The following is a 56,129-nucleotide window of genomic DNA, read 5'->3' as shown; positions in this document are numbered from 1 at the left end:
GCCAATCATGGCAAGGGCACAGAAAGCAGAAATTGGCAGAAAGCGACGCATAGGATGTGCTCTGTTCCCTGAAGGTAACGGTTTAGAATGCGCCGGGCGGAACCACGACGCATGGTGAACCGTGCGGCAGACGGTGGCAGGCCGCAAGAGCATTTTCATGTGTCAGGCCGGTCAGGCGGGCACGATAGAGGTGTCCTTTGCCTGTTTTGACGCTGGCAACCTGTGTTCTCGCAGACGCGACAACTGCTCCGCCCCGACTGTGAGCCTGAGACGCGGCTGAAGTGGCCTGTCCGGAATTGGCAAATGCGCCAACCTGAATGGCCCATGTTTTGGGGCCACTCGTTTCCTGTGGTGCGGCGATGGTGGCGTGATGCATTGTCGGTGCAGGGGAAGACAATCGGTACTGCTGTCGTGAAGCAGGCATGACGGCCATGATCGGCTGGGGCTGCAAATGGTGCCCCATCGGAATTTCCTGCGCTGTGACCTGACTGTCGGCCAGTTCGGTATCCATGCTGTTTGCGACTGGTGGGTGATAGGCCACTTTCTGCACAGTGGGAGCTGGTGATGTGATACCCCGCGCTGCCCACGCCGCGCTGACACTGTTTGGTTCTACCGGTGCGGCAGAGGCTACAACCACAGGCGCTGCGGGAGCGGCGGGTGTTTCGGCCACGGTCTCATCCGAAGACGAGCTATCGTCAGATGAGCTGTCTGCTGATGAATCCTTGTGAGACCAGGCGGCCCGGATCGACTGACTGGCAGGCGTGGTGGGGGCAGTATTTTCTGCAACCTGGATCTGGGCGTTTGGATCATGCTGGGAGACCAGAAGGTCTGCGGCCGACCGGTTATGAGGCGTTACGCCTGCGATGCGTGGACCGATTGCTGCCACATAGCGGCGTGTCTCACGCGGCAGCGGACGTCCGCGGCGCAGGTAGCTGTCGAGGCTTCCAGGGCCATCGTTGTAGGCAGCGAGAAATCCTGGCGAACCATAGATTTCGTACATCTGCCGAAGATATGCCGTGCCTGCGAGAATATTATCGTGCGGATCAAACGGGTCGTCGCCGAGGCCGTATTGTTGGCGCATGTCATCATAAGTTGGCGGCATAAGCTGTAACAGGCCCATGGCACCCGGCGTCGAAGTGATGAAATTGCCATTATGGTCGTAAAGGTGGCCGCCGGACTCCTGCTGCATGACCGCCCGGATCCACGCTTCTGGAATATCAAACCGAGCAGAGGCTTCCTGAATGTATGGCCCCCACGGATCGCTGGGTGGGCCCGGCGGAGCGTAATAGGATTTTGCGTGAGCGCGATATTTCGCGGCTTCCTGAGAGACGGGAACCTGAGATGTCGAACTCATGTCGGGTGTACCTGCGCAGGCCGCGAGAAGGCCGATCAGACCAAGTGCCAGACCTGAACGGAGAGCGGTCAACGGGCGAAGAGTGGTCTGGAACGGCACGGCGGGTCTGGGCATCGGGGCAGGGTACCTGACAAGGGAAGAACTGTCGCAACCCCCGGACAATACACAGGGATTACGGCAAAACTAGGAAAAATGACGAAAGGTTTACGTTTGTCGCCTACTTTTTCGCTTCGAAGCTGTTCGACGAGAGATGGTGAAAGGGTGCTTCTTCATCAAGGGGAAGACTGCTTGCGGGAACAGAGTCTATCGGCTAGGCGAACCAGATGAACTCATCTGCCCCGGCCCCCAAAGAGCCAGAGATGCAACGGCTACCGAAGCATGATCTGAGCCCGCTGAAGTTCGACCAGCGTCGCGGGAGCCCCGCTGCCCGGGCCTGGGATGATTTTCGCGGAGCCTGCAAGCTCTGGCGTCTGGGCGTTATGCTGGGGTGGTTGGACATCAAGCTTCGCTATCGCGGATCAGCGTTGGGCCCATTCTGGCTGACTATCACATCCGCTATCATGGTTGCATCCATGGGCGTTCTGTACAGTCGCCTTTTTCATCAGGATATGAAGGTTTACCTGCCGTTTCTGGCGCTCTCCCTGACGCTTTGGCAAACGGGGTTATCGAGCCTTCTTCAGGAATCCTGCACCAGTTTTCTGGATGCAGAAAGCATCATACGCTCCAGTCGTCTTCCTTTGCTGCTTCAGGCCATTCGGGTTGTGGTCCGTAATGCGATCGTCTTTGCTCACAACATCATAGTACCTGTGGGTGTTTTCGCGATCTATCATGTCTGGCCGGGGTCTACGGCGTTGTTGGCGCTTCCTTCACTCCTGCTATGGGGACTGGACGGATTTGCGGCCTGTATGCTGCTGGGCTCGCTCTGTGCGAGGTTTCGGGATGTGCCGCCGATTATCGGGGCGCTCCTTCAGATCGTGTTCTACGTGACGCCTGTCATCTGGCAGCCGCAGCAGCTGGCGGGAAAAGCACGGTATCTTCTGTACAATCCGTTTTATGCCCTGCTGGAAGTCGTTCGTGCTCCGCTGTTAGGGCACATTCCTTCGATTGGCGTCTGGCTTGTGGCTCTGCTGACGAGTGCGGTCTTCTGGGTTGTCGCGATATGGGCTTTCGTCCGTGTGCGCTCGCGGCTGGTATTCTGGATCTGACATGACGCATATCCGCCTTGAGAATCTCTCCCTGTCGTTCCCGGTTCTGCACGGGGCTTCTCGCTCTCTGAAAAAAACCCTACTGGCGCGTGCCAAGGCCACCGTCACGAAGCCTGCATCTGTTGGCGGAAGAATGCGTCTCGGTGCAGTCGCCTCGGACGCCGTGCTCGTGCAGGCGCTGTCAGGGCTGACATTTCAGATCAATGGAGGTGAGCGCATTGGCCTGATCGGCCATAACGGCGCTGGCAAAACAACGCTCCTGCGTGTGCTGGCCGGGATCTATGAAACAGATGATGGCTATCTGGATATCGAGGGCGACAGTCATGCGCTCATTGATCCGCAGTCTGGCATGAACCCGGAGTTAAGTGGGCGCGAAAACCTCAATCTCTTTGCATGTCGCATTGGTTTGCCCAAAGGGCAGCTTCCTGCTTTGGAAGCCGACGTCGAAGCCTTTGCGGAGTTGGGACCGTTCTTTGACCTGCCCGTTCGACTCTACTCGTCCGGGATGAGCATTCGGCTTGGATTTGCTCTGGCTACGGTTCCCCGTCCGCGCATTCTGCTGATGGACGAATGGTTCATGGCGGGCGACCAGCGCTTTCAGGAAAAGGCAAAGGAACGGATGGCAGGCATGGTTGATGCCGCTGAAATTCTGGTCGTGACATCGCATTCCCTGCCTGTGCTCAAGCAGTGGTGTACGCGCATCCTCTGGATGGAAGAGGGGCAGATCCGCATGGATGGTCCGACGGACACTGTGCTTGAGGCGTATGAGGCCTCACTGGCCTGAGGTCAGCTGTTATTTGGTCTGGTCTCAAGGGTGCGGTAGGATCAACTTCGAGTTTGACCATCACCATGGAGACTAATCATGTCTTATGCCGCTATTGATGCAGCCCGCGTTGCCAAAGCTGCGAAGTCTGCCCTTCAGACACTTGCCACCGTCAAGGAGCAGTCAGAAGCTCATCAGCGTAAGACGCTCATGATCGAGCGGATCGAAGCCCTCGCCACGGCTGCAGCTGAAACCAAAGACTGCAATGCAATTACCCTGACATCCGAAGAATTCTGGATGATCTCCAAAAATTGGTAAAAGCCAGCAGGACAGGCGGGTCAAGACCCGCCTGTTAGCCTTGGTAAGAGGCAATTTCCACAAGGTTGCCGTCCGGGTCCCGGCAATAGACCGAAGTGATCGGTCCCAGCGCGCCCAGGCGCGAAACCGGACCTTCCACAACTACAACACCGCATTTTTCGAGATGCCGCACAACATCGTCACTTGAGATGGCTGTTGTGAAGCAGAGGTCGGATGTGCCGGGCTGCGCGCCCTCGGCCGTTTCCCAACCCTCTGATCCTTCAGGGCGAAGATTGATCTTCTGGCCGCCGAAGCAGAGAGCAACACGGTTATTCCGGCCGTATTCCTCAATATCCATGCCCAGAACCCGCTGGTACCAGGATGCCGAAACAGTTCTGTCCCGTACGGTCAGAACGATATGGTCAAGGCGATCAACGGTAAAGCGCATGATGGTACCTCAAGAAAACGGCGCCCGATGGTCCTGATATTATCATCAGGACGTAGAAACCGTCAGGCCTCGGTGCCCTGTTCGGGCGGGAAAGAATAGCTCAGGTTGGTGGGCGCTTGCGGAATGCCGCTAGGCTGACGACCTCGGCATCTTTCTTCTCTTCCTGAGGAGGCTCTTCGATCGTCACCTCTGGGTGGTGCGCCGGATCGATATCATCTGGCTCTACAGCGCCTTCAGGAATCTCGATGTCTTCGTCGTCATCGACCATGCTGCTGACGAAGCGCAGCGCCATCCGGATATGTGGATCTGCAAAGGCCGTAATGGCGGCAACCGGGATGACAAGGATGCTGCCAACGCCCCCGAACGACAGACCAACGGAAATGACATTCTTTTCGCGATCCAGCGCCAGATCCCAGAACTGGTGCTGAAGAACGATCGTCATTTCTTCCGGATACTGGGCGCGGAGACGAGACGGAATGATCACGTCCGGACGATTGGTGCGGAAGGTCAGGTAGAAATGGTGAGCACCGGGAAGTCCCTCAGCCGCAACGTGCTCAATGGCGCGCAGCATGACTTCACGATAGGCGTCTTCCACCCAGTCGTCATAGGGAAGAAGGCTTTCGGGCAGGTCGTGCTCAAGGCCGTCCTGGCCGGTGTGATCGTCGTCGCTCATGGTCGCAGGCCTGATGTTTCAGTCAATCAGGTCAGGGATGCGACAGACCAGCCAGAATGGCAAGACGTTTTGCACAAAAGGAAAAATGAGGTGGGAGGGCTTCTGTTGCCCGGTGCCCTCCCGAACCGCGCTTATCGCTTATGCAGCGACAGCGAGCACCTCAGAGTTATCATTGGCACTTGTAAGTTTAGCCCGATGACGGTGGTACAATACCGGGCAAAAGATAAGTCTTTACCATGCGCGTCGAGCCTGTTTCGTCCCCACAGATCCCTCTTGCGAGAGATTTTTCTTGGTGGAGACGCCGGGCACTGCCCCCGGGTCCACAACACTTATTTCACTTACCGTTTATCGCCATAGCCGGGGACGAACCCCTTGCACTGCTGAACATAGGAGTGCTGTTGCCGTCCTGCAAGGGGAAAAGACGAAGCGCATGATGATGCCGCCCGGACTCGTCTCTTGCGGTGGCGGGAGATGTTTCGTCATGCTAGAGCCGCGGCCTATGGCACTGACATCCGAACAGCGCGCTGAGATCGAAGCTCAGCGCAACGAGCCCCAGCTGACCTCCCGCCCGACCGTTCCGGCGATGGAGAAACTTCTTTTCACGCCCATCGAGGTGCTGGATCATGGTTTCCTGCGCGTCGTCGATTATATGGGCGATGATGGAGCCGTCGTTCAGGCTGCCCGGGTGTCTTATGGGCGTGGCACCAAGAAGGTGTCTGAAGATGCCGGACTGATCCGCTATCTGATGCGTCATCGGCATTCGACGCCGTTCGAGATGTGCGAAATCAAGTTCCACGTGAAGCTTCCGGTTTTCGTGGCACGGCAGTGGATTCGTCATCGCATGGCCAGCGTGAACGAGTATTCTGCGCGCTATTCGATTCTCGACCGCGAGTTCTATCTGCCAGCTCTGGATCAGGTTGCATCGCAGAGCGCCTCGAACCGTCAGGGACGCAGCGAAGCTCTTGATCCGGAGACAGCAGAGCGCGTGCTTGAGATTCTGCGTCGTGATGCCAGCCAGTGCTACGACGATTATGAATCGATGCTGGACCCGGAGGGCACTGGCCTGGCCCGTGAACTGGCGCGCATGAACCTGACGCTGAACACCTATACCCAGTGGTACTGGAAGATCGATCTGCACAATCTGATGCACTTCCTCGCCCTGCGCGCAGATCCGCATGCGCAGTACGAGATTCGTGTTTACGCAGAAAAGATGATTGAGCTCCTGCATGCCTGGGTGCCGGCAACGGCTGCTGCATTCGAAGAATATCGTCGCGGGGCCTTCACGTTCTCAGCGGGGATGCTGAACGTGGTGCGCCGCCGTCTGGCGGGAGAGGCCGTGACACAGGAAACGTCCGGGCTTTCCAAGCGCGAATGGATCGAGATGAACGACATTCTCGAACCAGAAGCCTGAGATAACCGAAAATCGTGAACGATTTTGACAAGCTCCTGCGAGAAGCTCCTTCCGTGCAAAGTGAAACTTCGGCTGAAATAGAGCCGCAGTTACCACGGATCTGGCCTTGGGCGATTCTCGCAGGGCTTCTCATTCTTGCGTCCGTGTGCATCCACATTTTCTGGCCTGCACCGGCACACAAGCATATGGCCCTTTGTAAAAAGGGTCTGACTGAACACTGCTATAAAATTGACCCCACCGCCGAAAATTGAGTTCGTATTTCGGTGAGTAAAATGGTCGGTGGATTTCCTGTTTTCCGGAATCGCTGTTTCTGAACGGATTCTACGGAGAACGAATGTGGAATCACGTCGGACTCATATTTCGTAGATCTTAATCAACAAACTTATCCACAGGGGTTGAGCCCCCAAAGAGGGGGGCCAACGGCGTGCACGATTCTTTTTGGAGAATCGCGTAGAACGCTTGATTTTCTGGGAAAAATCGTGGTGCCGGGTGAGGGATTTGAACCCCCGACCTTCGGTTTACAAAACCGCTGCACTACCACTGTGCTAACCCGGCATCCACAGCCCGGCTTTTTCCACGCCGAGACCCCTTTGGTCAAGCTCCTGAGTGTCGATTCTGTAATTTTATCGTGTCGCAGGGGTCATGAGGCTCGGTGGCGGGGGGAGATGGGAGGAGTTATTCGTGAAGCCGTAGCCGTCTGAAGAAAGCCCATGATGGACTACAGGCGGCTTAGCACAAGCCGACAGAAGTAGTGCTGTTCCCAGCAGGAGAAGACGGGTCATGAGGAAGCCTTTTCATCAGAGTGGCTGAGGGCCTCGGCAATAGTCGTGGCGAGGGCCGTGTAGGCACGGGCAGCTTCGCTGTCAGGTGCCGAGAGGATAATGGGCGTGCCCTGATCGCCGCTGGCCCGGATGTCAGCCAGCAGGGGGATTTCACCGAGGAAAGGCACGCCAAGGCGCTCGGCCTCTTCTCTGGCGCCACCGTGGCCAAAAAGCTCAGTGCGGTGATTACAATTAGGGCAGCAGAAATAGGACATGTTCTCCACAACGCCGAGGATGGGAGTTTCCATCCGTTCGAACATGGAAACGCCACGTCGCGCATCCAGCAGCGCAATGTCCTGAGGCGTGGAGACAATAACAGCCCCACCCTTGGCCATCTTGGCTCCAAGCTTCTGGGCCAGTGTCAGTTGGGCATCACCGGTTCCGGGCGGCATGTCTATGACAAGAACGTCCAGATCTCCCCAGTCCACTTCTCCAAGGAACTGGGTGAGGGCGCCCATGACCATGGGGCCACGCCAGATCATGGCCTGATGCTCGTCCACCAGATAGCCGATGGACATACTTTTCAGCCCCCAGGCTTCAATGGGGATGATGCGGCCTTCAATGACTTCGGGGCGTGTGTTGCGGCCGAGCATCCGCGGCAGGGACGGGCCGTAGATGTCTGCATCCAGCAGTCCGGTCCGGACACCGAGTTTAGCCAGTCCGGCTGCAAGGTTTACAGCGGTTGTGGACTTGCCAACGCCTCCCTTGCCGGACGCAACAGCGACGACGGCTTTTACGCCTGGCAGAAGCGTCTCTGGAGCATGACGGCTGGACGCATTCTGCCGTTTGCCGCCCAGATTGAACGGCCGATGACCGCCCCCGGCTGCGGGAGCTGGTGCATTGGCCGGTGGTGGCGTGGTAGCGCGATGGGCCGTCAGGGAAATTGTTGCTCCCGTCAAACCTGGAATGCGCGCGATCTCTGCTTCGACCTGAGGTCTGATCGGCTCCATGCGCGACACGTTGTCCCGCGAGGTGGCAAGGGTCACGTGCGCATGTCCATCGCGAACTGAAACACCTTCCAGCGACGCAAAGGACAATACATTCGATCCAAGGCCAGTTTGTTCGTTGTTCAGAATCTCGGAAATGCGTTTCTCGGCATTGGCATGTGATTCGTCAGAAGAACTGGTCGGGGGGAGATGATCGGTCATGCCAAGACTCTTTTTTCTGGGGGAACGGCCTGTCAGGAAGGAGAAACAGCGTAGCATACGCCCCTCCTGAACTACAGGATGGTGACGAATGACTGTCTTCTGCGTTAGCGTGTCACCATGAGCAGATTGATCGCCAGCCTTGCCCTGTCCTGCGCCGTTTCCCTGGCGCTGTCCGTCACGACGGTACAGGCCCAGACCGCCCCGCAGCCCTCTCCGGCACCCGTTCCAGCCCCGCGCTCCGTTCCGTCCAGCTTTGCGGATCTGGCAAATCGCCTTCTTCCGTCCGTGGTGAATGTTTCCACGTCTGCTGTGCTCAAGCCCGGTAAGGATGAGGACAAGGGGCCGGACTCCAGTGGTCCGGATGGTCCGCAGGTGCCGCAGTTCCCGCAGGGCTCACCGCTGGAAAAATTCTTTCACGACTACATGACGCACAAGCCGGCACCGAACCGCCCGCCGCGGCGGATGCAGGCTCTGGGATCAGGCTTTATTGTCGATCCGGCGGGCATCATCGTGACGAACAATCATGTCATTGAAGGCGCAGATCAGGTCTCCGTGACACTTCAGGATGGTACGGAGCTGCCGGCTAAGATTGTGGGGCGTGACAGTCAGGTTGATCTGGCCGTTCTGGAAGTCAAACCGAAGCATCCGCTGCCAGCTGTTCCGTTAGGACACAGCGATGCCGCCAGGATCGGAGACTGGGTGGTGGCCATTGGCAATCCGTTCGGCCTGAACGGCACAGTCACGGCAGGTATCATCTCGTCCCGCGGACGGAATGTCGAACACGGCCTGTATGATGACTATATCCAGACGGATGCAGCCATTAACCGGGGAAACTCAGGCGGCCCGCTCTTTAATCTTTCGGGCGAAGTCATTGGCATCAACACCTTGATCTATGGTGGGGCCGGGGGTGATTCTATCGGGATCGGCTTTGCCATCCCGGCGGATGACGCGCGTGGCATCATCGATCAGCTTCGCAAGACAGGTCATGTGTCACGCGGGTGGATGGGACTGAAGTTCCAGAATGTCTCCTACGACATTGCTGAGGATCTTGATTTTCACCAAGCGGACGGCACGGTCGGCAAGGGTGCTCTGGTATCTGAAGTAGGGCCGAAAAGTCCGGCAGCTCAGGCTGGCCTGCAGGTTGGTGACATCATCACTCGTGTGGGCAGTCAGGATGTGACGGGTCAGACCATGCCGCGCATCATTGCGTCCATTTTGCCTGGAACAAAGACAGAGCTGACCGTCTGGCATAAGGGCAGCATCAAGACGCTTCCGATCACGCTGGCACAGTCGCCAAACGCGCCAGATATGCCACCGTCCGACACGCATCAGCCAACGCATACGAAAGCAGCTTTTGGCGAGTTGGGCCTGGCGGTGCGTTCCATCGATGCGGAAATGCGCACCCAATATGCCCTAACGGATGATCAGCGCGGCGTGCTGGTGGATCGGGTTGAACCGTCCAGCCCGGCCACATCTCGCGGGATTGCCGTTGGAAATGTGATTACGCAGGTTGGGCAGGATCAGATCGACACGCCGGATGCGTTTGCCAAAGCAGTGAGCCGCGCGCTGGAACAGAAGAAGAAAGAAGTTCTGCTGTTGGTGCAGGATGATGACGGGCTACGCTGGGTGCCAGTTCCTTTTCTGGGGAACTGATCCGCTCAGCTTCTTAGGGTGTGAGGGGCGATGAAGAATTACGTCATCAGTCTTGCTTCCAGGCCAGACCGGCTTGCGCAGTTCAATGCCATAAATGCGCCGTTCCTCGACCAGATTACCGTTTTTCCTGCGACAGATAAAAATGATGTCAGCAAGCAGGCGTGTATTGATGCCGGTATCGTTTTAAATGACGCCGATTATGACGATACGGCGCTTGCCGTCGCGATGTCGCATCTGAGGCTATGGCAACTCTGCCGGGACAGCGGGGAGCCCATTATGGTCATGGAGGATGACGTTCATTTGTCTCCAGATTTCTGGAAAGACCGAGAGCAGGCGCTGACCACCAATCCTGATTATGATTTTCTGGCTCTCGGGTTCAACACGGATTGGCCGTTGGAGGTGGCGTTTGTTCCGGGCTCCATGAAGGCGACAATCATTTTTGATGAAGAGCAGCCAAAGTTCTTAAAAGGGCGCGCGTTCTGTTACCCGCAACTCAGTGCCTTCGCAGGCTGTTGCTGCTACGTTATCACGCCTGCCTGTGCAAAATTCTTCATGGAAAATATCTTTCCGATAAAGGACGGGTATTACGCTCTGCGGTATTTTACATCTCCCGTTTGTCGGGAATTTACCCGCATACGATGGACGAACGTTGGCATTGATGTTGCCATCAGCATGGTTCTGCAAGACGTCAGGTCCTACGTGTGTCTCCCACCCATCGCCATTCCGGGGAATGACTGGTCCAGTTCTTCGTTTGAAAGAGGCGGGCATCTGATCTCGCTCTGAAACGGGTGGACGGAAGAACCGGGAAGCTCTTAAAGCGCTCATGACATGATGAGTGCTCTAAAAAAAATCACACAGGCCTGGCTGATGGTCCCGCCGAAGGGAAGCAGTTGGCGAGAGGTTCTGCGACCCGCCACGCGCCAGACCATTCGCGTTCTGGTTTCGATCGTCACAGCCTGGGTTGTGGGCATGACGCTCCATCTTCAGGAAACTATCTGGGCGCTCGTGACCGCGCTGATTGTTACGCAGTCCAGTATAACGCAGACAATGGCAACGGCCCGCGATCAGATTACCGGCACGCTGCTAGGCGCTGTCGCGGGGATCGTGGCGGTCTTGCTGGAAATGTGGACGGGTCTGCGGTGGCTGCCTTTCTGGATCGTTCTCGCGCCGTTGGCCTTTCTCGCAGCCGTTCAGACCAATCTGCGGTTTGCCTGTATCACCCTGATTATTGTGTATCTGTTTCCCAGCGAAGGCAGCCCGTTTCTGCCAATGGTCACGCGGCTGACGGCTATTATGATTGGTGTGGTCGTCTCTCTGGTGGTGTCCTTCGTGGTATTGCACAGCAGTGCCCGAAAGCAGGCTTTCCACACATCCAGCCGTATCCTGCGACGTCTGGACGGATTGCTGGAAGGCGCACTGGATCAGAAAACGGGCTGGCGGGAAATTGAAACCCGGAACGAAGCCTGTGTGGCCCTTCTGATCGAACTTGAAGGCGCAGTGGAAGAGGCCAGACGCGAGCGTTTCAGTGATCTGGAGAAGCGCGATCCTGTGCTTGCGGCACTTCCAAGGTTGATGCGGCGGCTCCTGAACGATACGATGCTGGTGGCTCGAGCAATCGCGACAGGCCGTGCAGCAGGGAATACAGGCCTTGTTCCACTCTACAAAAGCCTCAGCCACACGCTGAGAGCATTGGCTCATAGCTGTGAACAAAGATTTGTTCACAAGCAGGACCGTCATCCGCATCAGCCGGAAGACAAGGACATTCTCGAACTTCTTCCACGGCTGGAAGAACAGACGCGGCCTGAAATGCGCTTCGTCATGTCTTTGTTCAAGGATGATCTGGAGCGCGCCGTAGGCGTTCTCATGCGGGACGATGCCAGTGCTGCCAAAGGGCTCTAGGCGCCAGTTGATGGCGTTTTTTCGAAACCCGGTCGTGATCTCCCGCGTTTTCTGGAGAGCTCGGTGCATCTGCCCGGAAAACCGGCCCCCGTCAGAGGCTGGTCATTAGGAACGGAGAAATCCATGATTACGCACGAAACCCTCAAGTCTCTTCCCGCCGGTGTGCAGGCTCCGCCCTACGACATCAACGGGATAAAGCCAGGGATCGTGCATTTTGGTGTGGGCAATTTCTTTCGCGCCCACGAGGCATTCTATGTTGAGCAAATTCTCAAGGATGATCCTAACTGGGGCATCATTGGCGTCGGTCTGACGGGCGGTGATCGCTCAAAGAAAAAAGCTGAAGAATTCAAAAAGCAGGACTGCCTCTTCTCCCTGACGGAAACGGCACCGTCCGGTAAAAGCACTGTCCGCGTCATGGGCGCATTGCGGGACTATCTGCTAGCTCCGGCAGATCCGGAAGCCGTACTGAAGCACCTTTCAGACCCTACCATCCGGATTGTTTCCATGACGATCACCGAAGGTGGCTACAACATCAATGAATCGACGGGTGCGTTCGATCTTGAGAATGCTGCTGTTCAGCAGGATCTGAAGACGCCGGAAGCGCCGTCCACGATCTTCGGATATGTTGTGGAAGGACTGCGCCGTCGCCGGGATGCCGGGGGTAAGGCCTTTACGATCATGTCCTGCGATAATCTGCGGCACAACGGGAACGTCGCCCGCAAGGCGTTCCTGGGTTATGCAAAGGCGCGTGATCCGGAACTGGCCAAGTGGATCGAAGAAAACGCCACATTCCCCAACGGAATGGTGGATCGCATCACACCGACGGTGTCTTCAGAAATTGCCAAGCGTCTGAATGAGGCCAGTGGTCTGAGCGATGACCTTCCGCTCGTTGCTGAAGATTTTCACCAGTGGGTGCTGGAAGACAGCTTCGCTGACGGACGCCCGGCACTGGAGAAGGCCGGCGTCCAGTTCGTCGATGATGTGACGGACTACGAACATGTGAAGATCCGTATGCTGAATGCTGGCCACATCATGCTCTGCTTCCCTGCCGTTCTGGTCGGGTATGAGAATGTTGATGAAGCTGTTCGTGACGCCGATCTGCGGGGCAATCTGGAGAACTTCCTCAACAAGGACGTCATCCCGACCTTGGAAGCCCCGCCAGGCATGACGCTGGAAGGATATCGTGACAGCGTGATCAGCCGCTTCTCCAATCCGGCGATGGCTGACCAGACCCTGCGAATTTCAGGGGATGGGTCCTCGAAAATTCAGGTCTTCTGGACGGAAACGGTGCGTCAGGCTCTTGAAGGCAAGCGGGATCTATCCCGAATTGCGTTTGGCATGGCAGCGTACCTTGAGATGCTGCGTGGGAAGAGCGAGAAGGGCGGAACGTACGAGCCGTTTGAGCCAACCTTCGGTGAGCAGCAGAAGGCACTCGCGAAAGCAGACGACTTTGAGAGCGCTCTGAAACTTCCCGCTTTTGACGCTTGGCGTGACCTTGATAATGCGACGCTTGATGAGAAGGTTATCGCGCTGCGCAAGATCATTCGCGAAAAGGGCGTCAAGGCTGCACTCCCAGCCTGAAACCGGGCAGTCTGATAGGTCTTTTAACCGCTTCTCTTCAGGGAGAAGCGGTTTTTTTATGGGCTGGTGCCCATCCTTTTCTAGGTGCCGTTTTTCTGCGCCGAGATGATCTGCAAAAGAGCATCAGCGGCTTTGCTGCGATAGCGTTCTTTGTGTCGCAAACCGAAGAAGGTGCGGGGGCCAAGATCAAACGGAGCCGCATGAAGTTTTCCGCTGGCGAGGGATGGGGCAACCACAAGGGAAGAAAGAGCAGCCAGTCCGGCGCCTGCCTCAACAGCCGTCCTTACGCTTTCGTTTGATGGCAGAACCAGACCTTCCTTCAGGGTCTCAGGTTTTACGCCGACAGCCCGCAAACTGGCATCAAGCGATGAGCGTGTGCCCGAGCCACGCTCCCGCATGATCCAGGTCGCATTTTGCAGCCAGCCAGCGTCCACAGTTTGCGTTCCGAAAGGTTCGGCCTGCACGAGTTGCAGGCGATCTTCCGCTAGTGGCCACTGCGCGAGTGAGGGGTCATCCACGTCGCCTTCGACAATTCCAAGATCCGATTGTCCCTCTCGCACATGCGTTGCGGCCTGCGTCGTATTGCCGATTTCAAGGGTAACGGTGATGTTGGGAAAGGCGGTGCGAAAGGCGACCAGTATTGGTGGCAGCCAGTAGGCTGCGATGGTCTGGCTGGCGACAACCCGAAGACTGCCGCGGTTGAGTCCGCTGAGTTCATCAAGTGTGTTTTGCGCCGAAGCTGCGCTTGCAAGAACATTGCGGGCTTCTTCCAGAAAAATCTGGCCAGCATCCGTTAAAGCGATGCCTCGCCCCACGCGATGGAACAGCTTGATGCCATGCCGTTCTTCAAGGGCAGAAATTGCGGCTGAAGCAGTGGACTGCGTGACGTTCAGCGCTCGTGCAGCGGCCGTCATATGTTCGCGTTCGGCGACGCCAACGAAAGTGCGTAACTGCTCTAGCGTCATGATCGTCCTCAATAGCAATCAATCGTTTTTAACGAACGAAATGACTTAATCAATTTGTTTTATTGATGATTTATGAGTGGATATCTGAAGGGCAGGAGAAAACGATCATGCCCCGATGTCTCGCTGTTCCGAAATTTCAGCCCGCTTATCGCACCCTGCCGGGAATAGGATTGTGTCTTGCGGTGAGTGCTGGTGCATCATTGCTAGAAGCTGGTGAGCAGCTTCTTTTCGGCAAGGCATGGCTGGAGGCGCTCGTACTTGCGATTTTGGGCGGGATGGCCGCGCGCAGCTTCTGGTTGCCGGGGGACAGATACCAAGCCGGTATTGCTTTCACTGCGCGCTATTTTCTGGAGATATCTGTTGTTCTGCTCGGAGCGTCAGTAAGTGCGGCAAACCTGCTGGCAGTCGGGCCGGTCCTGATTATTGGCATCATGGTGCTCGTAGCGACATCACTCATCATGAGCTTCGGGATTGGGCGGTTTATGGGGCTTCCGCCCCGCATGGCGCTGCTCATTGCCTGCGGCAACTCGATCTGTGGAAACTCCGCAATTGCAGCTGTTGCGCCTGTTATTCGAGCAGACGGAAAAGACGTTGCCGCGGCGATTGCTTTCACTGCAGTGTTCGGCGTTCTCACGGTGTTGGGACTGCCATGTCTTGGCTTACTCTCAGGTATGAGTGGCAGCATGTTCGGCGCATTCGCTGGACTGACGGTCTATGCTGTGCCGCAGGTCGTCGCTGCCACGGCCCCGCTCGGTACCATTGCTGTGCAGACAGGCATGATCGTCAAACTGGTGCGCGTTCTGATGCTTGGGCCCGTGTGTTTCGGGCTTGGACTGGCCTCTCCCGTTTTCTTTTCCGAACGTAAAAATGAGACGTCAGAAAATATAAACGCAGGAATCAGGAAAGGCGGAATTTTCCAGTTTGTGCCGTGGTTTATTCTGGGTTTTCTCGCCTTGATAGCCTGCCGCTCCCTCGGGCTAATTCCGTCGTCACTTGGCGGCCCAATCGGTCACATCGCAACAATTCTGACGGTAACGTCCATGGCGGCTCTGGGCCTCGGTGTTGATGCCCGCAGCGTTGCGAACGCTGGCCTGAGGGTGACAGTAGCCGTCATCCTTTCACTGCTGGGACTGGAGGCCATCAGCTACGGTATGCTGGTATGGCTTCACTTCGGTTAAAGTTGACGGTCCCGCTTGATGCGGTCCCATGCCGCATTGATCCGGGCCACGCGTTCCTGCGCACGCTTGCGCTCCAGATCCGTCATGGGTTTCTGGGCAATAACATCCGGATGGTACTCGCGGATAAGCGTTCGCCACCGAACGCGGACTTCCTTGTCAGACGCTGTACGCGTGATGCCGAGAACGCGATAGGCGTCTGGCTCGCCGGTGCTGGCGGCACGGCTGTCGCCACTTTCTGCGCGCGTCCATGCTCCGGATGACAGACCAAAAGCACGATGGACACGCTGAAGAAAATCAATTTCTTTCGGATGGAGCTCTCTGGATGCTCCGGCATCTGCACGGGCAATCCGGAAAAGGGCCACCATCAGGTTCTCCAGCGGTGCCTTATCGTCTCCGTAAGCTGAGCCCATCTCGCGGGCGTACATTTCAAAATCGTCCGTTCGCTCCCGTGCGCGGTCGAACAACATGCCAACTTCGCGCGTATTGTCGGGGGGAAACTGGAAGCAGGTTTTGAACGCGTTGATTTCGGAGCGATTGACCGGCCCGTCAACCTTCGCCAGCTTTGCGCACAGCGCCACAAGGCCAATAGCGTAAAGCTGGTCTTTTTTGCCCATGGCGGCCGCAATTTTTGCAGCTCCAAAAAACGCTGCACTGTTCGGGTCAGGACGACCCCGTGCAGGAAAGCGTTCGCTCCACCCCCCGGTGGAAGGATTAAGCAGAGAGCCACTGTCGGCGGCATGCCCAAGGGCTGCTCCCATCAGTGCCCCGAACGGGCCGCCGACTGCGAAGCCAGCAACACCACCGAACATTTTGCCCCAGATAGCCATATCGACAATCTAGCATGGTCCCGGAAACCGGCAAATGACAGATCGGACATGTACCCTCCACAGAAAGAACTGGATCTCCCGCAGGCTTCGGGTGTTGAAGGAGCATCATGAAAAACAAGGCCACCCCAGTTATGTCCGATCAGACGCAGCATCTCCCCGTCGCTCAGCCTTCGCCGGCGGACGACTATGAGGAGAAGATGCAGGCTCTGATTCGCAAACTCCCTGAATGGATGCAGAAGACGCTGAGCTGGCTACGGGAGCCAGAGCGTAAATGGATTCGTATTCCAGCTGGTATTCTGTTCATGCTCGGAGGCTGCATGGCGTTCCTACCCGTTCTGGGTGTCTGGATGATTCCTGTAGGTATTCTTCTGCTTTCCGAAGATATTCCGTTCTTTCGTCGTTTGATGGAGAAAGCTCTGAACTGGATCCAGAGAAAGCACCCTGACTGGATGGATCTTCCTCCGAACGCGAAGTAATCCGATCAGTCTTCGGCCGTTTTTCGCGCATCCATAAGGGCTGCAACACGGAGAGCTGAAGCCAGGGGGCGGTCTGGTGTGCGTTTGGCGTCAATCGACGCAACGAGTGCCGCAAAGCTCAAGGCCCGCTCCGTAGCCATCTGATCCAGGACTGCCCAGAATTCTGGTTCAAGGGCCACGGAGGTCCGATGTCCTGAAAGCGAAAGGCTGCGTTTGACGAGGTCACTCATGTCAGGCGTTCCAGAGCCCAGCGGGCAGTTTCGGCAATATCGGGATCAGGGTCAGACTGAAGAGCCTGCGCTGAAGGTACGAGGGCAGGATCGTCCGAGTTGCCGATTGCGATCAGAACATTCCGGACAAACCGGTTGCGGCCAATGCGCTTGACGGGTGATCCCGAAAAAAGCGTGCGGAAAGCTGCGTCATCGAGGGCTGCAAGTTCTGCAAGTTTTGGCTCAATCAGGTCTGGTCGGGCCTGAAGCTTGATGTGGCGGGACGCCTCGGCGAAGCGGTTCCAGGGGCAGGCGGAAATGCAGTCATCGCAGCCATAGATATGGTTGCCCATTTTTTCCCGCAGGTCATGCGGGATCGGTCCTTTGTGTTCGATGGTCAGGTACGAAATGCACCGCCGGGCATCCATACGATAGGGGCCGAGGAAAGCATCTGTCGGGCAGGCCGTCAGGCAGCTCGTGCAGGTGCCGCAGCTTCCGCCTTTTGGCTCGGACGGGCTTAAATCCAGCGTCGTGTAGATTTCTCCCAGCAAAAGCCAAGAACCGTGAGTGCGGGAGACCAGACAGGTATGCTTGCCCTGCCAGCCCAGATGCGCCTTTTCCGCCAGAGCGCGTTCCGAAACCGGGGCCGTATCGACGAAGACCTTCACCTGCGTGGTCTCGTCGCCCAGCTTCACGACGAACTGGGCCAGATGCTTCAGCATCCCTTTGATGACGTCATGGTAGTCCCGATTACGGGCATAGACGGAAATATTGCCCCGATCCGGCTGACGTAGCGTTGCATCTGGGGCTTCTGCGGGCGCGTAACAGAGCGCGAGGGAAATGACGCTGCGGGCTTCGGGCCAGAGGGCCTGCGGGTGGCTGCGCTGTTCGATGCGCGTCTCCATCCATTCCATCGTCCCATGATGGCCCTGAGCAACAAAAGCGCGCAGTCCGGCTTCCACATCCGGGCCAAGCTCCGCCGCGCAGAAGCCCACGGCATCAAATCCCAGATGCCGGGCGTGGTCCTCGATCCGTTCCTCAAGGGAACGTCCGGGGCGGGAAGGGGATGGGCGTGATGTCATGCGCTCAGCAGATGGATGGAAAGCAGAATCAGCAGTTTACGCCATCTTTCCCCCAACGGGCCAATCAGACATGATGGGATGTCTTCATTCTCCGATGAGAGAACCGGTTATGCGTCGTTCCTATGTCACCCTGGATGTTTTCACGGACCAGCTTTTTGGGGGCAATCCTCTGGCGGTCGTGCTGGATTCAGCGGGGCTTTCCACCGAGCAGATGCAGAAGATTGCCATTGAGTTCGGCTATTCCGAGACAACCTTCGTGCTCCCTGCGGTAGAGGCGGATCATACGGCGCATGTCCGTATCTTCACGCCAGCCGGAGAGCTGCCATTCGCTGGTCATCCGAATATCGGTACCGCTTTTGCCTTGGCGCGACAGGCCGAAGCGCAGGGGCGTGAGCTGCCGGAAACGTTTTTGTTTGAAGAAAAGGCCGGCCTGGTTCCTGTGAGGCTGGAGCGTGAGAGCGGACGTGTCGTTCGGGCAGAGCTCATGGCGCCAGAAGCCATGACACGCCGGAGCCGGATGATTCCTGAAAATGCGGCTGCGTGTCTGGGGCTTGAACCCGCAGATATTCGTACGGATCACCACGCGCCGCAGGTTGTTTCGGTCGGGCTGCCGTTCCTGATTGTTGAGCTTGCATCCCGTGACGCTCTGCGTCGCGCTCATGGAGAGCTTGCCGCGCATCGCAGGCTTCTCGCCTCCAACGGGATCAGTTCCGTGTATGCCTACACGCGCAATGCAGGGGAAAGCGCCTTTGAAAAAGGCAGCGACATTCAGGGGCGGATGTTCTCGCCGCTGGATGGTATTGCCGAGGATCCCGCGACGGGGAGCGCCACAGTCGCGGCCGTCGCGTTCCTGTCTGCGCTGGAGAATGGAGCCGATCTGTCCCTGACCTTCACGCAGGGCGTGGACATGGGACGACCAAGCCTTCTGGACGCCAGAACAGAAGCGGGCAAGGCTTACGTCGCCGGTTCCTGTGTCCCTGTCATGGATGGATTTTTCACTTTGGAAAGCGAAGTCTGAGAACGGTCTGTTGCAGAGTTTATAACGGTCTGAAAATGTCTTGTCAGGGGCGTGGGCAGTCGGCATCGTGCCACCATGCGATGCACCCTTCCTTCCGTTCTTGTAGCGGCTGCCCTCTCCCTGACGGCCCTGTCTCCTCTGGCAAGGGCCGAAACCCCGTCTCCCATTGAACAGACTTACAACGCCTTACGGACTGATCCTGTCCGGCTCGGCCTGTTTCTGCGCGGTTTTCCCAAGGGGGCCGATCTGCACATCCACCTCTCGGGTGCAATCTACGCGGAAAACATGCTGGATTGGGCGGCGAAGGATGGATTGTGCGTCTCTCTGAAGACGCTCGATATTCTGGATCATGCCTGCCCGCATGCGAAGGGCGATGAAATGCCCGCTTCGGCGCTGGTGGGGAATGAAAAAGCCACGAACCAGATGATCGATGCGATGTCGATGCGGGATTTCGTTCCAGCAGCATCCGATCGTTCAGGGCATGACCACTTCTTTACGTCCTTCCGGCATTTCGATGCGATCGAAAAAGACCATCAGGGCGACATGCTCGCTGAAGCAATGGACCGTGCGGCTGCCGATCACATCACCTATATCGAGCCCATGGTTTCTCCTGCCCTTGGCAGCATGATCGGCGCAGGCTTCCGTCATCCCATCAAGGGCGAGGATTTCGCTGCTGCCCATCAGGCGCTCAAGGCGGAAATTCCTGCTCTCGTTGAGCAGGCCCGTCACGAAACGGACGAGATGGAGCATAAGGCGCAGGCTATTCTTCAGTGCGGTACGGCCAAGGCGCATCCCGGATGTGGCGTAAGCGTGCATTACCTGTTCCAGACGCTTCGTATCCTGCCGCCTCAGGCTGTTTATGCGCAGCTTGATGCGGGACATGCCGTGGTGAAAGCCGATCCGCGGTTCGTCGGCGTCAATATTGTTGCTGCTGAAGATGATACAGTCGCGATGCGGGACTACAGCTTGCATATGCGGATGTTCCAGTTTTTGTCGCAGGTCTATCCGGGTGTGAACCTGAGCCTTCATGCGGGTGAACTGACGGGTAAGCTCGTTCCGCCTGAAGGACTGAAGCATCACATTCGGGAAGCCATCGAAATCGCTGGTGCCAAGCGCATCGGCCATGGCGTCGATATTGCTTCGGAAGACGACGTTGCCGGATTGCTGGCCGAGATGGCTAAGAAGCACGTCATGGTGGAAATTAACCTGACGAGTAATGACGAGATCCTGAACGTGAAGGGCGCTGAACACCCGCTGCCGCTCTACCGCCGGGCCGGGGTTCCCGTTGCGCTCTCAACGGATGACGAAGGCGTCTCCCGTGGTGATCTGACGCAGGAATATGTCCGGGCCGCTCAAACCTACAATCTGAGCTATGCGGACCTGAAACAGATGTCCCGGACGGGGCTGGAAGATGCGTTTATTCCGGGGCAGAGCCTTTGGGACAACCATCAGGTCGGCAAGCCTGTTTCAGCCTGTCAGACCGCGTCTTCATCTCAGCCTGAGAATGGCCCTTGTGCCGATCTGTTGAAAACCAGCGAGAAAGCCCGCCTTCAGTGGCAGCTTGAATCGCGGTTTGTCGCTTTTGAAACCTCTGCTCCACACGAAAGCCTTTATCAATGACCCGCCTGAAAACCCTTTTTGGGGCGACTGCCCTGTCCGTCCTCGCAGTTTCAGGCGGCTTCTCTAGCGCATCCGCCAAGAACCGACCCATCCCCGTGCGGGTCGTCGTGGTGACGACGTTTGAACTTGGGAAGGACACGGGCGACACGCCGGGCGAGTACCAGAACTGGGTTGAGAAGCTCCCGCTCTCGCAGGAAATTCCGGCGCCCGGTACGGACCATGACGTCATGCACTACAACCCGGAACTGCATGTTCTGGGTATTGCGTCCGGGGAAGGGCCGGAGCATATGGCATCGGCCATTACGGCGCTTGTCCTTGATCCGCGGTTTGACCTGAAGCACGCCTATTTCGTGCTGGCCGGAATTGGCGGTGTCGATCCGAAGTTTGGCACGGTCGGGTCTGCTGTCTGGGCACCACGCGTGATTAATGGCGGTCTGTCGCATCTGATTGATCCACGGGAAATTCCGAAGTCCTGGCCTGATGGCTTTACGCCGGTTCAGGGCAGTGTTCCGGATGAACAGCCACGGCCGCCGCTGCATTCCGTCAGTGGAGACATGGTTTACACCTTCAATCCGCAGCTTGTGCAGTGGGCTTATGGCCTGACAAAAAACATGACCCTGCCGGATACGCCGGGTCTTCAGGCATCCCGTGCCCGGTACAAGGGTTATCCAGAAGCTCTGAAAGCACCGTCCGTCATGGTCGGCGATACCATTTCCGGTGAGACCTTCTGGGTTGGCGAGAAGATGAATGCCTGGGCCGAGCGCTGGGTGCGCTACTGGACCGACAATCAGGGAACATTGGCCACGACGGCAGAAGAAGACGTTGCGTTTTGTCAGGCGCTTGCCGCACAGGCGAAGGCGGGTCGAGTAGATCCCCAGCGTGCTCTGATCCTTCGGACGACCAGCAATTTTGACATGCAGTATCCGGGCCAGACGGCGGCGGAATTGCTGGCGGAAGAAGCGCACGAAGGCAGCTATTCGGCGTTTATTCCATCTGTTGAGGCCGCCTACAAGGTCGGCAGTGTCGTGGTACGCGAGTTGGCCACGCATTGGGACCAATACGAGAAAACCATGCCCGGTGCAGAATAACGACCTGCTCCTGTGTTGAAAGGAAAATGCTCGCCAGATTGAACTGGCGGGCATTTTTTGCGTGTATGCGCTTAAGACATAGTTTGTCGTGAACAGAACGCTTTAGCTGCAATTGATTGGATTCCCATGACTCTCGACGTTTCTTCCGCCATTCTTCAGCGCCGTGCGACCAAGCATTTCGATGCCGCGCACATCATGCCGGAGAAAGACCTCGAAACCATTCTTGGTCTGGCGCGCCGGATGCCGACGGCGTTCAATATCCAGAACTGGCGTTTCGTGGCCCTCAAAGACCCGGAATTACGCAAGCAGGTGCGTGCCGTTTCGTGGGACCAGTCGCAGGTAACGGATGCCTCTGCGCTGATCGTCCTGTGTGCAGACATCAAGGCCTGGGAAAAGTCGCCGGAGCGATATTGGGAAAACGCCCCTGACGCCGTCCGGGAGTACATGGTTGGCGCCATCGACCAGTATTACCGGGGGCGCGAGCAGGTGCAGCGGGATGAGGGGATGCGGTCCTGTGGCATGGCTGCTGCTGCCATCATGCTGGTGGCCGAGAGCATGGGATATGGAACCTGCCCGATGGATGGTTTTGACTTCGATGCCGTCGGCAAGCTCATCAACCTGCCGGAAGACCATGAGATCGTTATGTTCGTGGCCATCGGGAAGGCGGCGTCTGCTCCGAAGCCATCGGGCGGTGCGCTGCCGGTTTCCGAAATCATGATCGAAAACCGGTTCTGATAAAAATCGGCTCTGGACGGTGCTGCTGCATTGTCCAGAGCCTGATGGTTTTAGTCCTGTCCAGGAATATGCGTCCGGTACGTTGCCCAATGCGCGATCAGTTCATGGACAACCGGCTCACCGGCACGCTCGTTATTATCGAACGCGAGCTTCTGGCCGGGCGCTTCGTCCCCGATGCTCTCGGTGATCGGCACGCCTGGAGGGGGCATATCAAAATTGCTCCCTGAGCGCAGAACCATGACGCGGTTCAGATCGACATATCCCAGACGGGCTAATGTCCGCATATCAAGCTGATAGGTCTGGCTTTCCTCATTGGTCATGACGAATTGGCCCTGATCCTTCGTCCAGAGCTTGACCCATTTTTCCGCCCACTCGTTGCGGGACGGGCCGTGCCAGTAACGAAGCGCCCCAAGCGTCTCACCCATAATGAGCATCGGCGGTTTCTGGGCGTTGGGGAAGCCTTTCCAGGCTTTCCGGCGCTCGGCAATGGCAGGATCGTCTGCCATTGGAGTGTTTTTGCTCAGGTTGAAGGCCCAGTTCGCCAGACCCTGATTGAGCGGATACGCCTTGCTGAGTTCCGCCACATCCGTGACAGAGCCATAATGGTTTGCGTTGGCTGGCAGCGTGTCCGGCTTGTCCGCCCCGATGGCATACAGACCATACGGCCAGCCTTTTGGAACGGTGCGGTCATCGATTTCCCGCAATGCGTCTCCATCTACAACCCAGCGTGCCCAGGCCACACTCCCAACAGACGCGACATTCGGGTTCACGCCAGAAATGCCGGTGAAAATCCAGTAGGTGTGCGTCAGATCGTAATGCGGATCGAGGGCAAGAGCGTGCAGGTCAATGCTGCCGCTTTTCAGGGCGATGCCATAAACGCCATCCGCATTGCGGCGGAGCTTTTCCTGTACGCCACGAATGGGGCGCTCTTCGTCAAGATGGAGACGCTCCACCCAGTCCTGATATTCGCCAGGCTCATCGCCCTTGTCCGCGCCGACTTCCCAGTTGGCGACAACAAGGACCTTGATTTCTTCCTTATGGGGCGCAGCCAGAGCACTGCCCGCACAGAGAAGCCCGGCAAGAGCCAGGCCTGCATTAAAGCGTTTCAAATCCGTATTCCCCAAAGCCGAAGGTCGTTGGGGAAACACATTATTGGAACAGGATCAGAATGAAAACTTACAAAGCGAGAGAGGGCATGGGCCATTCATCTTCGGTCCAGTCTCCCTTGGACCAATCCTCGCGTAGTTTGATGGCCAGTTCGTTCAAAGTACCGTCCACGATAGCGGCACGGATCTGCCGCATCAGGCGCTGGTAGTAGGCCAGATTGTGCCATGTCAGCAGCATTGGGCCGAGCATCTCACCAGCACGGAACAGGTGATGCAGATAGGCGCGGGTATAACGGCCAGCCATCGGGCTGTCGTCATGCGGTGTCAGCGGGCGCGTGTCTTCGGCAAAGCGGGCGTTGCGCAGGTTGATGTAGCCGCGCTCCGTATAAGCTCGCGCCGTACGACCGGCACGCGAGGGCATCACGCAGTCGAACATGTCTACCCCGCGCATGACTGACCCCAGCAGATCGTCCGGCGTACCAACGCCCATCAGGTAGCGCGCCTTGTCCTGCGGAAGCATAGGCGTTGTGAAATCAAGGGTCGAGAACATAAGTTCCTGACCTTCACCCACCGCCAGACCGCCGATCGCATAGCCTTCGAAGCCGATCTCCGTCAGCGCCTTGATGGAATATTCGCGCAGGTCGCGCTCGGTGCCACCTTGTACGATGCCGAACTGGCCATAGCCCTCACGTGCCACGAACGCCTCACGTGAGCGGGCCGCCCAGCGCATGGAGAGTTCCATGGATTTGCGGAGCGCTTCCGGCGTGGCGGGGAGGGCCGGGCACTCATCGAACGCCATGCTGATGGTGGCATCCAGCTTGTACTGGATCTCCGTTGAGATCTCAGGAGACAGGCGATGCTTGCTGCCATCAATATGGGACTGGAACGTCACGCCGTCCTGATCGAGCTTGCGGAGCGCACCGAGAGACATGACCTGAAACCCGCCGGAATCCGTCAGGATCGGGCCGGACCAGTCCATCATCTTGTGCAAACCCCCCAGCTTTTGCACGCGGTCCGCCGTCGGGCGCAGCATCAGATGGTAGGTGTTGCCCAGAACAATGCCTGCGCCCGTGGAGCGAACGGCATCCATGGTCATGCCCTTCACGGTGCCAACAGTGCCAACCGGCATGAAGGTCGGGGTCGGGACAGTGCCGTGACGGGTGTGCAAATGGCCGGCGCGGGCCTGACCGCAGGTTGCTTCCGGAACCCACGTCATTTTTGTGGCCTGTTCGGTCATGGTGCTCGCTCCAGAAGGCAGGCATCGCCGTAGGAATAGAACCTCAGCCCGTTGGCGATGGCGTAGGCATAGGCCTCACGCATGGTGTCGGTGCCGCTGAACGCGCAGACCAGCATAAAGAGCGTCGAGCGCGGCAGATGGAAATTGGTCATGAGCAGGTCCACCGCCTTGAAGCGATAGCCCGGCTTGATGAAAATGGACGTCTCGCCCCGCCAGGGCTGAACCGTACCGTCTTCCTGCGCCGCACTTTCCAGCAGGCGGAGAGACGTGGTTCCGACAGCAACAACACGGCCACCGCGGACGCGTGTTTCATTGATGGCCTGCGCCGTTTCCGCGTCGATCTCGCCCCATTCTGCATGCATGCGATGCTCGGCAATGGAGGATCGAACGGGCAGGAACGTGCCAGCACCGACATGAAGCGTCAGTGTTCGGCGCTGGATGCCTTTTGCGTCGAGCGCGGCGAGAAGGTCTGGCGTGAAATGTAGACCAGCAGTGGGAGCCGCCACAGCCCCGCGATGTTCGGAAAAGATTGTTCGGTAATCGCTGTCATCCTGAGCGGTCGGCCCGAAAGGACGGTCGATATAAGGCGGCAGGGCTAATGCGCCCACGCGCTCTAGGAATGCGTCGAACGCATCCCCTTCGACGGAAAAGCGGATGCTGACGGCACCATCGCCTTCATTTTCCACAACAGATGCCGTGACCAAATCATCGCCAAAGTTCAGCGTATCGTTCGGCTTCAGCTTGCGAGAGTTACGGGCGAGCGCATGCCAGCTTCCGTCAGCCAGAATCCGGTCCAGCGTAATGCTGATTTTTGCCTCACCGCGCGTGGCGGAAAGCTGGGCACGGATGACGGCCGTATTGTTCGCAATCAGCAGATCACCTTCCCGCAGCAGGCCAGGCAGATCGCGTATGATCCGCAGATCGGGCGCTTCTCCGGAACGCACATGCAGCAGCTTTGCGCTGTCACGCGGTCTGGCGGGTTCGGTCGCAATATGGTCGCGGGGCAGTTCGAAGTCGAACGTGGCGAGTTCATCCGTCATGGGATGCTCTCTAGCAGGTTCAGCCAACATGAAAACGCCGGACCAGCCGACCCGGCGCATCTTTTCGGTCAAAAGGCGATTTTTTTTGGCGTCAAGCCGTCGAGGTGGATGCGTTTCAGGCGTCCTGCTTGCCCTCATGAACGATAACAGGCTCGTTCATGACCGGAAAATTGACCGATCGTGCGATGAAGCACATGTCGTGCGCCTTGTGGTGCAGGTCCAGTGCTTTCTCGGCGTCTGACGTAGCGGACAGGGTGACGCGGGGATGAAGCGTTACGGACGTGAACTGCCCAGCGCCGGTGCGGTCTTCTTCCATTTCGCCGGTGGCATGGTCTTCGTATGCCGTGACGACGATGCCAGCCTGCGCACAGAGCCCTAGAAACCAGAGTTTGTGACAGGCCGACAGGGACGCCAGAAGCAGATCTTCAGGATTCCATCGGGCAGGATCTCCGCGAAAAGAAGGATCAGACGAACCTTCAATCGTCGGCTTGCCGGGCGCCATAATATCGTAATCGCGCGTGTAGCTGCGGGCAGAGGATGTGCCGGTTCCGGTATTGCCGGTCCAGACAACGTTCACGGAATAAGTGTGCTGTTTTCCGGCCATGTTTGATCCTGCCTCCTGCTGTCTTCCTGCCCTGACGGCAGGAAGACAGTATGTTCATCGGGCTTTGGGTAATGCAAAGGCCACGACTTCATCGCTGTTGCGCGTTTTTAGCCCACCGTGGCCGCCCACAGCCAGCACGACATATTGCCGGCCGTCTTCCCCCATATAGGTCAGCGGCGTGGCATTGCCGCCGGCGTCCAGTTCCGTCTTGAAGAGCGTATGGCCGTCATGCCCATCAAGAACATGGAAGCTTTGATCGGCCAGCGCGCCCATGAACACCAGACCATTTGGCGTGGTCACGCTGCCGCCCATGGAGAAGACGCTGGTGGGCAGGCCGACTGGCATCCGCAGCATGTTCGTCGGGCCAACATTCTTCGTGGTGCCCAAAGCCCGCTCCCAGATGACTCGACGGTGAACAAGATCAATCGCCTGCATCTTGCCCCAAGGCGGTGCGAGGCAAGGGGCGCCAAACGGGCCAAGCCATGGCTTCACGACGGCCGCGAAGGGCAGGCCATGTTGGGGATTGTTTGTGAAAACAGGCTCTGGATAAGGCTGTGCCCAGTCATGCCAGGATTTGTAGAGCCCTTTGGCAAGAGCTTTTTCCTGTGGCACCAGCGTCATCAGGAACGGAATGAACGTGGTGTTGATATACATGACACCATGCGTCGGATCGATGGTGCCGCCATACCAGTCTGCCACCCCATCAAACGCTGGAAACCCCACGGTGCCCTGCTGGCTCGGCGGTGTGAAAAGGCCCTTGTCCCGCATGGAGCGGAAGGCAATGCGGCAGAACATCTGATCGTATGGGGTCGCGCCCCACATGTCGTCTTCTGTCAGATTAGGGCGGCGCAGATTGGGCATGTCGACGGACAGTGGCTGCGTCGGCGAATAGTGCTCGCCCGGCGTGTCCCCGGCAGGTACCGGCGTTTCCTGAACGTGATAGAATGGGGCTCCGGTTCGACGGTCCAGCACGAAGAGTTCGCCCTGCTTGGTTGTTTGTACCAAGGCGGGGGTTAGGGTGCCGTGGGCATCTGGCAGATCCACCAGAGATGGGCCGACCGGGAGGTCAAAATCCCACAGATCATGATGAACGGTCTGGAAATGCCAGCGCTCTTCGCCCGTCGTGATATCCAAGGCGACAAGGGAGCTGTCATACTTCTCGTCAAAGCTCCGGCGCTTGCCACCGAAATAGTCAGGCGTGGCAATCCCGAGCGGGACGTAAACCATGTTCAGCCCGGAATCGGCCGTATAGACGCCCCAACCATTGGCGGTGCCGCGGGTAAAGACTTCGCCCGGATTCAGGGGTTTGTTGGTCGGTGTGCGGCCCATGTCCCAGGCCCAGGCCAGTTGGCCCGTAATGGCATCAAAGCCACGAATGACGCCGGAGGGCTCGCCAACCGTCTGATCATCATAGACCCAGCCACTCGTCATGATGCGGTTATGTAGCACCATGGGTGGGGAGGTGATGAAGTGAAAGCCGGGTGGAATAGCTCCCATCCCACCCCGGAGATCCACAACGCCATGATCGCCAAAACTCTCGCAGAGTTTTCCCGTGTCGGCATCGACTTCAAACAGGGTTGGAGGGGAGCTGGAATTTGTTGAGACGATGCGATGGGCGCAGTCTGTTCCCGGCGCATTGACGTAGGAAACGCCACGGCAGGCCTGATAGATGTTCTTGCCGAATTCCCCACCCGGCGAATATCGCCAGATTTCCTTTCCGGATGTTGCATCAAGCGCCACGACATCTCGGTGCGGCGTGCAGAAAAACAGCCGGTTGCCGATCTTGATGGGGGTTGATTCAAAGCTGAATTCCCGCCCGCGGGAGTTCTCGCCCGCGCGTGGCAGATCCTTGCTGTGATAGACCCACGCCACTTTCAAGTCGTGTGCGTTGGCGGCATTGATCTGGGTTGGCATGGCAAAGCGGTCTCCGGCCGGAGTGCCGCCATAGAACTGCCAGTCATTGGCAGCCTGTTGGTCCGCGCCCGGAAGGGTCGCACCGGTCTCCCCGGGGAACGGATTGAACTGCTGGTCGCGTGAGGCGGTAATGTGCCATCCGCAGGCAAACACGAAGACAAACAGTGCCGCGCAGAATGCCATGCCGCCTGCAACAACGGGTTTGCCGAAGGAACGACGCTCCGTGCCCTGGAGCAGTCGTCCCGTAATCCATGGACTGAATACCCACAGGCCCATCCCCGCTGGCAGGGCAAGAGGCGGGAGAAGGCGCCAGCCATCAAGGCCTACGCGCCCCAATGCCCAGACAAGCGTATAAAGCAGAAGGGCGGCATAAACTGCGGAAGCACCGGGGTGCAGCCGTATCATCAGAACGCCGGACGTCACCATAAGAACGCCTGCGATGGCGTAGTAGAAAGAGCCTCCCAGCCCAATCAGCCAGAAACCGGGCAAGGCCAGACCTAGGCCGAGCAGAACGAGTAAGATGCCAGTTACAAGGGGCAGGAACGAACTGCGTCTAGGCGTAGGCGGCATGGAATTTTCCTTTGGGGTAACCGAAAGGATTAATCCCGCAGGGGGGAGCGCAGTTTCCTAAAAAAGAAAATAGGGCGTTCTTTTGCGCCCGACTGCTTCAGATCGACTTCAGTGCGCCACCATCAATACGGATCATGCTGCCGGTTATATAGGCAGCACCCGTACTGGCGAGAAAAGCCGCAGTTGCGCCGAACTCTTCGACACTGCCGTAACGTCCAACGGGAATATTGCTGGCCTTTTCTTCCTGAACAGCCTCCGGTGTTTTGCCCGTCTTGCGGGCTTCGGCCTCTGCCAGGAAGTGGGTTCGATCCGTTGTAATATGGCCGGGCAGAAGCATGTTGACCGTCACCCCATAGGGCGCCACTTCCGTCGCAAGTGTTTTGGACCAGCCTGCGAGTGCTGAGCGTAATGTGACGGAGACGCCAAGCCTGATATTCGGCTCAACCACAACAGATGAAGCGATGGTGAGGATGCGCCCCCACCGGCGCTCCTTCATACCGGGCAGTACCGCATCCGTAATCCTGAACAGGCTCAGAACCATGGTTTCAAACTGCTGTTTCCATGTGTCCCCGGAGATGCCCTCGACACCTGATGGAGAGGGGCCGCCGGTATTGTTTACCAGAATGGAAATATCCGGATGCTGCGTGCGGATGGCCTGAACAAATTCCTCAACGGAGGCGCTATTCGACAGATCAACCGGCAGTGTAGCCGTCTGAACGCCGTGCTGACTGGCAATGGCCATGGCAGCCTCTGTCAGTCTGTCACTGGCGCGTGCAGCCAGAACGATATGGACCCCTTCTGCCGCCAGCGCCTCCGCAACGCCCCGGCCTAGGCCGGAAGAGGCGCCGAGAACAAGAGCTTTGCGGCCGGAAATCTGGAGGTCCATATCAAAGTATCCTTAGGGGCGAGGTAAAATTGAGGAAGATGATCGGGTAACGATCAGCGCATCCCCGGCTGTTTCTTGACCGTCTGCCAAAGCGTTTCCAGCGTTTCCAGATTTTGCTCGCCCATTGTTTTACCCTCAGAGGCCAGGCTGGCTTCCATGGCTTCGAAACGGCGCGTGAACTTCCGGTTGCTGCGGCGCAATGCGGCCTCCGGGTCAATGCCCAGCTTGCGTGCCAGACTGGCGACAGTGAACAGGACGTCCCCCAGTTCGTCTTCGATCCGGTCGCGGTCTCCGTCCAGTTCAGCTTTAAGTTCGCCAATTTCCTCCTGAACCTTTTCCAGCACGCCCGACGCATCATCCCAGTCGAACCCGACGCGCGCTGCACGGCGGCACAGTTTGGCGGCTCTGACCAAGGCAGGCAGGTGCTGGGCCACACCAGCGAGTGCGCCATATTCTGCTTTGGCGTGGCGCTCGGTTTCTTTCGTGCGTTCCCACAGGTCTTCGTCGTGTTCTACATCGCTGAAGATGTTGGGATGACGGCGGACCATCTTGTCAGCGATTTTTCCGGCAACGGTTTCGAAGTCAAATTGGCCCTTTTCTTCAGCCATTTGCGCTTGGAATACGACTTGTAGCAGCAGGTCCCCGAGTTCATCCGGCAAGGAATCACTGTCATCCCGGGCGATGGCATCCATCACCTCATACGCTTCTTCTATGGCGAAGGGCGCAATGGTTTCGGGTGTCTGTGCCACGTCCCACGGGCAACCGCTCTGCGGGTCGCGCAGGCGCTTCATGATGTCCAGAAGGCGGTCAATCTGACGGACAGGGTGGGTCTGGGTCATAACAGCTCCTGGGTAATGATCTGGCGTCTGGCCTGACCCCAAAGCATACTCTTTCGTTGCACAGACAGAAAGCACAGAGCGCACGAACCGCTCTCACGGGATGACAGCACCAAGGGTAACGCGATAAGAAGGCCAGCCCGGCTGCTTGGACAGGCCGGACATTTTTTGCAGACCGGATTTTAAATACATGGCCAGGATCTTTATCGACGGAGAAGCAGGAACCACGGGGCTGGGCATCCGCCAGCGTATCGAGGCCCTGCCGGAAAGTTACGGTTTCGAACTGCTATCGATTGATCCGGCTCTGCGAAAAGATGCTGAGGCACGGCGTGCCCTGCTGGCGCAGGCGGATATTGCCATTCTCTGTCTGCCAGACGATGCAGCGCGTGAAACTGTTGCTCTGGCAGAGGGTCTGAACGTCCGTATTCTGGATGCCAGTACGGCGCACCGGATTGCCGATGGCTGGGTTTATGGTCTGCCGGAACTGGATGAAGATCAGGGCGCTCTGATCCGCGGTGCGACCCATGTTGCGAATCCTGGCTGTTATCCGACGGGTGCAATTGCACTGTTGCGGCCGCTGGTTCGCGCTGGACTTGTCCCAGCAGACCACTCCATCTCCATCAATGCCGTATCGGGTTACAGTGGGGCAGGGCGCTCTGCGATCGAAGCGCATGAACGGGATGGCGGCCCGGCATTTTTTCTTTATGGGCTGACGCTGGAGCACAAGCATCTTCCAGAAATCCAGCACTACTCCGGCCTGACGCGCCAGCCGGTGTTCGTACCGTCCGTAGGACACTTTCCGCAGGGCATGATTGTGTCCATCCCGCTTCACCTTGCGGATTTGCCCGGCCATCCGACGCCGCGCGATCTGGAGGCAACGCTTGAAAAAGCTTATCGCGGGTGTGACCATGTCCGGGTTCTGCCGTCTGAACCCAAACTCCTGGCAGATGCGCTGGCCAATACGGACAATATGGAGCTCCGTGTGCACGGTAATGCGCAGGGAGAAAAAGTAGTTCTGACCGCGCGTCTCGACAATCTGGGTAAAGGAGCCTCTGGCGCTGCGATCCAGAATCTGCTTTTGATGCTGGGTCTCTGATTTTCCACGGTTTGGGATTTTTTTTTCACGGTCTGGTCCTTTGCTCAGGAATGCACTAGGGTCTGGGCCGTTCGCGCGAGAGTGGCGGAACGGTAGACGCAGTCGGCTCAAAATCGACCGCCGAAAGGCATGGGGGTTCGAATCCCCCCTCTCGCACCACAAACCGGGCGCACCAGTCTGGCTGCCCCCGAGGACCGTTTAGCCCGGAACGAGCATGTCCAAGCCGACTGTCAGACCTTCCCGCCCGTTCTTTTCCTCTGGTCCGTGCGCAAAACGCCCTGGCTGGTCCCTCTCGGCTCTGGATCAGGCCCTGCTGGGACGGTCACATCGTGCCCCTGAAGGCCGTGCGCGCCTGAAGGAAGTCATCACCCGCTCAAAAAATATCCTAGGCATTCCCGCAGACTGGCGTCTGGCCGTTGTTCCGGCTTCGGACACCGGTGCGGTTGAGATGATTCTCTGGGCGATTGCCGGTGAGCGCGGCATGGATGTGCTGTCTTTTGAAAGTTTTTCCGGAACATGGGCGCAGGATCTGCGGGACGTTCTGAAAATCGAAGATCTTCGCGTGCTGGACGCGCCTTATGGAGAGCTTCCGGATCTGGCGGCTGTAGACTGGTCCCGCGATGTCGTTTTGACCTGGAACGGTACAACGTCAGGCGTTCGCATTCCGAATGCAGAGGCTATTCCCGTCGAGCATGACGGTTTGATCATCTGTGATGCAACATCCGCTGCTTTCGCCATGGACCTTCCGTGGGATCGTCTGGATGTTGTCACCTGGTCCTGGCAGAAGGCGCTCGGCGGTGAAGCGGCTCATGGCATGGTGGCCATCAGCCCCCGTGCTGCCGCTCGTCTGACAGAGGCTTCCCCACGTCCGCTGCCCAAGATTTTCCGTCTGACGGGAAAGAAGGGCCTGCTGGAGGCAGTGTTTGAAGGGGATACCATCAACACGCCCTCCATGCTGTGCGTAGAAGATGCGCTGGATGGTTTGCGGTGGGCAGAGTCTGTGGGTGGTCTCCCTGCTCTCAAGGCGCGTTCGCAAGCCAGTCTGGCCGTCGTAGCGGAATGGGTGGAAAAGACGGATTGGGTGTCCTTTCTTGCGTCCGATCCTGCAACGCGGTCCTGCACGTCAATCTGCCTCAAAATCGTAGCACCTTGGTTCGAGGCCCTGTCGCCTGAATCCCGGGCCAAGGCCGTCAAGCACCTGACCGGGCTGGTCGCGCAGGAAGGTGCAGGCTATGACCTCGCGTCTTATCGAGACGCCCCTGCTGGTTTGCGGATCTGGGGAGGAGCCACCGTTGATGCAGCGGATATTCAGGCTCTCCTTCCGTGGCTGGACTGGGCGTATGAGTGCACGCGCGAGGAGTTTGCTGCATGAGCCTGTATTCCGAGACCCCGAGCGCTGCCCTTCTGCCGTCTGGCTTCTCTGACCTTCTGCCGGGTGAAGCCGAAGCTGAGGCGCGGGGTATTGCCTGCGTCATGGAAGCATTTTCCCGGCATGGCTATGAGCGTGTACGCCCGCCCATGCTGGAGTTTGAAACCTCCCTTCTGAACGGTTCAAGCGGTGCGCTCTCCACTCAGACGTTCCGTCTGATGGACCCAAGCTCTCATCGCATGATGGCCCTTCGGCCAGATATGACGACGCAGATCGCCCGTATTGCCAGCGTCCGCCTTCAGGATGCACCGCGCCCGCTGCGTCTCTCCTATTCCGGAAGCTGTATCGTCATCGGTACTCCGGGACGTGAAGCTGACCGTCAGGTTTCCCAGGCTGGTATCGAACTGATCGGCCCGGATTCTGCACAGGCTGATGCTGAAGTGGTGGCGCTGGGCGCCAGAGCACTTGAGGAGCTTGGCATCAAGGGTGTGTCCTTCGACCTCTCGATGCCAGCTCTGGCTCTGGGCCTGATTGAGACTGCTATTCCTGAAGCTGACCGGGAAGATCTGATTCAGGCGCTGAACCGCAAGGATGCAGCCTCTGTTGCTGAACTTGGCGGCTCAATAGCGGACACTCTCGCGGTCATGCTTCAGGCCGCAGGTCCTGCCAGTCGCGCGCTTGACCTGCTCGCCTCTCTTGATTTTCCGGCGTCCGTCCGTCCGCATTTCGAGCGTCTGGTTGCCTCCGTTGCCGCTATTCGCGAGCGCGCACCGTCCCTGCGTCTGACGGTAGATCCCGTGGATTTCCGCGGATGGCAGTATCATACCGGGCTATGCATCACAGTCTTTTCCACCACCTCGCGTGAAGAGCTGGGTCGTGGTGGACGGTATATTGCGGGTCAGGAGCCAGCCTGTGGTTTGACGTTGCGTCCGCAGGCGCTGTTGCGTGCGGCTCCTGTGCCGCCGTCCCGTCCGCGGTGCTATGTGCCCGTTCGGCTGGAGGATGAGGCTATGGCAGCCCTCCATGCTCAAGGTTTTGCGACGGTTTCTGCACTTGAAGTAGATGCAGAGCCTGATGCCGAAGCGCGCCATCTGCGCTGCACCCATGTCTGGCGGAATGGCGCAGCGCACGCGCTCTGACCCCCAGTTTTTTCTAATTTCTGCTCTGCATACCAAGTCGAGGAAGCCAGCTCATGTCCAACGTCACCGTGATCGGAACCCAATGGGGGGACGAGGGTAAAGGCAAGATCGTGGACTGGCTTGCCAGCCGCGCTGATATCGTTGTCCGTTTCCAGGGTGGTCACAACGCCGGTCATACGCTGGTTGTCGGCGATCAGGTCTACAAGCTGTCACTGCTGCCATCAGGTCTCGTGCGTGGCCAGATTGGCGTGATCGGCAATGGCGTTGTCATTGATCCGAAGGCGCTGATGTCTGAAATTGACCGCGTAACGGCGCAGGGCCTGAAGGTCACGCCGGAAACGCTGTGGATTGCCGAGAATGCTCCGCTGATCCTGCCAGTCCATGGTGCGCTGGATCGTGCGCGTGAAGCTGCTCGCGGGGATCGCAAGATCGGCACGACTGGCCGCGGTATCGGCCCGGCTTACGAAGACAAGGTTGCCCGTCGCGCCATTCGTGTCTGTGATCTGGCCGAGCCCGAGACGCTGGACTGGAAGCTGGACGAAGTGCTTCTGCATCACAACACGCTGCTGGCGGGTCTGGGTGCTGAGACCTTTACGAAGGAAGAACTCAAGGACTTCCTGACGGAATTCACACCGCGTCTGATGTCTTTCGCATGCCCGGTCTGGGACCGTCTGGACGAAGCGCGTCGTGCTGGTCGTCGTATCCTGTTTGAAGGTGCACAGGCCGTCATGCTGGACGTCGATCACGGCACCTATCCGTTCGTGACAAGCTCCAACACGGTTGCAGCCGTTGCTGCGTCTGGCAGTGGTGTCAGCCCGTCTTCCATCGGCTTCGTTCTGGGTATTGCCAAGGCCTACACAACCCGCGTGGGCGAAGGTCCGTTCCCGAGCGAACTGTTCGATGATGTTGGTCGGACGATCGGTGAGCGTGGTCATGAGTTCGGCACTGTTACTGGCCGTCCGCGTCGTTGTGGCTGGTTCGATGCTGTCATGCTGCGTCGTGCAGCCCGCGTTGGTGGCGTCACGGGCATTGCGCTTACGAAGCTGGACGTGCTGGACGGTCTGGAAGAAATCTCGATCTGCGTTGGCTATGAGCTGGACGGCAAGAAGATCGATACCTTCCCATCCGCTCCGGGTGCACAGGCCCGTGTGAAGCCAATTTATGAAACGATGCCAGGTTGGCAGGAAACCACAGCGGGCGCCCGTTCCTGGGGTGAACTGCCGGCACAGGCCATCAAGTATGTTCGTCGCATTGAAGAGCTGATTGAAGCTCCGGTTACGCTGCTGTCCACCAGCCCAGAGCGTGATGACACGATTCTGATGCGTGACCCGTTCGAAGACTGAGTTTTTTCTGAACGGGAAACCGCCGGTCCGTTAACGAAGCCTCAATTCCTGTCCGGCATAGAGTGTCAGACAGGAATTTGATGGAACGGACATGGATTACACTCAGGGAGATGACAGCCCCGAACTGCTGATCGCAGACCGTTACCTGGTGAATGCGAGCCAGAAACAACCTGACCTCAGCGGCTGTCCTGCCTGGGTGGCTCAGGACATTACGGCCACAGGTTCAACCTGGCTGGCTCTGGCACCGTCCATGCCATCTCCCCATTTCTCTGATCTTATGTTTTTCCGGCATGAGAGTGTTATCGGCCTGCATGCCCATGAATATCATGCAGGCTCGCTCTGGGTGCTATGTACGCACCCTCCCGGACCGTCCCTGAAGGACAATCTGGGTGTCTGGTCTGAAAGCCAGATCATTGATGGGGTTATACGCCCTATTGCCGATGCTCTTGAGAAGCTCTCCTCCATGGGGCTGACCTGTCGCGGGATCCGGCCAGATAATCTGTTTGTTGGGCAGGGGCTGCATCAGGTGGTCGTTGGCCCGCTTGGGGTTGCCTGTAATGCAGAAGCGCAGCCTGTCCTGTTCGAGCCTTTGTCCTCCGCAGTCTGTCATCCAACGGCGCGGGGTGGCGGGACGATTGCCTGTGACATCTTCTCATTGGGAGTACTGGTTCTCTCCCTTTGCATCGGGGAACTGCCCCTGAGGGGCATGTCAGATAACGAAATTCTGCAACGACGTTTTGAGGTGGGTTCTGCTGAGGCCTACATGCAGGGGCATAATGTTCCCGCAGGTCTGGTCTCCCTTCTGGAGGCCATGCTTTCAGACAGGCCCGAAAACAGACCCTCTCCCAATGACCTTATAACGATTGCGCCGAGCAAGCTGTTTTCAATCCGGCCTGATATTCCCGCGCGCTCGCCGCTGGTCATTGGCGGTGTGGAGGTCAGAACACCACAGGCACTGGCATGGTATGCCGGGACATATCCTAATGAGTTCCTGTCTCTGCTTCAGCGAAAAATTGTCAGCCAATGGTTACATCGCGAGCTGGAACTGTCGGTCATGTCCAGCCTGATCGAACAGGCTGGAATTGCGTTTTTGCCATCCAGCGGAAACAAAGCCGTCGACCCGACGACAATGGTTGTGACACGGGCTATTGCCATTCTGGACCCTGCCGCTCCAATGTTCTGGGCCGGACACTGGTTCTGGCCATCCGCCATTCCTCATATGTTGGCGTGTGCCGAAGCCGGACGGTTCCCGCCTGAAGAGCAGCGCAATATTCGTGGGATAGCGGGCTTCCTGATGACGAGCCCAGAAGTGTTTGATGTTCCTTCGCTGCCCGCATTGCAGGCAAAGCAGATCAATGATCTCGCGACTGATGCCCGGCGAACAGGTGCCAAGGGAATGGAGCAGATCCGTCGTGTACCTTACGATGTGAATGTCTATCAGCCCTGCCTGTCTTCTCGTTGCCTGAAAGAACGGATCTCGTTGTCAGCGGGTCTGTTGCAATGGCTGGATCGGCACGTTTCGGAACAGGAGCTCTCTGCCGACGACCTGGGGCGTTCAGGTTTTCTGGACGAGCAGATGCGGACCTTTCTGGAAAGTCATTGCGCGCGCCAGGGAATCATCCCACTTGCTCAGTCCCAGAAAGCGGGTCTTCCGTCCTGGCTTTCGGATCTGACGTTGATGGCTGCGGCCCAACGCCGTTTCGACAAGACGCCCCTCAGTACTGTGGCAAAGCGGGCGCTTTCCTTGCTGGAAAACGAGCTTAAGCAATGGCGAAGCAAAACGACGAGAGCAAAGCGTCGTGCCCGGCTTTTTCAGCTGGCCGAAACGGGAAATCTTACGAAGTTTCTTGATAACGTCACTGACCCTGCCGGCTTGCAGCATGATCGCAAGTTGGCTCGACAGGCTGAAGCAGAGATTGCCCATCTTGAGAAAGTTCTCGAGGAGGAGCCTGTCCGCAAAGCTGTCCATGAAAAACAGGCCCGCAATGCTGGAGAGTTCTTCTCACTCTTGATCGGGATTGCTGTCGCGATGACCAGTATCTGGCTGGAGTTTTGTGAATGACCCGCCAGTCAGTGCGTTTGCGCGTGACAGAGGCGAGTTTCAAATGGTGGCACGGCCTCATCCTTGGGCTGCTTTTGGCGTATGTGCCGGGCAGTCTGCTTGTGGGCGGTGTTCTGCTGCTGCCTCTGATCGTGCTTCGATTCATCGATCCGGACGCTGATCGGCAGCGCATCATGATCGTTCTGTTTTATCTGGGGGCTGTCATGGTTCATCCCTTGAGGGAAGCATGGTTGTCTCATGGGGATTGGGAGGCCTGTACCCAGCAAATTATGCAGCCAATGCTGCTTGTGATGGACTGGATGGCCGTTGGTGTGGCGTGGCTTGTCGCGGAAGCGTCTGCCATTGGTGCCAGACTTTGGTATGCGGATTATGTTCGCAGAGAGCGCAGGGCCATCGAAAAGAAGATCGACGCCCTGCGAGAGGAATGGCTGACTTCAGACGGTGAGAGGCAGCCCTGAAAGGGCCGGTATCTTCAATCTTCCGGGGTTTCTTCTTCTGAGGGGGTCTCGACAAGCCGGGAGGCAAGATCTCCCGTAGCTCCACCCACAAGACCGCGCGCATAATCCTGAGCTGAGAACGGGCGCAGGTCTTCGGCCTGTTCGCCGACCCCGACCATGTGCACGGGCAGTTTGAACTGTTCTGCTAGTGCGACCACAATTCCGCCGCGGGCAGAACCGTCCAGTTTGGTCACGATCAGGCCTGTCACGTTCACCAGCTCACGGAACACGCGCACCTGCTCAATGGCGTTCTGACCGGTCGTTGCATCCAGCACCAGCAATACCGAATGCGGGGCGGTTGGGTCGAATTTCTGCATGACGCGGATGATCTTGGCCAGCTCTTCCATGAGCGCGCCCTTATTATGCAGGCGGCCGGCCGTATCGATGAAGAGAAGGTCTTTGCCCTCTTCCGTCGCGCGTTTGATGCCGTCATAGGCGAGGCCAGCAGCATCAGCTCCGTGTTTTCCCGCGATAACGGGCACATCTGAGCGTTGCCCCCAGACCTGAAGCTGTTCGACAGCCGCAGCACGGAAAGTATCTCCCGCCACGAGCATGACGGATTTGCCGTCTTCGCTGTAATGGCGGGCCATTTTTCCGATGGTCGTGGTCTTGCCGACACCGTTGACGCCCACCACGAGAACGACATGTGGCTTCTTCTTCGGATCAGGCTCAAACGGGATCGCAACCGGCTCCAGAACCCGCGCAATTTCTTCGGCGAGGGCATCGCGGATTTCGTCACTGGTGACGTCCTTGCCAAAGCGGGAACTGCGAAAGCTCTCGATAACGCGCTCTGCCACGACAGGACCCAGGTCTGCCGCGATCAGTTCGTCTTCGAGTTCTTCGAGAGCAGCATCGTCCAGCTTGCGATGCGTGAACACAGCTCCGAGCCGTGAGCTCGAGCGTGAAAGACCCTGTTTGAGTCGTGAGAAAAATCCAGCCATTTACGGGAGTTCGGACAGGTCAGGCCTAACGTCAAGCCTGTAGCGTCGATTTCCTGAGAGTAAACGGGTTGTTGGGCGATTGTTTCACACATTTACAGTCCGAAAGCGTTCCAGTTTCTATGGGGGCGTATGGTTCTTCACCCCGGTTTTATGGTGTGAAGCTAAGAGGAATGTCTGGTGTTTGGTCTTTGGAAGAAGACCAAACTCTACCTCAGTGACAGAAGAGGGTTTCCGTCCGACGATCTCCGCTCGCAATGTCAGCGGTGAAGTCGGTGTACGGATCACACCTACCCATTCATTTGAATGTTCAGGCGGCTGCCTTTATCCCCGATTTTGCGCCCGAGTTTAGTTACAACGGTGATGCGGACGTAACGTCTTCCCGGCCTGCCAGTCGTCGGGAGGGGGTAGAGGCCTCTGCCCTAGTACAATCCCGTTATTTGGCTTGAGCGCAACACTGATTTGTCCTGTGCGAGAGCGCGTTATCGGGCGTCGGATCTGGCAAGTTATAGAATTGATGGTGGGTAGGTGATGAACGCCCCGAGTTTCGTCTGGTCGTTCGGCATCCTTGCAGATCGAGGACCTTGGTATGGCGGTTTGCAGGGCCGCTGGCTTAAAGGATACCCACCGGCCTGCGCTCCACAGGAACGTAGCTTGAATATTGGCTTTCGCTTTCCCCAAAACCTGAAACTTGGAGCGGACGTTTTCAATGCGCATGCGTAAGCGGCACAATATGCGTATAACTATCGACTGACACCGGCGTCTGTTGTGCAGAGCGGTACAACAGGTTATTCGCTGGAGCCAGTTTCTGTCCGCTTCGCCCTGACCGCAGGTTTTTAGGCAGGGCTGCGTCCCAGAAGATGCCCTTCTGAGACACTGTAGATCGACAGGGGAATGATGCTCCCTCTGACTGCGGGTGAGGCATCGGCTGCGAAGCGCACGGGCGCAAATTCCGGCGAGTGGCCTCGGTCAGGTGTCTCGATCAGGACGTTCACAGTCTGACCCACAAATTTTTCAAGAAACGTATCGCGGTTCGCCTCGCCAATAGCTCTGAGCTGGGCTGCTCTGGCTTGACGTTCTCCGTTCGGCACCGCGGGCATTCGGGCGGCGGGTGTGCCGGGGCGTTCGCTGTAGGGAAAGACATGCAGGAACGGGATACCCTGCTCTTCGATGAAGGAGAGTGTTTCGTTGAAAAGCGTGTCTGTTTCTGTCGGGAAGCCCGCGATGATATCTGCACCAACACCAATATTCGGGCGGAGTGTGCGAGCATGCTGGAGCATGGACGCGACTTGCGTGGTGGTGTGTCGGCGTTTCATGCGCTTGAGGATGAGGTCGGAACCAGCCTGAAGAGACAGATGCAGATGTGGCATCAGGCGGGGCTCGTTTTCCAGAAGCCACCAGAGGTCCCGATCTCCCGTTTCCGGATCAAGAATGACAGGGTCGACGGACGACAGGCGTAGGCGTTCGATGGCGGGAACGTCCTGCAGGAGCGTCCGGCACATCCGGCCCAGACCTTCGCCATCTGTGCCTTGCCATGAAGCAATATCAACACCCGTGAGAACGATTTCACGATGCCCTGCCTCAGTCAGGGCGCGGGCTCTCGAAATAGCTTCCGTTGTGGGGGTGGAGCGGGAGTCTCCCCGGCCATAGGGAATGATGCAGAACGTGCAGCGATGATCGCATCCCTGCTGGACCTGAAGCAGAGCACGGGCATGCCGTGATGGCGGAAGGCCGGGCTTGCTGTCACCCCATGTGGTGGGCTTGAGCTTGTCAGCATTGGGCACGACCCGCACCACGCCGGGCAGCTCCATCCAGCGCTTGGCGTCAATTTCCGACGCGCAGCCTGTCACGACTATTTTTGCATCCGGGCGCTCGCGGTGAGCGCGGCGGATGGCCTGCCTCGCCTGCCGCTCGGCTGTAGTCGTGACGGCGCATGTATTGACGATGATGGTATCATCCTGCCCGCGGGCGTGATGCGCCATGCCGTCGCTCTCATGCGCGTTGAGACGGCAGCCGAATGTCAGAACGGAAGGGGATGTCACGGAAGCTTGCCATGGAAAACGGTTGTGGCCGGTCCGGTCATCAGGACGTCTCCGTTTTCCTGCCAGGTGATTTCTAGGTCTCCACCGTCCATGGTCACGAGGCAGGTCCGGTCTGCAAGGCCCCGGCGTACGGCGTTCACCACGGCAGCGCAGGCTCCTGAGCCGCAAGCCAGCGTCAAACCCGCACCGCGTTCCCAGACGCGCAGGCGCATGTGGCCGGGCGTGATGAGATCCGCAAATCCGATATTGGCGCGCTGTGGGAAGAGCGGAGACTTCTCAAGAGAGGGGCCGAGGTCTTCTGCGCGCGATACGTCGCCGAAAACGGTCGCATGAGGATTTCCCATGGAGCAGGCGGCTGCATCATGCAGGGGCAGGTGAAGTGTGTCGCAGTTTTTGGACAGCGGCACGTCCTGCCAGCCAATCCGGGGAGCGCCCATATTCACCGTGATGCGATCGCCATTCTGTGACGTGAGGAGAAGTCCGGCCCGGGTCTGGAGAACGGGATTGTTACTAACGAGGCTGGCAACACACCGTGATGCATTCCCGCAGGCGCCGGATTCCGACCCATCAGCATTGAAGAAACGGACCAGAACATCCGCACCTTCCAAGGTTGGAGCAGAGAGCAGGACGAGCTGGTCGCAGCCGATGCCGAAGCGTCTGTCGCACAGGTGCCGGATGGTGGCTTCGTCAAGGGCGGGGTCGGTTTCGCGGCCATCAATGATGATGAAATCATTGCCCAAGCCGTGCATCTTGGTGAAAGAAAGGGTCATGATGGTGCCTCCCATAGAGCATCCTGCGGGTTGACGCACGAGGAACATACCCTCATTTCGACAGGTCAGTCAGGAGGAGATGGATATGAGCGGCACGGAACAGGTTGAAGGTTTTCACGCAGCGGCATTTACGCGCGTCAATAATGAACCGGATACGATCTTCTATGCGCAGCGTCTTCCGGATTCGCTGATGGATATGGGCGCACGCACGGCGGTTGCAGCACTTTATCAGACCTCTCTTCCCGTTGGGGGCACGGTTCTGGATCTGATGGCGGGGTCACTCAGTCATTACCCGGAAGAGGCTAGGTTTCAGGATGCCATCGGACTGGGAGCGTCCAAGGCTGCGCTGGACACAAATCCTGTGCTGACGACACGGATTGTACAGGATCTGAACGCAGATCCCATCCTGCCGTTCGAAGACGACACAATTGACGCCATAACCCTGTGTGACGGGGTGGCATACCTGACGCAGCCGTTGAAAGTCCTGACGGAAGCCCTTCGTGTTCTGAAGGAAGGAGCTCCTCTGATTGTCACATTCTCAGATCAGTTTCATCAGCAGAAAGCTGTTGCAATGTGGCAGGCTCTGGAGCCAGAAGACCGCGCACGTCTTGTCAGTGTTCTTCTTTCGAAGGCTGGTTTTGGGGAACTCGACACAGGTGAGGTCGTTCCTCCGGAAGATCTGACGGCGTGGCGTGACACAGTTCGGGCGGTTGTCGGGCGGAAGCCCAGAGGCTGATTTTGCCTGATTCGCAGGTTCGGATGCGTTACTTCTGGCATTTATGCTCGGAAGTCTTTATGCAGCGGCATCCCAGCCGCCGCTTTTTGCCGTCGGCGTGACGTTTGCCGAGTGTTCATTAAATATGCCTTTCCCCGATACTCATCCTGCCCTTCTGCGCGCCCTGACGGCGCGTGGCTACGAACAGCCCACTCCCGTTCAGGAAGCAGTTCTGCAGCCAGGGCTGGAGGATCGTGATCTTCTGGTTTCCGCCCAGACGGGTTCAGGCAAGACCGTAGCTTTTGGTCTGGCTATTGCGCCGACGCTGCTTGGTGAGGCTGATCGCCTCCCGCCGTCGCCACAGCCGCTGGCTCTGGTTATTGCCCCGACGCGTGAACTGGCCCTTCAGGTCCAGTCCGAACTTGAGTGGCTCTATGCCGAGACCGGCGCTCGTATCGCGAGCTGCATTGGTGGCACGGATGCCCGCCGTGAAGCCCGCGACCTCAGCCGTGGCGCCCACATTGTTGTGGGAACGCCAGGCCGCCTTTGTGATCATCAGTCCCGTGGTTCCCTTGACCTGTCCGGTCTGCGCTGCGTCATTCTCGACGAAGCTGACGAAATGCTGGACATGGGCTTCCGTGACGAGCTTGAGCAGCTTCTGGATGCGTCTCCGTCCGAGCGTCGCACCCTGCTGTTCTCGGCAACGATTGCACGCGAAATCGCGTCTCTTGCCAAGCGCTTCCAGAAAGATGCCAAGCGCATCGATACGGTTTCCGGCGCCAAGCAGCATTCTGACATCACCTACCGCTGCGTCGTAACGGCTCCGCAGGAAATCGAGCGCTCCCTAGTGAACGTTCTGCGTTTCTACGAAAGTCCGACGGCCATGGTGTTCTGCAACACCCGTATGATGGTTGGTCAGGTGCAGGCTGCTCTTCTGGAGCGTGGCTTCGCCTCTGTCGCCATTTCCGGCGAGATGGGTCAGAACGAGCGTAGCCGTGCGATCGAGAGCCTCCGCTCCGGTCAGGCCCGCGTCTGTGTCGCGACTGACGTTGCTGCTCGTGGCATTGACGTACCAGCGCTGAACCTTGTGATTCACGCCAGCATCCCGACGGCTTCTGAAACCCTGCTGCACCGTTCTGGCCGTACCGGCCGTGCGGGCCGCAAGGGCACCAGTGTGCTGATGGTGCCGATGAACCAGCGCCGTCGTGCTGAGCGTCTGCTGGAAATGGCACGCGTGAAGGCCGAATGGGAAGCTGTTCCTACGGCTGACGCGATCGCCGCTCAGGACACGAAGCGCCTGCTGGACGATCCGATCCTCGCCAACGCATCCGAAGAGACGACGGATGAGCTGGTTCTGAAGCTGGCTGAAACCTACGACGCGAAGAAGCTCGCAGCAGCGCTGGTGCAGATGTACCGTGCTCGCCTGCCGAACGTTGAGCAGATCCGTGCGATGTCCGTTGAAGCTCCACAGAGCCGTGGCGATCGTCCGGAACGCGCACCGCGTGAAGAGCGCATCGTGTCGGGCGAATGGTTCAAGATGAGCGTCGGTCGTACAGAGCGCGCTGATCCGAAGTGGCTGATCCCGCTGATCTGCCGTCTTGGTAACGTTCAGAAGCGTGACATCGGCAGCATCCGCATCGAGCAGGATCAGACCTATTTCCAGATCACGGATGAGAGCGTCGAGCGCTTCAAGTCCTGCGTGGCTGGCGCTGAGCCTGACGAAGTGACGATCGAACCGTCTGCTGAGCCTGCCGGTGGCAGCAGCTATGGTTCCCGTGGTCGTAACCCGGGCGAAGGCAAGCGTTTTGGTCGGTCCGGCGGTGGCGCTGGTGGCGGCTTCAAGGGCGGCCCGCGCGGTGGCGGTGCTGGCGGCGGTTACAAGGGCCGCGGCGGTTCCGGTTTCGGTCGTCCGAAGCCGGGCGCTGGTGGCTCATCAGGTGAAGGTGCGAGCCGCAAGCGTCGTTCCTGATTTCTGATCTTACGTCAGAACTGAAAACCCCCGCCGGAGTGATCCGGCGGGGGTTTTTCTTTATTAGGTCCTGGAAGACCCTTCTGCGAGAAGGGCATCACGGGCAGCCCTCAATGTGTCGGAGAGCTTTTCTTCGGGTACTTTGAGGTGAAGTTTTTCCATGGTTTCCAGCAGGGCCTCGGCGACCATCAAGCGGGCTGCCCATTTATGGTCAGCAGGGATGATGTGCCAGGGGGCTTCCGGAGTGGACGTTGCCTGAATGGCAGCCTCGTAAGCTTTGGTGTAATCCGGCCACTTCTCACGCTCGGCTAGATCCGATGGAGAAAATTTCCAGCGCTTCTCCGGTTGGGTGAGGCGTTTGAGAATACGTTTCTTCTGCTCGTCCGCAGAGATATGCAGAAAGAGCTTCAGAATGATGACGTTCTGGTGCGTCAGGTAGCTTTCGAAGTGCCGGATGTCAGCCAGTCTTCGGTCCCAAAAGCCGGGCTCATCCGGGTTGAGCCCGCGTGCTCTGACGATGTCCGGATGAACACGTGCGATCAGAACATCCTCATAGTGGCTGCGATTGAAAACCGCGATTTCGCCTCGGGCTGGCGCCATCAGATGCACACGCCAGAGGTCATCACGCTTTTCCGCGGCACCGGCGGGTGTCTTGAAGGATGTGACGTGAAAGCCCTGTGGGTTCAGACCGGAGAAGGCATGACGGATAGCACCATCCTTTCCTGCCGTGTCCATCCCTTGCAGCACGACCAGAATGCCGTGGGACCCGTGGGCCGCCAGACGTCCCTGCAGAATAGCCATCCGGTCCACGCAGTCCCGAATGCGGGTATGGGCACTTTTCTTGTCGTGCCCAATCCGGTCATCGGTTCTGAAGTCGGTCAGTTTGAACTTCGTGCCGTCCGTAATTGTAAGGCGCGAGGGAATACCGCTTTCAGCCGACATGACGGTTCACCGCAAGGCCACCAGAAGCCTGACAGACAGGCATGATCTCCATTGTGTTGACGTTCACGTGCCACGGCAGGCCCACGAGCCAGGAGACTGTTTCTGCGATGTCCTGCGGGGTCAGGGGCGTGGTGTCTTTGTAGACAGCGGCTGCCTTGTCGTCGTCCTTGAGGCGAACAGAGCTGAATTCGCTTCCGCCACACAGTCCCGGTTCAATATCCGTAACGCGGATGCGCTGGCCCAGAAGATCCGTTCGCAGGTTCTGGCTGAACTGCCGCACGAACGCCTTCGTGGCGCCATAAACATTGCCGCCAGTGTAGGGGTAGAGGCCCGCAGTGCTGCCGAGCATGATGACATACCCGGAGTTGCGCTCAACCATTCCGGGCAGCAGTGCGTGGGTCATTTCCACCAGACCGGAGACGTTGGTGGCGATCATCGTTTCCCAGTTATCGATCTTGGCTTCCTGTGCTGGCTCCATACCGAGCGCCAGGCCCGCGTTGTTGACCAGAACGTCCACAGTTCGCCAGTTTTCCGGCAGGCTGCCTGGCAGTGCGCGGAGTGCGTCGCGGTCCGTCATGTCCAGAGGGAAGGGGAGAAGATTGTCCCCGAGTTCGGCTTTCAGGGCCTCAAGACGTTCTGCCCGTCTTCCTGTGGCGATGACGCGATGGCCATCCTGTACGAGGCGTGTGGCGATGGCGTGTCCGAAGCCGGCAGTGGCACCGGTCACGAGAACGGTAAGGGACATGAAGACCTCCATAAAACTCTCGACATGGGAACGCTTGCAAAGAGGCACGAGATGCACCCATTTGTAGAGAATGAAGAAAACACTCGCCGGACAGAATGACAACCTGACAGGCATGCTCCTGGTTGCGGCGCCGCAACTGGCGGAGACAGTCTTCGCCCAGAGCGTGATCTATCTCTGTGCTCACTCCCCCGAAGACGGGGCGATGGGGCTGATTATCAACCGTCGTCTGGCCCAGCCGGGTTTGGATGATCTTTTTGCGCAGCTCGGAATTGAGCCTAACCCTCCTGAACGCCGGATTGCCGTCTGTATGGGTGGCCCCGTCGATCATTCACATGGGTTTGTTCTGCATTCGACAGACTGGAACGGAGAGGGCAGCCTGGGCGTCAATGATCAGGCGACGTTGACGGCCAGTCTGGATGTACTGCGGGAGCTTGCTGCGGGGCAGGGCCCCAAGCGGGCATTGATGGCTATTGGCCATGCATCCTGGGCACCGGGTCAGCTTGAAGAAGAGATCCTGAGGGATAGTTCATGGCTGGTTGCGCCGGCCAGCGATGAGATTGTCTTTGGCATGGATCATTCAAAAAAATGGGGAAAGGCACTGGCGGCCATCAACATTGATCCGCTGCTGCTCTCCTCCGCTATAGGTGAAGCCTGACCGATTTATTCGGAGCAACGACTTTTGACAGACATGAGGATTTTCAGATCATGAATCAGACAACCCGTATCCTTCACGTTTATGAGCACTGCCCGTTCTGCGTGAAGGCCATGATGATTTTTGGCCTGAAAAACATCCCGTTCGAAAAGCGTATTTTCCTGAATGACGACGAAGCTGGCCCGATCAGTATGGTTGGGAGAAAGGTTGTCCCGATTCTGGAGGAGAACGGTCGATACATGCCGGAGAGCATGGATATCGTCTCCCATATTGATGGAGTTGGCGCGCCGGTTCTGAACGGGCCGGTTCGCAAGGACATTGCAGATTGGCTGCGTGCAAGCAGCAAAGCCACGTATCGCCTCTTCTTACCGCGTGCAGTTTGCGCACCCTTGCCTGAATTCGCGACAACGTCTTCCCGGGCGGGCTTTATTCGCCGCAAGGAAGAGTCTACCGGCCCGTTCTGGGAAATTCTGGCAGATGGCTCAAAGGAAATTGCAGAGCTGAACGCATTGCTGGAAGAGCTCGAGCCTCTGATCCAGTCTCCTGAAGCCGTGAATGGTACACTTTCCACAGATGATATTCATCTGTTTGCCCAGCTTCACAGCATGTCACTCATCAAAGGACTGCGTTACCCGCTCGGGGTTGAGGCTTACCGTCAGACCATGTCTGAAAAATCTGGTGTGAGCCTGCTGGATGGGTTTGCGGCCTGAGGAAAGGCCATTGCAGGACATCTTGAAATCATCTCGCCGGATGGATGGAAATGTCCTGCAACGTCCCGGCTAGGCATCCACTGTCCGTATGGTTACGATTTCGCATCTGATGCAGGAGAAGACGATGCGGAATACGATTGGCGCAGGATTGTTACTGGCCCTGATGAGCGGGAGCGCGCTTGCCGCAGCTCCCCAGCATCATGACGCCGCAACGCAGGCCCTGAACCTTGCTGAGCAGGCCATAGCCCTGCGATCTGTTGCGGGGCCAGCCAACCAGACACCACAGGTCGCAGCCCTTTTCCGGGAGGCTCTGGTTAAGGGAGGTTTTGCGCCTGCGGATGTGACGATCACGCCCTACAAGGATACGGCGTATCTGATTGCCCGTTGGCCTGGCCGTGATTCCTCTCTCAAGCCGCTGGTGATTTCCGGCCATATGGATGTGGTTGAAGCCAAGGCGTCTGACTGGACGCACGATCCTTTCAAACCACAGATTGAAAATGGCTATCTGCTCGGCCGTGGCTCAACGGACATGAAGCTGGATGATACACTGGCTATTTCTGCTCTGCTGGAGCTGAAAAAAGAAGGGTACGTGCCCCGCCGGGATATCATCATCGAGTTCTCGGGAGATGAAGAGACGACGATGGCAACTGGCGCCATCATCGCTGACAAGTTGTCCAATGCCGAACTTGTTCTGAACATGGACGGGGCCAATGGCACGTTGGATGAAAAGACGGGGAAGCCAGATTATTTCACATGGGAAGGTGCGGAAAAAACCTACGCTGATTTCCGTCTGACCGTTACGAACCCCGGTGGTCATTCTTCGGAGCCGAGATCCGTCAATGCCATTGATGAGTTGAGTGCCGATCTTCTGCGGATACAGCAACATCGCTTCAAACCGGAAGTGAATGACCTGAGCCGTAGTTTCTTTGTCAATGCGGCCCGCTGGCAAAAGCCTGATATTGCGGCTGCCATGAAAGCGTTCGCAGCCAATCCAGTCAATGAAAAGGCCATTGCCACGCTATCGGCTGACCCGTCCTTTGTGGGGCGGATTGGCACAACCTGTGTGGTCACGATGATTGAAGGTGGTCATGCGCTTAATGCGCTCCCCCAGCGGGCGACGGCTAATATCAATTGTCGCATCTTTCCGGGGCACTCCCGGGCTTCGATCATGGCTGAGCTGCGCGACGCGGCGCAGGACCCGGGTATGAAGATTGAAGACGCGACAGAAGGGTCTGTTGAAACTGCTGCGTCTCCCATGCGGCCTGATGTGGTGCATGCGATTGATGCCGCCATTCACGCGGCTTATCCGGGTGTGCCGGTCTTTGCAGCCATGTCATCCGGAGCGAGCGACAGCATGTGGTTCCGCTCTCATGGTGTTCCCAGCTATGGCATCAGCCCGATCTTCATCAAGAATTCAGACTCCTTCATGCATGGACTGAATGAACGGACGCCGGTTTCCGCCGTTGGTCCGGCAATGGATGCGCTTCTGGTTTTGATTCCGGAGCTGTCTCACTAAGAGGGAAACTTTGTAGATGCGGAGTGTTGCTGTCTGTTTGGGAGTGGTTCTGGCGGGAGCGACGATGGCTCATGTCGCGATGGGGAGGCCCGCTCCTGAACAAAATCAGCTTTCCGGGCGGTACAGTACGCATTTCCAAAACGGTGACGTGTCGGGTGATACCTATTGGAGCGACAATGTTCTGGAGGTTGTGCCCGTCAGCGCAGAGGCGGCCTATCTGCGAATAGAAACACAGTTCTTCAATGGGCACATGTGTTCCCTGTCAGGCATCGGCCGCATGGAGGGAGAGGCTCTGGTGTATCAGGAACCGCCCTTCATGGCCGGTGAGAAGCCCTGTCGCCTGACGCTTCGCCGGACTGGGAAAGATGTTGTTTTGCAGGATGCTGACAGTGCTTGTCGGGTTGGGCATTGTGGCGCGCGAGGATCGTTTAATGGGCAGACCTTCCCACTCTCCAGCCATCGCGCCATTACCTACATGCCCAGGCTCAAAGCATCGCGGCAATATCAGGCAGCCTTGAAAGCCTGGGCTGCCTCTCCGAACCATTCGGATCATGCGGCCCAGGCAGATCAACCTTAGGGCTTTAAAGCGTCACCCAGGAACTCTGCACGACGCTGGCTTACGCGCGCGCGCAAGAGTGGATCAGGCAGCATATGCGTGCCGGGGAGCAGGAGGAGATCGTAAGGTTTCCCGGCTTTCAGAAGGGCCTGTGTCAGCTTCATGGTATTTTCAAAGTACACGTTGTCGTCTGTCAGGCCGTGCATGACCAGAAGGGGGCGTTTCAGGTCGTCCGCATAGGTTAGGACGTTGCTTTTGCGATATCCTTCCGGGCCGTTCTGCGGGGTGTTCAGGTAGCGTTCGGTATAGGCGGTGTCGTAATCGGCGAAATCGACAGGGGGTGCACCTGCAACGCCGACTTTGAAGACGTCCGGACGGCGGATGGTGGCCATTGCCGTGAAGTAGCCCCCGAAAGACCAGCCATAAACACCCACCCGTGACAGATCGAGTTCAGGGTAGGTTTTGCCCAGCCCCTGCAAGCCATCGATCTGGTCCTGAAGGGGAGCATCGATCAGGTTGCCTTTGATGGTACGCTCAAAGTCATGATCCCGACCTGGAGTGCCGCGTCCATCCAGCGTGACAACGACATAGCCTTGGTTGGCGAGGCACTGGTCTTCCAGAAAGCTCGACGGTGTATCGTGCACAAGCTTTACGCCGGGGCCGCCATAGACGGACAACACGACCGGATAGTGATGGCCCTTCTGGAAATGCTCTGGTCGGATGATCGCGGCATCGAGTTGTCGGTCCCCGGCCGTTGTGAACTGTACGTGGACGGGAAGGTGAGGGGGCTGCGCAATACCCGGGAGGCTGGCCAGGATTTTCCCTTTTGCGTCCCGCAGAAGAGTGCGCCGAGTTCCGTCAGCGGCGGCAAACGCATCGACCAGCAGGCGATGGGTACCATTGGTGAAATGGACATTGTGGATGCCTGGCTCCGTGATGAACGGAGTGATCTTGCCGTCCGCGAGTGAAATCCGGACGATCTCGTTATCAATTCGGTTCGGGCGTACCGTCACGACAACGCTGTTGCTGTCTGCGTCGTAATCATTGAACGCGACGTAAGGGAGGGTATCGGGCGTCAAAACCCGCTTCAGTGACCCGTCTGGGGCGTGATGTTCAAGCTGCCACGTTTTTCCGCGCTCCGAGGCCCAAAGGAAACCCTGTTGACCGTTCAGCACAACGGGCAAGGCATGGCTGCCGCCGGCGTCTCGTGGATCAAGATTGAGCCACGCCTTGTCGCTTTCTGCGAGGAGGAGCGTCGTTTTGCCTGTTGCTGGATCAACGGACAGAACCTGTTCCTGCGTCTGTTCCCGGTTGAGCAGAACAAGGAATAGGCCACCGTTCTTCCGCCAGACCGCACGTGCCATGTAGGGCCATGCTTCATGATCCCAGCCAATCCAGCGAACGTCTTCGCCTTTGATGCTGGTGAGACCAAAACGTGTTCGTGCATTGGGTGTGCCGGCGCGCGGATAACGGAACTCGACCGGAGCCGCCTGGGGCGTCTCTGGATTGGTGATGTAATGTTTTTCGACGTTGCCTGAATCAGCTTCTTCGAACAACACGGTCTGACTGTCCGGAGACCACCAGGCGCCATCCGGGCGCTCCAGTTCTTCTGCTGCGGCAAATTCGGCCAACCCATTGGTGAGCGTTTCTGTGCCTGTAGTGGTCAGACGTGTTTCGGCGCCCGTTACCAGATTGACCGCGTAGAGGTCATTGTCCCTCACCGCGGCAATGGTCTGTCCGTCCGGGGAAAGGCGGGGCGCGATCCAGTTGCCATCAACGGAAGATACCCGGCCGTCATCGGCAGCAATGCGGATGAGGCGTCCACCCTGAGATGCCAGGATCGTGCCGCCATCTTCGCTCATCTGATAGTCGGTGATGCCAGACATGGACTGGCGGGCCCGCTCTCGCCGGGCTTTCTCCTCAACGGACAAGTGCTCTGGACCCGCTTCCGGGGCTGCAAGTTCGTGCAGCGAATGGTCAGGTAGATCGTAGCGGAACAGATGCAGGCGTGTGTCGAACGGGCCAGAACGCAGGAAGAGAACCGAATGTCCATCCGGTGTCACTTCTGATCGTGTGGGCAGACCCAGCGTTCCGTTCCGTGTTTTGGCAAGATCGAGCATGCATGATGCAGGTTCGGAGGCCATGGCCGGTAAGGCGGGAAGCAGGGAAGACAGGAACGCGCAGGACAGCAGGGCTCTGCGGAGACGGAATGACGGCATGGCGGCTCCGGGACAGGAAAGGTTTTGACATCAATCATGGACTGACCTGTCGTTCCTGAACAGAGTGCACGAGCATGAGAAGTCGCCTTGCTCACGATGATGAGAGCGGGGCCGATTTTACCGGGACTGATCCACCGTTGAGGTGTTGTGTGTCATGGTCTGTCTCAGAAGAGGAACCTGATGGATATGCAGTATCGTCAGCTAGGTCGCTCTGGCCTGAAAATTTCCGCACTCAATTTTGGCTCTGTGACGTTCGGAGGGCAGGGCGATTTCGCTTCCACCGGCAATGTTGACGTCTCAGAGGCGACACGCATGGTGGATCTCTGCGTAGAGCATGGCGTCAACATGTTTGATACGGCCGATGGTTATTCGGGTGGAGAAGCCGAAGAAATTCTTGGTCGTGTTCTGAAAGGCAGAAGCCGGGAACTGCTTGTGACGAGCAAAGTCCGGTTTCCGACGGGCAAAGGGCCGAACGAAGAGGGCCTGTCACGGCATCATATTCTGAATGCCTGTGATGACAGCCTGCGTCGTTTAGGGCGAGACCATATTGATCTCTATTATCTGCATGAATGGGATGGTCTGACGCCGGTTGAAGAGACGCTGGAGGCACTTCAGACGCTTCGGGACCAGGGCAAGATCCGCTATGCGGGACTTTCCAATTTTGCTGGCTGGCAGGCCATGAAGCTTCTGTCTGCCGCGGAGCGGGACCGTCTCATTACGCCGGTCTCCGAACAGATCTATTATTCTCTGGAAGCACGGGATGCGGAATATGAGCTTCTGCCACTCGCTGTGGATCAAGGACTGGGCGTTCAGATCTGGAGCCCGCTTGCCTGTGGGCTGCTGACGGGCAAATATCGTCGCGGGAAGACGGCGCCTGCGGATAGCCGCCGTATTTCGGGTTGGCCAGAACCGGAAGTCCGCAATATCGAAAAACTCTACGATACGGTTGAAGTGCTGGTGGAGATTGCAGAGGAACACGATGTCTCGCCTGCACGCGTTGCACTGGCATGGTTGCTGCACAAACCAGGTGTGACGTCCGTAGTGATTGGAGCCCGTAAGGAAACCCAGTTGCTGGATAATCTGGCTGCGGCATCACTGCGTCTGACGAAGGCACAAGTCGCACGGCTTGACGATGTCAGTGCGCCGGATCTGATTTATCCATACTGGCATCAGCAGAGGAATGCGTTTGGCAGGTTGTCAGAGGCCGACATGGTCTTGCACGGGCCAGCGAAACGTCATCGGGATGCCCTTGAAACAAAAAAATGAGTGCCTAAATATTCATCACCGGTCGTCGCCTTCGGGGGCGACCGAGACACCATATGCCGCCGATACGGGGCATGAGAGGATATATTAGAATGGACATTCAAAAATTTACTGAGCGAAGCCAGGGTTTCCTTCAGGCTGCACAGACTATTGCCCTTCGAGACTACCATCAGCAGTTGACGCCGGAGCATTTGCTCAAGGCCCTGCTGGATGATGATCAGGGCGCTGCATCCGGCCTTATTCGGGCTGCGGGTGGTGATCCAAAAGTTGTTCAGACTGCCAATGATGCAGCACTTGCCAAGCTCCCGAAGGTTCAGGGCGGCGGTGCAGGTCAGCCGCAAGCTACGCCTGATTTCGTTAGGCTACTGGATTCCGCTGAAGCCGCTGCAAAAGCCGCAGGTGACAGCCATGTTGCGCAGGATCGTCTGCTCGTGGCCATTGCTGCGAGCGGATCTGCCGCGGGTAAAGCACTGGTTGAAGGAAAGGCCGATGCCTCCGCGCTGGAACGTGCCGTTGCACAGATCCGCAAGGGGCGGACAGTGACCAGCGCATCCGCCGAGAATACGTTTGATGCGCTGAAGAAGTATGCACGTGACGTTACGGCGATTGCACAGGCTGGCAAGCTCGATCCGGTGATTGGCCGTGATGAAGAAATCCGGCGCACCATTCAGGTTCTGGCCCGCCGCAGCAAAAACAATCCGGTTCTGATTGGTGAGCCAGGCGTTGGTAAGACCGCAATCGTTGAAGGTCTGGCGCTGCGTATCGTTAATGGCGATGTGCCAGAAGCGCTCCGAAACAAGAGACTGATGTCGCTCGACATGGGGGCTCTGATTGCAGGTGCGAAGTTCCGTGGTGAGTTTGAAGAGCGTCTGAAGGCAGTTCTCAAAGAAGTTGAGACGGCCGAAGGCGAGGTCATTCTCTTCATTGACGAGATGCACACGCTGGTGGGCGCTGGCCGTTCCGATGGTGCGATGGATGCGTCCAATCTTATCAAACCGGAACTTGCTCGCGGGACGCTGCACTGTATTGGTGCGACGACGCTCGATGAATACCGGAAGTACATCGAGAAAGACGCCGCGCTTGCCCGTCGTTTCCAGCCGGTTTTCGTTGGTGAGCCATCTGTCGCGGATACGATCTCTATTCTGCGTGGCATCAAGGAGAAGTATGAACTTCACCATGGTGTGCGCATCACGGATAACGCCATTGTCTCCGCTGCAACGCTTTCCAACCGTTATATTACGGATCGCTTCCTGCCGGATAAGGCCATTGATCTGATTGACGAGGCTGCCAGCCGTCTGCGGATGCAGATCGACAGCAAGCCGGAAGCTCTGGACGAACTCGATCGCCGCATCATTCAGTTGAAGATCGAGCGTGAAGCCATCCGTAAGGAAGACGACACGGCGTCCAAGGATCGTCTGCAGGCTCTTGAGGCCGAAATGGCTGATCTGGAGGAGCAGTCCGATGCGATGGGTGCCGAGTGGCATGCCGAAAAGGATCGCGTGAATGCTATTCAGAAGCTGAAGGAGCAGCTGGATACAGCACGGTCCGATGTGGATGTGGCGCAGCGTCAGGGAAATCTCGCGAAGGCTTCCGAGCTGATGTACGGCCTGATTCCAAACCTGGAAGCTCAGATTGCGAAAGCGCAGGAAGAGGAAGACGCAGCATCCAAATCTGGCCTGTTTGCAGATAGCGTCACGGATCAGGGCATTGCATCGGTTGTGTCCCGTTGGACGGGTATTCCGGTAGATCGGATGCTCGAAGGCGAGCGCGCCAAGCTCATGCGGATGGAAGATACGCTGCGTGAGCGTGTGGTCGGACAGGAGCAGGCTCTGGTGGCTGTTGCCAATGCTGTGCGTCGTGCCCGAGCAGGACTTCAGGATCCGAACCGCCCGATTGGGTCGTTCCTGTTCCTTGGTCCGACGGGTGTGGGCAAGACCGAGCTGACAAAGGCGCTGGCCCAGTTCCTGTTCGATGACGAGAAGGCTCTGCTGCGGATCGACATGAGTGAATTCATGGAGAAGCATGCAGTGTCGCGTCTGATTGGCGCACCTCCGGGATATGTCGGGTACGACGAAGGTGGTGTTCTGACAGAAGCTGTGCGTCGTCGTCCTTATCAGGTCATCCTGTTTGATGAGGTTGAGAAGGCCCATGAGGACATCTTCAACATCCTTCTTCAGGTGCTCGATGATGGCCGTCTGACGGATGGGCAGGGACGTGTTGTGGACTTCCGCAATACGATCATCGTTCTGACGAGTAACCTTGGTTCAGACGTACTGGCGAATCAGGAAGACGGTGAATCGCCGGAACTGGTGCAGGCGCAGGTCATGCAGGTGGTGCGCAATCACTTCCGGCCGGAATTCCTGAATCGTCTGGATGAGATCATCCTGTTCTCCCGTCTGCAGCGCGCAGATATGGGACGGATTGTCGACATTCAGCTGGGTCGCCTGCGTCAGCTTCTGGAAGATCGCAAGATCACACTGGATCTGGATCAGAAGGGGACCGAGTGGCTGGCCGAAGCAGGATATGATCCAGTCTATGGCGCCCGTCCGCTGAAGAGAGTGATCCAGCGCAGCCTTCAGAACCCTCTTGCAGGACTTCTGCTGGATGGAACCATCCGGGATGGCGACACCATCACCGTCTCTGCAGACGATAAGGGCCTGACGATTAACGGTCGTTCGTCCTCCGCAGACTGATTGTCGCGGAAAACCGGGACTTTCGAAGAAAGCGCCAGATTTTTCTGGCGTTTTTTTTGATTTTTTTAGTTTTGTTTTGTGAATGGAAAGTGTGTGTAAGGGGGGAAAGTGTAGGAAATCTGTGGGTTAGTGTTGTGGATAAGTGTAGTATGATGATTGTTTGACAGTGATGTGTGGTGGCCGTATAAGCCCGTTCACCGACGCGGCGGGGCCTTCTTCGAGGGTCTGGCCGGGGCGGTTGAGATGATG

Annotated in this window: 51 protein-coding genes, 2 tRNA genes and 1 other RNA gene (1 of these 54 running past the window's edge); 29 read left to right on the top strand and 25 right to left on the bottom strand. The window is 57.7% G+C overall.

The features are described 5' to 3' along the window. A protein-coding gene (locus tag HK24_RS03670) for a peroxiredoxin (RefSeq protein WP_046900798.1) crosses the window boundary here: on the bottom strand, positions 1–51 show its start. The gene continues 495 nt to the left of window position 1, outside the view; the window shows 51 of its 546 coding nt (coding positions 1–51); it begins with the start codon at positions 49–51; the stop codon falls past the left edge of the window. A 31-nt stretch (positions 52–82) separates the two neighbouring features. Further along, complete coding sequence (locus HK24_RS03665) at positions 83–1,468, bottom strand: lytic transglycosylase domain-containing protein (protein ID WP_198942051.1); 1,386 nt, start codon at positions 1,466–1,468, stop codon at positions 83–85. 209 nt (positions 1,469–1,677) lie between these two features. Here HK24_RS03665 and HK24_RS03660 point away from each other — a divergent pair, with 209 nt between their 5' ends. The 3 genes from HK24_RS03660 to HK24_RS03650 all read left to right on the top strand — a co-directional run bounded on the left by HK24_RS03660 (position 1,678) and on the right by HK24_RS03650 (position 3,640). Next, positions 1,678–2,559, top strand: coding sequence for an ABC transporter permease (locus tag HK24_RS03660; protein ID WP_086633361.1), 882 nt, complete (start codon positions 1,678–1,680; stop codon positions 2,557–2,559). A gap of 1 nt (position 2,560) precedes the next feature. After that, positions 2,561–3,343 carry an ABC transporter ATP-binding protein gene (locus tag HK24_RS03655; protein WP_046900801.1) on the top strand — a complete coding sequence of 261 codons (783 nt, stop codon included), beginning with the start codon at positions 2,561–2,563 and terminating at the stop codon, positions 3,341–3,343. A 78-nt stretch (positions 3,344–3,421) separates the two neighbouring features. Further along, entirely contained in the window at positions 3,422–3,640 is a 219-nt protein-coding gene (locus tag HK24_RS03650; RefSeq protein ID WP_046900802.1) for a hypothetical protein, read from the top strand. 34 nt (positions 3,641–3,674) lie between these two features. Here the strand turns inward: HK24_RS03650 and HK24_RS03645 are convergent, their stop codons facing one another. From HK24_RS03645 to ssrA, 3 genes are all read right to left on the bottom strand, one after another. After that, positions 3,675–4,067, bottom strand: coding sequence for a VOC family protein (locus tag HK24_RS03645; RefSeq protein ID WP_046900803.1), 393 nt, complete (start codon positions 4,065–4,067; stop codon positions 3,675–3,677). 100 nt (positions 4,068–4,167) lie between these two features. Then, the gene (locus HK24_RS03640) at positions 4,168–4,740 is read right to left on the bottom strand and encodes an SspB family protein (RefSeq protein WP_046900804.1); all 573 of its coding nucleotides are present in this window, start codon (positions 4,738–4,740) and stop codon (positions 4,168–4,170) included. Positions 4,741–4,829: 89 nt separating this feature from the next. Continuing rightward, positions 4,830–5,156, bottom strand: a transfer-messenger RNA (tmRNA) gene (ssrA, locus tag HK24_RS03635). A gap of 83 nt (positions 5,157–5,239) precedes the next feature. On the opposite strand from ssrA, the gene thyX reads away from it, so the two are divergent. Then, positions 5,240–6,151: an FAD-dependent thymidylate synthase gene (gene thyX, locus HK24_RS03630; RefSeq protein WP_046900805.1), complete on the top strand. Its 912-nt coding sequence runs from the start codon at positions 5,240–5,242 to the stop codon at positions 6,149–6,151. 480 nt (positions 6,152–6,631) lie between these two features. Here the strand turns inward: thyX and HK24_RS03620 are convergent. The 3 genes from HK24_RS03620 to HK24_RS03615 form a co-directional block, all read right to left on the bottom strand. Beyond that, positions 6,632–6,706, bottom strand: a tRNA-Thr gene (locus tag HK24_RS03620). Positions 6,707–6,774: 68 nt separating this feature from the next. Beyond that, positions 6,775–6,933 carry a hypothetical protein gene (locus tag HK24_RS13670; protein WP_167386129.1) on the bottom strand — a complete coding sequence of 53 codons (159 nt, stop codon included), beginning with the start codon at positions 6,931–6,933 and terminating at the stop codon, positions 6,775–6,777. Next, positions 6,930–8,120 carry an Mrp/NBP35 family ATP-binding protein gene (locus tag HK24_RS03615; RefSeq protein ID WP_198942050.1) on the bottom strand — a complete coding sequence of 397 codons (1,191 nt, stop codon included), beginning with the start codon at positions 8,118–8,120 and terminating at the stop codon, positions 6,930–6,932. Before HK24_RS03615 ends, HK24_RS13670 begins: the two co-directional genes overlap by 4 nt. A 117-nt stretch (positions 8,121–8,237) precedes the next feature. On the opposite strand from HK24_RS03615, the gene HK24_RS03610 reads away from it, so the two are divergent. From HK24_RS03610 to HK24_RS03595, 4 genes are all read left to right on the top strand, one after another. Next, positions 8,238–9,773: a Do family serine endopeptidase gene (locus tag HK24_RS03610; RefSeq protein WP_086633360.1), complete on the top strand. Its 1,536-nt coding sequence runs from the start codon at positions 8,238–8,240 to the stop codon at positions 9,771–9,773. A 30-nt stretch (positions 9,774–9,803) separates the two neighbouring features. Next, the gene (locus HK24_RS03605; RefSeq protein ID WP_086633359.1) at positions 9,804–10,556 is read left to right on the top strand and encodes a glycosyltransferase family 25 protein; all 753 of its coding nucleotides are present in this window, start codon (positions 9,804–9,806) and stop codon (positions 10,554–10,556) included. Positions 10,557–10,601: 45 nt separating this feature from the next. Beyond that, entirely contained in the window at positions 10,602–11,672 is a 1,071-nt protein-coding gene (locus tag HK24_RS03600) for an FUSC family protein (protein ID WP_233126088.1), read from the top strand. 123 nt (positions 11,673–11,795) lie between these two features. Next, positions 11,796–13,253 carry a mannitol dehydrogenase family protein gene (locus tag HK24_RS03595; protein ID WP_086633358.1) on the top strand — a complete coding sequence of 486 codons (1,458 nt, stop codon included), beginning with the start codon at positions 11,796–11,798 and terminating at the stop codon, positions 13,251–13,253. Between the two features lie 80 nt (positions 13,254–13,333). Here the strand turns inward: HK24_RS03595 and HK24_RS03590 are convergent, their stop codons facing one another. Next, positions 13,334–14,218 carry a LysR family transcriptional regulator gene (locus HK24_RS03590; RefSeq protein WP_198942049.1) on the bottom strand — a complete coding sequence of 295 codons (885 nt, stop codon included), beginning with the start codon at positions 14,216–14,218 and terminating at the stop codon, positions 13,334–13,336. Between the two features lie 107 nt (positions 14,219–14,325). Between HK24_RS03590 and HK24_RS03585 the strand changes: the two genes are divergently transcribed. Beyond that, positions 14,326–15,396, top strand: coding sequence for a YeiH family protein (locus HK24_RS03585; RefSeq protein WP_086633356.1), 1,071 nt, complete (start codon positions 14,326–14,328; stop codon positions 15,394–15,396). Here HK24_RS03585 and HK24_RS03580 read toward each other — a convergent pair. Then, positions 15,393–16,223: a TerB family tellurite resistance protein gene (locus HK24_RS03580; RefSeq protein ID WP_046900812.1), complete on the bottom strand. Its 831-nt coding sequence runs from the start codon at positions 16,221–16,223 to the stop codon at positions 15,393–15,395. The genes HK24_RS03585 and HK24_RS03580 overlap by 4 nt on opposite strands. 107 nt (positions 16,224–16,330) lie before the next feature. On the opposite strand from HK24_RS03580, the gene HK24_RS03575 reads away from it, so the two are divergent. Beyond that, positions 16,331–16,699 carry a hypothetical protein gene (locus tag HK24_RS03575; protein ID WP_086633355.1) on the top strand — a complete coding sequence of 123 codons (369 nt, stop codon included), beginning with the start codon at positions 16,331–16,333 and terminating at the stop codon, positions 16,697–16,699. Positions 16,700–16,704: 5 nt separating this feature from the next. Here the strand turns inward: HK24_RS03575 and HK24_RS03570 are convergent, their stop codons facing one another. Continuing rightward, the gene (locus HK24_RS03570; protein WP_086633354.1) at positions 16,705–16,929 is read right to left on the bottom strand and encodes a ribbon-helix-helix domain-containing protein; all 225 of its coding nucleotides are present in this window, start codon (positions 16,927–16,929) and stop codon (positions 16,705–16,707) included. Then, the gene (gene queG / locus HK24_RS03565) at positions 16,926–17,990 is read right to left on the bottom strand and encodes a tRNA epoxyqueuosine(34) reductase QueG (RefSeq protein WP_086633353.1); all 1,065 of its coding nucleotides are present in this window, start codon (positions 17,988–17,990) and stop codon (positions 16,926–16,928) included. Before queG ends, HK24_RS03570 begins: the two co-directional genes overlap by 4 nt. Before the next feature lie 109 nt (positions 17,991–18,099). Between queG and HK24_RS03560 the strand changes: the two genes are divergently transcribed. From HK24_RS03560 to HK24_RS03545, 4 genes are all read left to right on the top strand, one after another. Further along, entirely contained in the window at positions 18,100–19,008 is a 909-nt protein-coding gene (locus HK24_RS03560; RefSeq protein WP_086633571.1) for a PhzF family phenazine biosynthesis protein, read from the top strand. A 75-nt stretch (positions 19,009–19,083) separates the two neighbouring features. Continuing rightward, positions 19,084–20,628: an adenosine deaminase gene (locus HK24_RS03555; protein ID WP_086633352.1), complete on the top strand. Its 1,545-nt coding sequence runs from the start codon at positions 19,084–19,086 to the stop codon at positions 20,626–20,628. Beyond that, positions 20,625–21,716, top strand: a complete 1,092-nt coding sequence (locus HK24_RS03550) for a purine nucleoside permease (protein WP_086633351.1) — start codon at positions 20,625–20,627, stop codon at positions 21,714–21,716. Before HK24_RS03555 ends, HK24_RS03550 begins: the two co-directional genes overlap by 4 nt. Before the next feature lie 126 nt (positions 21,717–21,842). Continuing rightward, complete coding sequence (locus tag HK24_RS03545; protein ID WP_086633350.1) at positions 21,843–22,451, top strand: nitroreductase family protein; 609 nt, start codon at positions 21,843–21,845, stop codon at positions 22,449–22,451. Positions 22,452–22,501: 50 nt separating this feature from the next. Here the strand turns inward: HK24_RS03545 and HK24_RS03540 are convergent, their stop codons facing one another. From HK24_RS03540 to mazG, 7 genes are all read right to left on the bottom strand, one after another. After that, positions 22,502–23,560: a purine nucleoside permease gene (locus HK24_RS03540; RefSeq protein WP_086633349.1), complete on the bottom strand. Its 1,059-nt coding sequence runs from the start codon at positions 23,558–23,560 to the stop codon at positions 22,502–22,504. A 67-nt stretch (positions 23,561–23,627) separates the two neighbouring features. Further along, positions 23,628–24,794, bottom strand: a complete 1,167-nt coding sequence (tgt, locus tag HK24_RS03535) for a tRNA guanosine(34) transglycosylase Tgt (protein WP_086633348.1) — start codon at positions 24,792–24,794, stop codon at positions 23,628–23,630. Further along, complete coding sequence (gene queA, locus HK24_RS03530) at positions 24,791–25,834, bottom strand: tRNA preQ1(34) S-adenosylmethionine ribosyltransferase-isomerase QueA (protein WP_198942048.1); 1,044 nt, start codon at positions 25,832–25,834, stop codon at positions 24,791–24,793. The genes tgt and queA overlap by 4 nt, the downstream gene beginning before the upstream one ends. Positions 25,835–25,949: 115 nt before the next feature. Continuing rightward, positions 25,950–26,438: an OsmC family protein gene (locus tag HK24_RS03525; RefSeq protein ID WP_086633347.1), complete on the bottom strand. Its 489-nt coding sequence runs from the start codon at positions 26,436–26,438 to the stop codon at positions 25,950–25,952. A gap of 54 nt (positions 26,439–26,492) precedes the next feature. Further along, positions 26,493–28,922 (bottom strand): membrane-bound PQQ-dependent dehydrogenase, glucose/quinate/shikimate family, encoded by a 2,430-nt coding sequence (locus HK24_RS03520; RefSeq protein WP_086633346.1) that lies wholly within the window; start codon positions 28,920–28,922, stop codon positions 26,493–26,495. Between the two features lie 97 nt (positions 28,923–29,019). After that, the gene (locus tag HK24_RS03515; protein ID WP_086633345.1) at positions 29,020–29,808 is read right to left on the bottom strand and encodes an SDR family oxidoreductase; all 789 of its coding nucleotides are present in this window, start codon (positions 29,806–29,808) and stop codon (positions 29,020–29,022) included. 53 nt (positions 29,809–29,861) lie between these two features. Continuing rightward, on the bottom strand, positions 29,862–30,647 hold the full coding sequence (gene mazG / locus HK24_RS03510) for a nucleoside triphosphate pyrophosphohydrolase (protein ID WP_046900823.1): 786 nt from the start codon (positions 30,645–30,647) through the stop codon (positions 29,862–29,864). Between the two features lie 187 nt (positions 30,648–30,834). Between mazG and argC the strand changes: the two genes are divergently transcribed. The 7 genes from argC (at position 30,835) to HK24_RS03475 (ending at position 38,111) form a co-directional block, all read left to right on the top strand. Continuing rightward, a complete protein-coding gene (gene argC / locus HK24_RS03505; protein ID WP_046900824.1) occupies positions 30,835–31,740 on the top strand; it encodes an N-acetyl-gamma-glutamyl-phosphate reductase in 906 nt (301 codons plus the stop codon). Positions 31,741–31,815: 75 nt separating this feature from the next. After that, positions 31,816–31,899: transfer RNA gene (locus HK24_RS03500), tRNA-Leu, on the top strand. A 55-nt stretch (positions 31,900–31,954) separates the two neighbouring features. Next, complete coding sequence (locus tag HK24_RS03495) at positions 31,955–33,112, top strand: phosphoserine transaminase (protein WP_086633344.1); 1,158 nt, start codon at positions 31,955–31,957, stop codon at positions 33,110–33,112. After that, positions 33,109–34,248, top strand: coding sequence for an ATP phosphoribosyltransferase regulatory subunit (locus HK24_RS03490; RefSeq protein WP_086633343.1), 1,140 nt, complete (start codon positions 33,109–33,111; stop codon positions 34,246–34,248). Before HK24_RS03495 ends, HK24_RS03490 begins: the two co-directional genes overlap by 4 nt. A gap of 53 nt (positions 34,249–34,301) precedes the next feature. Next, the gene (locus HK24_RS03485; protein WP_046900827.1) at positions 34,302–35,591 is read left to right on the top strand and encodes an adenylosuccinate synthase; all 1,290 of its coding nucleotides are present in this window, start codon (positions 34,302–34,304) and stop codon (positions 35,589–35,591) included. Positions 35,592–35,682: 91 nt separating this feature from the next. Beyond that, positions 35,683–37,653 (top strand): protein kinase domain-containing protein, encoded by a 1,971-nt coding sequence (locus HK24_RS03480; protein ID WP_086633342.1) that lies wholly within the window; start codon positions 35,683–35,685, stop codon positions 37,651–37,653. Continuing rightward, positions 37,650–38,111 carry a hypothetical protein gene (locus tag HK24_RS03475; protein ID WP_086633341.1) on the top strand — a complete coding sequence of 154 codons (462 nt, stop codon included), beginning with the start codon at positions 37,650–37,652 and terminating at the stop codon, positions 38,109–38,111. Before HK24_RS03480 ends, HK24_RS03475 begins: the two co-directional genes overlap by 4 nt. 14 nt (positions 38,112–38,125) lie before the next feature. Here HK24_RS03475 and ftsY read toward each other — a convergent pair whose 3' ends face one another. The 3 genes from ftsY to dapF form a co-directional block, all read right to left on the bottom strand. Continuing rightward, positions 38,126–39,091, bottom strand: coding sequence for a signal recognition particle-docking protein FtsY (gene ftsY, locus HK24_RS03470; protein ID WP_086633340.1), 966 nt, complete (start codon positions 39,089–39,091; stop codon positions 38,126–38,128). Between the two features lie 833 nt (positions 39,092–39,924). Further along, positions 39,925–41,130: a MiaB/RimO family radical SAM methylthiotransferase gene (locus tag HK24_RS03460; RefSeq protein ID WP_086633339.1), complete on the bottom strand. Its 1,206-nt coding sequence runs from the start codon at positions 41,128–41,130 to the stop codon at positions 39,925–39,927. Then, positions 41,127–41,900 (bottom strand): diaminopimelate epimerase, encoded by a 774-nt coding sequence (gene dapF, locus HK24_RS03455; RefSeq protein WP_086633569.1) that lies wholly within the window; start codon positions 41,898–41,900, stop codon positions 41,127–41,129. The genes HK24_RS03460 and dapF overlap by 4 nt, the downstream gene beginning before the upstream one ends. An 85-nt stretch (positions 41,901–41,985) precedes the next feature. Here dapF and HK24_RS03450 point away from each other — a divergent pair, with 85 nt between their 5' ends. After that, positions 41,986–42,636, top strand: coding sequence for a class I SAM-dependent methyltransferase (locus HK24_RS03450; RefSeq protein ID WP_174694804.1), 651 nt, complete (start codon positions 41,986–41,988; stop codon positions 42,634–42,636). A 124-nt stretch (positions 42,637–42,760) separates the two neighbouring features. Next, positions 42,761–44,584 (top strand): DEAD/DEAH box helicase, encoded by a 1,824-nt coding sequence (locus HK24_RS03445; RefSeq protein WP_174694805.1) that lies wholly within the window; start codon positions 42,761–42,763, stop codon positions 44,582–44,584. Positions 44,585–44,647: 63 nt separating this feature from the next. On the opposite strand, the gene HK24_RS03440 is transcribed toward HK24_RS03445, so the two are convergent. Both HK24_RS03440 and HK24_RS03435 read right to left on the bottom strand, forming a co-directional pair. Further along, positions 44,648–45,526, bottom strand: coding sequence for a PPK2 family polyphosphate kinase (locus HK24_RS03440; protein ID WP_086633337.1), 879 nt, complete (start codon positions 45,524–45,526; stop codon positions 44,648–44,650). Continuing rightward, positions 45,516–46,271, bottom strand: coding sequence for an SDR family NAD(P)-dependent oxidoreductase (locus HK24_RS03435; RefSeq protein WP_086633336.1), 756 nt, complete (start codon positions 46,269–46,271; stop codon positions 45,516–45,518). Before HK24_RS03435 ends, HK24_RS03440 begins: the two co-directional genes overlap by 11 nt. 70 nt (positions 46,272–46,341) lie before the next feature. Here HK24_RS03435 and HK24_RS03430 point away from each other — a divergent pair, with 70 nt between their 5' ends. The 4 genes from HK24_RS03430 to HK24_RS03415 all read left to right on the top strand — a co-directional run bounded on the left by HK24_RS03430 (position 46,342) and on the right by HK24_RS03415 (position 49,726). Continuing rightward, on the top strand, positions 46,342–46,926 hold the full coding sequence (locus HK24_RS03430; protein ID WP_086633335.1) for a YqgE/AlgH family protein: 585 nt from the start codon (positions 46,342–46,344) through the stop codon (positions 46,924–46,926). Between the two features lie 50 nt (positions 46,927–46,976). Then, entirely contained in the window at positions 46,977–47,633 is a 657-nt protein-coding gene (gene grxB / locus HK24_RS03425; protein WP_086633334.1) for a glutaredoxin 2, read from the top strand. A 124-nt stretch (positions 47,634–47,757) separates the two neighbouring features. Beyond that, positions 47,758–49,149: a M20/M25/M40 family metallo-hydrolase gene (locus HK24_RS03420; protein WP_086633333.1), complete on the top strand. Its 1,392-nt coding sequence runs from the start codon at positions 47,758–47,760 to the stop codon at positions 49,147–49,149. Positions 49,150–49,165: 16 nt separating this feature from the next. Further along, positions 49,166–49,726 carry a hypothetical protein gene (locus HK24_RS03415; protein ID WP_086633332.1) on the top strand — a complete coding sequence of 187 codons (561 nt, stop codon included), beginning with the start codon at positions 49,166–49,168 and terminating at the stop codon, positions 49,724–49,726. Here HK24_RS03415 and HK24_RS03410 read toward each other — a convergent pair. After that, entirely contained in the window at positions 49,723–51,924 is a 2,202-nt protein-coding gene (locus tag HK24_RS03410; protein WP_086633331.1) for a DPP IV N-terminal domain-containing protein, read from the bottom strand. The two genes, HK24_RS03415 and HK24_RS03410, sit on opposite strands and share 4 nt — an antisense overlap. Positions 51,925–52,110: 186 nt before the next feature. Between HK24_RS03410 and HK24_RS03405 the strand changes: the two genes are divergently transcribed. Together HK24_RS03405 and clpB are read left to right on the top strand one after the other, a co-directional pair. Next, positions 52,111–53,190 carry an aldo/keto reductase gene (locus tag HK24_RS03405; RefSeq protein ID WP_064274815.1) on the top strand — a complete coding sequence of 360 codons (1,080 nt, stop codon included), beginning with the start codon at positions 52,111–52,113 and terminating at the stop codon, positions 53,188–53,190. A gap of 89 nt (positions 53,191–53,279) precedes the next feature. Further along, on the top strand, positions 53,280–55,880 hold the full coding sequence (gene clpB, locus HK24_RS03400) for an ATP-dependent chaperone ClpB (protein WP_086633330.1): 2,601 nt from the start codon (positions 53,280–53,282) through the stop codon (positions 55,878–55,880). Positions 55,881–56,129 lie beyond the last annotated feature (249 nt).

Source organism: Gluconobacter sp. DsW_058 (genome assembly GCF_002153615.1).
GTDB lineage: Bacteria > Pseudomonadota > Alphaproteobacteria > Acetobacterales > Acetobacteraceae > Gluconobacter > Gluconobacter cerinus.
Note: the sequence above shows the minus strand (reverse complement) of the source record. Positions and strands in the feature narration are given on the sequence as shown.

Excerpts from the sequence above, each read along its gene's own strand:
- HK24_RS03665 (WP_198942051.1), bottom strand. The coding sequence starts at position 1,468 with ATGCCCAGACCCGCCGTGCCGTTCCAGACCACTCTTCGCCCGTTGACC.
- HK24_RS03660 (WP_086633361.1), top strand. The coding sequence starts at position 1,678 with ATGAACTCATCTGCCCCGGCCCCCAAAGAGCCAGAGATGCAACGGCTA.
- HK24_RS03655 (WP_046900801.1), top strand. The coding sequence starts at position 2,561 with ATGACGCATATCCGCCTTGAGAATCTCTCCCTGTCGTTCCCGGTTCTG.
- HK24_RS03650 (WP_046900802.1), top strand. The coding sequence starts at position 3,422 with ATGTCTTATGCCGCTATTGATGCAGCCCGCGTTGCCAAAGCTGCGAAG.
- HK24_RS03645 (WP_046900803.1), bottom strand. The coding sequence starts at position 4,067 with ATGCGCTTTACCGTTGATCGCCTTGACCATATCGTTCTGACCGTACGG.
- HK24_RS03640 (WP_046900804.1), bottom strand. The coding sequence starts at position 4,740 with ATGAGCGACGACGATCACACCGGCCAGGACGGCCTTGAGCACGACCTG.
- thyX (WP_046900805.1), top strand. The coding sequence starts at position 5,240 with ATGGCACTGACATCCGAACAGCGCGCTGAGATCGAAGCTCAGCGCAAC.
- HK24_RS13670 (WP_167386129.1), bottom strand. The coding sequence starts at position 6,933 with ATGACCCGTCTTCTCCTGCTGGGAACAGCACTACTTCTGTCGGCTTGT.
- HK24_RS03615 (WP_198942050.1), bottom strand. The coding sequence starts at position 8,120 with ATGACCGATCATCTCCCCCCGACCAGTTCTTCTGACGAATCACATGCC.
- HK24_RS03610 (WP_086633360.1), top strand. The coding sequence starts at position 8,238 with ATGAGCAGATTGATCGCCAGCCTTGCCCTGTCCTGCGCCGTTTCCCTG.
- HK24_RS03605 (WP_086633359.1), top strand. The coding sequence starts at position 9,804 with ATGAAGAATTACGTCATCAGTCTTGCTTCCAGGCCAGACCGGCTTGCG.
- HK24_RS03600 (WP_233126088.1), top strand. The coding sequence starts at position 10,602 with ATGATGAGTGCTCTAAAAAAAATCACACAGGCCTGGCTGATGGTCCCG.
- HK24_RS03595 (WP_086633358.1), top strand. The coding sequence starts at position 11,796 with ATGATTACGCACGAAACCCTCAAGTCTCTTCCCGCCGGTGTGCAGGCT.
- HK24_RS03590 (WP_198942049.1), bottom strand. The coding sequence starts at position 14,218 with ATGACGCTAGAGCAGTTACGCACTTTCGTTGGCGTCGCCGAACGCGAA.
- HK24_RS03585 (WP_086633356.1), top strand. The coding sequence starts at position 14,326 with ATGCCCCGATGTCTCGCTGTTCCGAAATTTCAGCCCGCTTATCGCACC.
- HK24_RS03580 (WP_046900812.1), bottom strand. The coding sequence starts at position 16,223 with ATGGCTATCTGGGGCAAAATGTTCGGTGGTGTTGCTGGCTTCGCAGTC.
- HK24_RS03575 (WP_086633355.1), top strand. The coding sequence starts at position 16,331 with ATGAAAAACAAGGCCACCCCAGTTATGTCCGATCAGACGCAGCATCTC.
- HK24_RS03570 (WP_086633354.1), bottom strand. The coding sequence starts at position 16,929 with ATGAGTGACCTCGTCAAACGCAGCCTTTCGCTTTCAGGACATCGGACC.
- queG (WP_086633353.1), bottom strand. The coding sequence starts at position 17,990 with ATGACATCACGCCCATCCCCTTCCCGCCCCGGACGTTCCCTTGAGGAA.
- HK24_RS03560 (WP_086633571.1), top strand. The coding sequence starts at position 18,100 with ATGCGTCGTTCCTATGTCACCCTGGATGTTTTCACGGACCAGCTTTTT.
- HK24_RS03555 (WP_086633352.1), top strand. The coding sequence starts at position 19,084 with ATGCGATGCACCCTTCCTTCCGTTCTTGTAGCGGCTGCCCTCTCCCTG.
- HK24_RS03550 (WP_086633351.1), top strand. The coding sequence starts at position 20,625 with ATGACCCGCCTGAAAACCCTTTTTGGGGCGACTGCCCTGTCCGTCCTC.
- HK24_RS03545 (WP_086633350.1), top strand. The coding sequence starts at position 21,843 with ATGACTCTCGACGTTTCTTCCGCCATTCTTCAGCGCCGTGCGACCAAG.
- tgt (WP_086633348.1), bottom strand. The coding sequence starts at position 24,794 with ATGACCGAACAGGCCACAAAAATGACGTGGGTTCCGGAAGCAACCTGC.
- queA (WP_198942048.1), bottom strand. The coding sequence starts at position 25,834 with ATGACGGATGAACTCGCCACGTTCGACTTCGAACTGCCCCGCGACCAT.
- HK24_RS03525 (WP_086633347.1), bottom strand. The coding sequence starts at position 26,438 with ATGGCCGGAAAACAGCACACTTATTCCGTGAACGTTGTCTGGACCGGC.
- HK24_RS03520 (WP_086633346.1), bottom strand. The coding sequence starts at position 28,922 with ATGCCGCCTACGCCTAGACGCAGTTCGTTCCTGCCCCTTGTAACTGGC.
- HK24_RS03515 (WP_086633345.1), bottom strand. The coding sequence starts at position 29,808 with ATGGACCTCCAGATTTCCGGCCGCAAAGCTCTTGTTCTCGGCGCCTCT.
- mazG (WP_046900823.1), bottom strand. The coding sequence starts at position 30,647 with ATGACCCAGACCCACCCTGTCCGTCAGATTGACCGCCTTCTGGACATC.
- argC (WP_046900824.1), top strand. The coding sequence starts at position 30,835 with ATGGCCAGGATCTTTATCGACGGAGAAGCAGGAACCACGGGGCTGGGC.
- HK24_RS03495 (WP_086633344.1), top strand. The coding sequence starts at position 31,955 with ATGTCCAAGCCGACTGTCAGACCTTCCCGCCCGTTCTTTTCCTCTGGT.
- HK24_RS03490 (WP_086633343.1), top strand. The coding sequence starts at position 33,109 with ATGAGCCTGTATTCCGAGACCCCGAGCGCTGCCCTTCTGCCGTCTGGC.
- HK24_RS03485 (WP_046900827.1), top strand. The coding sequence starts at position 34,302 with ATGTCCAACGTCACCGTGATCGGAACCCAATGGGGGGACGAGGGTAAA.
- HK24_RS03480 (WP_086633342.1), top strand. The coding sequence starts at position 35,683 with ATGGATTACACTCAGGGAGATGACAGCCCCGAACTGCTGATCGCAGAC.
- HK24_RS03475 (WP_086633341.1), top strand. The coding sequence starts at position 37,650 with ATGACCCGCCAGTCAGTGCGTTTGCGCGTGACAGAGGCGAGTTTCAAA.
- ftsY (WP_086633340.1), bottom strand. The coding sequence starts at position 39,091 with ATGGCTGGATTTTTCTCACGACTCAAACAGGGTCTTTCACGCTCGAGC.
- dapF (WP_086633569.1), bottom strand. The coding sequence starts at position 41,900 with ATGACCCTTTCTTTCACCAAGATGCACGGCTTGGGCAATGATTTCATC.
- HK24_RS03450 (WP_174694804.1), top strand. The coding sequence starts at position 41,986 with ATGAGCGGCACGGAACAGGTTGAAGGTTTTCACGCAGCGGCATTTACG.
- HK24_RS03445 (WP_174694805.1), top strand. The coding sequence starts at position 42,761 with ATGCCTTTCCCCGATACTCATCCTGCCCTTCTGCGCGCCCTGACGGCG.
- HK24_RS03440 (WP_086633337.1), bottom strand. The coding sequence starts at position 45,526 with ATGTCGGCTGAAAGCGGTATTCCCTCGCGCCTTACAATTACGGACGGC.
- HK24_RS03435 (WP_086633336.1), bottom strand. The coding sequence starts at position 46,271 with ATGTCCCTTACCGTTCTCGTGACCGGTGCCACTGCCGGCTTCGGACAC.
- HK24_RS03430 (WP_086633335.1), top strand. The coding sequence starts at position 46,342 with ATGAAGAAAACACTCGCCGGACAGAATGACAACCTGACAGGCATGCTC.
- grxB (WP_086633334.1), top strand. The coding sequence starts at position 46,977 with ATGAATCAGACAACCCGTATCCTTCACGTTTATGAGCACTGCCCGTTC.
- HK24_RS03420 (WP_086633333.1), top strand. The coding sequence starts at position 47,758 with ATGCGGAATACGATTGGCGCAGGATTGTTACTGGCCCTGATGAGCGGG.
- HK24_RS03415 (WP_086633332.1), top strand. The coding sequence starts at position 49,166 with ATGCGGAGTGTTGCTGTCTGTTTGGGAGTGGTTCTGGCGGGAGCGACG.
- HK24_RS03410 (WP_086633331.1), bottom strand. The coding sequence starts at position 51,924 with ATGCCGTCATTCCGTCTCCGCAGAGCCCTGCTGTCCTGCGCGTTCCTG.
- HK24_RS03405 (WP_064274815.1), top strand. The coding sequence starts at position 52,111 with ATGCAGTATCGTCAGCTAGGTCGCTCTGGCCTGAAAATTTCCGCACTC.
- clpB (WP_086633330.1), top strand. The coding sequence starts at position 53,280 with ATGGACATTCAAAAATTTACTGAGCGAAGCCAGGGTTTCCTTCAGGCT.